The following is a 57,671-nucleotide window of genomic DNA, read 5'->3' on the forward strand; positions in this document are numbered from 1 at the left end:
GTCTATCTCTCCTTGTATCTCAGCCTGTCTATTTCTACTTGCTTCAGCTAATTTTTCAGAACGATTTACAAAATTATCAATTCCTTTTATTGCTAGTGAAATACCAACACCTGCTAAAGCCATAACACCAGCGTTTAATAGAGTAACTCCTGCATTTGCTGCTATAGCACCTAACTTAGTTGAAGTAAATCCTTTTGATAATTTTTCAGTTCCCTTACCAACCTTTTCTATGCTTACAGATGTCTTAGATGTAATATCCGTAGCCTTCTTTATTTCTTGAGAGAATCCATTAAAAGAACCCTTTGCTTTTTTAGACTTAGAATCCAATCCATCTATGTAAGTTAACATTCCACCAAAAAGATTAGGAATCTCCTTATCATTTCCTAATGATTTTATAGTAGTAAATAAACCACCAATAGTACCCAATACAACTGGAGTAGATATTCCCAATTTATCAAATGCTGATATTACATTATTAACAACATCTATTATAGACCTAAGCCCGTCAACCATTCCACCAAACATATCTGATGATACTGTTGTTGTAACTAATTTCTTTAAAGAATCAGATAATCTGGTAAGTTTACCTTCCAAGCTATTTATATATTTTTCATTCTCTTTGTCAGCACTCCCAATTGCCATACCCGAACTGATTTCTTTTTGTATCTTTTTAACTGTTTCCCAGTTGTCCATTAATGCTGCAAATTGAGGCGCTCTATGTTTTCCACCTATAGCAATCATTAATGCTTGTTGTTGTGTTTTATTTAATGTGTCCCATTTTCCACCTAATTCATCTAAGACTAATCCCATATCTTTAAGTTCACCATTAGGCTTTTGAACATCAATTTTTGCGAATTGTTTAAGTGCTTTGGCAGATTTATTCATTGAAAGACTTCCATCTTTTGCACTAACAGTAATACCTGTCATATTCATGGCAATAGCTTTTAAACCATTAGATGACATACCAGCATTCTGCATTATTTCGTCTATAGCAACAAAATATGCCATACCATCTTCTAAACTAACATTCATAGCTTTTAATGCTGAACCAGTATTTTGCATACCCTGTGCTATACTTTGAGTAGAAGTTGCATAGTTATTCCCCAAAAAGTTACTTGCATCAAGAACTCTATTCATCATAGAATAGTCTTGTGTTGCCCCTTGAATCTGAGTTCTAGTTCCTTTTAATGCATTTTCTACACCGCCATAACTTGATAATATTGAACGCAATGCTTTATCCGTATCTTCTTGTGTCATATCTGATACATTTGAAAATTTAGCACTTTCTTTTGCATATTGCAAAGCATCATTTACATTCTTAAATCCTGATTGCAATGCGTTAGAGGTAGAATTTATAATATCAACAGAACTTTTTGCGACTTCTTGACCTACACTTGCTGCATGATCTCTTACACTATTTAATTCTTCTTTAGTACCTCTAAATGATTCAGGAGCAACTTTCATTAAATCTCTAAAAGCACTATCTAATTCAACTATTGTATCTTTTATTGCATATACTCCAGTTTGTAATCCATCTGCTAATATATTTCCAATTGAAAATGCAGCAATAGATGAATTTAATTCTTTAAAGAATCCATTAGTAGCCTTTGTTTCTGTTTTTACTCCACTTAAACCACTTTTAAAAGTTTTAACTGATGTACCTACTCTTTCTAATTCCTTCGCTTGCCTACTTAAATCTAAATTTCCAATTTCTCTTAATTCTTGCTCAAACGAATCTAATTGTGAAGTCGATGTTCCTAATTCAACACATTTTTGCCTTAATTGGTCTATTTGAGATTGAATTTTATCAAATGATGCACTGGAAGTACTTAGCTGTTTAAATTCATTAGAAACACTATTTATTGAACTTTTTAAATATTCTAATTGTTGAGTTGCTGTTTCTGAATTTGGATTTATTTTGATATCATTTAGTTGCTTTATTTTATTAATTAAATTATCAATGGAAGAGGTATCTAAATATGTGTTATTACCCTTTATTTGATTAAGTTTGTCAATCATACCATCCACTGATGATTTAGCCTTATCTACTTGACTTGTAAATTGTTGATTCCATGTTAAGGTTTTTAATCTACTTTGAACTTGACTTATAGCAGTTTCCAATTTAGCCATATCACTATATGACTCTTTAGAATTTATGATATTATCAAGTTTCGCATTCCCTAAACTATTAAGAGTATTTTTCAACTTCTCAATTTCTTTAACCTGAACTGAAGTTAAATTTTTATTTTTAGAGAATCCTTCAAGTTTAGTTTGTGTATTTTCTATTTTCTGTTGTAAAGTTTGAAATGATTTTGCTAGATTTTGAGTTAAATCAGGTGATTTGCCCATTTTATTTAATGCTTGAAGAGTGCTTTCTGATTTCTTTTGCACCTTATCTAATTGTTTTTCTAATACCTCATAAGATTGAGCATTAGTAGTTTTAGACATTTGATTTTGAAGTGATTTTATCTTAGCTTGACATCTATCGTATTCCTTAGTCAAGTTTTTTACAGTATTCGCAGTATTATTAATGCCTGCTGTATTAGATGAAGTATTTCCTCCTAATAATGTCTTTTGAACATCCTTACTCATCTTATTTATTTCTTTTAATGTTGTCTTTATTGAATTCAAATTGTTCAATTGCTTAGGATTTAATTTAAATGCATTATTCATGACCTGTTGCAACTGATTCATTTCTGTTTTGAAACTCGATGTATCAAACTTTAATTTAATTTTATTTTTTTCTAATTGAGATATAAGATTTTCTAACTCGGCTTTACTTTTACCTTCTTCAACTTCTGTTGTTAATCTAATTCTAAAGTCTGCCAATTTATATCACCACCTTTAATTTATCGCATAAAAAAAACCACTCTATGCAAAAGTGGTAATTTTAATATTATTCAATTGGTATACCTCTACTTCTTAAAAAATTAACTAATAATCTTGGTATTTCGGATTCACATTTACTTACTGATTCTTCCATTATATTAGTAGCAGGTAGATATGAAGGACTATTATCTGTATGACCTTTACTCCAAACTTTTCCGCTTTCAAACCTTTCCATAGGATAAGCATGGTTGCCTGTTTTAATATCTGTCCAATCACCATTATCTCGAAATTCAACAGTAACAGAATCCTTATCCACCTCTACTATTCCAGGCGAATCTTCCATTTGTCCTGTTCTTTTATATTGATTTGGACTATAACTTGCATATATTTGATGCATAATTTCATTCTTCATTATTTCTTCCATTTCATGCCCCATTTCATTCATTCCTGTGGCAACAATACTCTCAATATATGCGACTATATCATCAAGACTATTGAACGTCATTATCATCATCCTTTTTAGAAAATTCTTTTTCTAATTTCTTTATATTTTTATCAACTTTCTTACATTCTTCAGTTACAAGTAATGTTTCTTGAGTTTTTAGTAACATTAACTTAGCATATTCTGTACTTTGTAAATCACATAAGTTTCTATATTTCTCTAACATTTCTTCAGTTTGTATCTCATATATAATGTCATATACTTCTTGCATTACTTTAAGCATGCTTCCTGTTGGTGCATTTAAAACTTCTATAAGTTCATCGTCTATAACTATATTAGTGCAATTCATAAAAACATCAGTATAAACTTCTTCAATTAGTTTTATATCCTCTAATCCCTTTTGGGCTGCTTCAGATAATTTATTTTTTAATTCGTTTCTTTCTTCGCCTAATAAATTATAAATAACTACTTCTTGTATATCTCCGTTTATATCCACATTAAAAGTTTTTCTTATTTTATCTACTTTTAAATCACTTAAATTTATCATATATTATCTCCCTCCAATAAAAAAGAGTAGGGCAAACCTACTCCATATACTTAATATTCCTCATCATTTTCTTTAAATCTATACATTTTTCGTTCCAATTCGTATAATGATTCTGAATCAAGACCATATTCTTCATCTAATTCAAATTGTAAATCTTTAAGATTTTTTTCAACTCTACCTTCCTCACTTACAACAACATTAGACAAGGTAGCAATATCATCTATCATAATACACTCATCCGCTCTAAGTGATCCATCGTCATAATATGATATCATTTTATCTAAATAGGCCAATCTTCTTTTCGTCATTAAATAATTATAATTTATTTTTATAAAATTATAATCTTCTTCACTTTGAGTAGTACCTTTGTATTCAACCATATAATTATGAAAATCTTGTAATTTATCTAACGATATTTTCTTCAATTCCCTAGAATATTCATTTATCACTTCGGTATTATCACTTATTTTAATATAAGCCTCTTCTTGTTCATCTTTATCATCAGATTCCCATATTACATTGGTATTTTCTTTTACATCCTCTATCATATCATGAGTTTTATTATAATATGATGTGATATCGTCCTCTTGTTTTTTATATTCATCTATTTTTTCTACATTCATTTTATTACCACAGGCAGTTAAACTTCCACATAATACTAAAACTAACCCTAAACCAAATATTTTATTCATCCCTACACCTCTTTTATTAATTATATACTTTAATAATATCATTAGCATATAAAATTAACAATTAAAAGTATTCGACAAATTATTAACTTAAAATTCATTCCTGAAACTATTGCAAATACTAGAGTGTAGGAATGAACTGACCTAATAAAAATGATATTTTATTACTTCTCTAGTTGTTCTAATATTTTTTTAACTTCTTCTCTGTATCTAAGAGGCACTTCATCTATTGTTTTAAGCCCTCTTATGACCATTGCTACATATAAATCCACCATTTTACTCACCATCCTTTCATTTATTTGTAATCTCTGTGGTACTGATTGTAATAATGGTTCTAACATCATATACATTTCATCAGTAGCACATAAAGAAACATTTATTAGATCATCCTGATTTTTATTTGTTTCCTCCATTGCTGGAATACTAGGTATATAACTTGTATAAGTAAACTTACTTTCCACTGGAATAATAGTATCTATACTTATTGTAGAGTTATCGAATATATCTAATACCCATCTTGGAAGTTGTGGTGTAATTGGTTCAAAGTGTGGTTCTAAAACTTCATAAACTACTTTACAATGATTCTTTTGTAACCACTTTTTAAATCCTGCTTCATCTTTAGTTTCCAATTTACTATTATATATTTGAACATAACAACGATTAGTACCAGCATCAAATGTTATACCTTCTCTATTGTGCTGTGAGTCATATGCCTTTTGATAAAAACTAAATAAATCACATAAAACAGGTTTTGCCACCCCATTAGAAGGGAAATTTAAATAAAAAACAGAAGTTTGATTTCCAACTTCATTGTAAAGTTTCCAATCTTCATCACCATTATATATAATACTTTGTCTCTTATGTAATACTCCTAACTGACCATTCTGTACACATATTTCATTGCCTTTTAAAGGTGGGTTATCCAAGAAAATACTTGTTTTATATTCTTTGTAATCCTCATATTGAGTTGCTTGAGTTCCTTCTTCTACTTGTACTCTAACATTATTTATAAAGTTATCTACATCTGTAATAGCACTATATTGAGTTATTGCAATATATTTATAGTTAGTTATAACCATGCCATTAATATCAATTATTCCATTTGTTACCTCTATATCACTTATATTTTTACCTGATGTCCTACCCATGAAATTTTTGTTTTCATCATAAAAGGCTATAAAACTCTTATAATTAAAATCTAGTCCACTTACAAAATAATCTTTCGTATAATCTAATTCTATATAATCTGTTCTTACAGATGTTTTATTAGTATCGTCAAAAACTCCAGTAGTTGATGTTGTATAACCTTTATACCAACCACTAAACTTATTTTTACCAACAACTTTAATACCAACCCTATACTTACCTAAGTTTTCTGCTTTCTCAAGTCCACTATCTACCATTTTTTGAGTTATCTTTTTATCCTCAAAAGCACTTAACATTCCACTAAAATAAGGTGTCTGAGGTGTATCTCCTTCAAATACTTCCACATCTCTTGAAATCAATCCTTTACCATATAATCTTAAATAATTATCTGTAAGAGTTGCTCCAGTTGTTATTTTGTTTGAAGTATTTACTGTTCCTCCAAGGTTATATTTAGCCGTTCCACTTCCAGTTCTAATATCGTGGATAGAGTATAAAGTCGAAGGTTTTAGCATACACTCTATCCCTGTATTTTTTATCTTTTGATTACAAGGAATAACTGTATTAGTAGATATATGAGTTACCTCTGCATAAGTAGGGTATTCGTTATCTAAATCTTTTATTTCTTCGTATATTGGTGTAGCTAGTTCATATATAACTGTGATTGGATTAGCTTGTAACCACTTCTTAAATCCAGCTAAATCTGCTGTTTCTAGTTTAGATTTCAAAATGTTAATAACTAAATTTGTGTTTGTTCCCACAAATCTTATACACTCTTGATTATTTGCAACAGTATCAATACCTTTAGCGTCTATAAACTTATCACAAACAACATTACTACCAAAACCTTTAGCATTTGAAATTCTTACATACATATTTATTAAGGAAGTATTTGTAGGCTGCCAAGAATTAACACCCCAATTTTCACTACCATTTAATACAACCTCTGCACAAACCCTTTTTTCGTGAGTTTTATTTTCAATCTTTGTAGTCGTATCTCTTGCTACACCTTCTATTCCCCTAAGAGGCTCATCTAATAAAATTACTTTTTTATGATGTTTATGTGGTGTATAAGGAACATTTTCAATTCCTTCTGTTAAAGATAAAGTATCTAAATCTATATAAGTTTTAGTTTCACTAACCTCATAACCCCATGAACTATCTATACATTTAACTGTTTTGCCTTCGTCAGATATTAACGTTATAGTTTTCCAAACATTTGTGTCTAGCATATTTACAGAAGAAGTTGTTCCGTCAGTATATACAAATCTAAGATAAATACCTCTTTTTAACTCATTAAGTGCGTTTTCATAATAAACGTTATAAGTTAATCTATATTGAGTGTTAGGCTTAAATTTAAACGTATTAATCCATTCCTTATTAAATGTCTTAGTAGCTGTTACACAATTTTTATCTTGATAAGTCACATATTCCACAGGAGCGCCAGTTAAATTTATTTTTACCTCATTTACATCAAATAAGTTTTTATTATTCGTTTTAGTTTCTATCTTATATTTCTTTATACTTCCTTCAAAGTATTCTAAGTTAGAGTTTTCATAATCACCTTCCACTATTAAAAACCTTTTAGCAAACTTAACATAAGTGCCCTCATCAGTATCAGATTGAATTGCAAGGTCAACTTTAGTTGCACCTACTTTGTTACATTTAAAGCGTATTTTATGAGTACCCACTTCGGAAGAAATCATAACATTACTTGCTAAGGGATAGGTACTTGTAGGATGTCCTCTTAATACTAATGCAGTAGATTTTATAGTTGATTCTAATACTGTATAAACTAATGTGTATATTTTATCTTTTTCAAATGATGTAATTAATTCAAGCCCTTCTGTTATTCCTTGTTGCACTAATTTTATATATTCGTCTGTCTCACTACTTGAAGTTCCTACTAAACTAGTTCTTGTAACTAAATTAGTTAAAGTAACTTCTTCCCCAACACTTTTTATTCCTGTGAATGCTTCTGTTGGTATTGGTTTATTTGTGTAGTCTCCTTCTAAAACAATAATATCCACCTTTGGTAATGTTGCTTTTTCTGTAGATACATAAACTAACATATAATTTTCATTAGCTTTAGTTGTGAATATATGTGAATTACCTCCATTTAAGACCCTCATATAAGCAGAACTTACTTTAGTTCCTATATTGTTATCATCAAATAAACAAATATTGCCTCTATCTGAAACGGTTAATTTCTTCACAGTATAAGTTGTGTTAGGTTTAACCGAATACTCATAACATAGTACAGTAGAGTTATTAGTTATAACAATTGAATCTATACCATTACTTGCATCACCACTAGGGAAATAATCAACTTGTTTGCCAGGTAAGTTATTTAAACTTAATCCTTCTAATTCTATATCTACTAATCCACCCTCTACGGTATCATTGATAGTACATGTAGTTCCTTCTATATTTATCTCATCATTTAATATTAATTCTTTATTTTGTTTAGCACAGTTAACTAAAGTATTTCCTTTTATATAATTAACCGTTGCAGTACCTTTCTTGGAACTGTCTAGTTTAATGTTGTTACTATTACTTTCTAATTCCATTTCTCCGCTAGTACTATTGAATAAAGTATCTAGTTTAGCATTTTGAACTGCATTGATATTTTCTATAGAAGATATTTTTTTATCTCTTTCTATATTAGATTGATTTATTTGAGATAAACTTTCATCTACTTGACTTTTAATTGCTAAATGTGATATATCTTGATGTTCTGACAATTTATTATTCCAAGTTTCTTTTTCTGCATCCGTTACAAATCTATGCTCATTATCTTGTGTTATGATAGATGGTTCATGATTCTCAGGATGAACATAATTGTTTGCATTATCTTCTACATTTGCAAGTTTTGTCTTTTCAGCAGTGCTATAATTATTTTCCGTTGCAACATATCCTTCACTATTAACCTTTTTAGCAAGTTCTGCATTTACATAATCGTTAGATGCCTTAGTTCCTATTTGATTGGCAACTGTAGTAGCAAAATTAGGACCATTTCCTAATGCTGTTGCTAATTCATTTAAAGTATCAAGTGTTTCAGGTGCAGAATTTACAATAGAAGCAACTTTATCATCTACATAAACTTCAGTAGCTAAACCATCTATAGAAGGTATATCTGGTTTTTCAGTTAAATCATTATACGAACCACTAAACTCAGATTTATTATTCCATACATCCTTTTCTTCATCTGTAACAAACCTATGAGTAGCATCTTGAGTAATAATATTAGGTTCATGATTGATTGGATGAGTATAATTATTAGCATTTTCCGCTATACCATTTAATTTAGTATCTTTTTCTGTTGTAAAGTCAACTGTAGAAAGTCCTTTACCCTCAATCTTATCTACTTTAGAATCATTTAATTCATTTATACCTCCAACTACAGTTTTATCAATAGTATTTAATCGTTCATCCTCTAGTTTCTGATATTTACTTAAATTTACTATACTTCCTCCATTTTGTTGTAAATATCTAACTTCATCAATAAGTTGTTTCAAAACTGGAACATCAGGATCGGGTTCTATTTCAATATTCAACCCTGTTACTACCGATTCTTTGACCACATATTCAAAAGGCTCACAAGTTACTACTTCTTCACGACCATTCACCATACAGGTAATTTCAAGTTCACATATATATTTTCCAACTTGGTCTGTAAAATTTTGTGGCATGTCAAACAAGTATACCGCACCATTTCCCATGACACTTTCATCTTGCACAACACCTGTCAGTTCAACCAACATTGTTGTCTTTGGTTTTACAACAGTTAACTTGACATTATAATTACTGGCTTCTTCTTTATTTACAAATCCTACAATACTCGGGTTGGTACTCATAGTTATTTGTAATTTTACAAATAAATTTGCTATGTTTTTATCAGTGTTGTAAAATGACATATTTGGACTTGTAATTTTACCACTCTTTAAGTCCGCTATAACTAAGTAATCTCTATTTATATTTGCCATATTAACCTCCTTTATAAAAATAATGGGTGAAGTTTCCGTTACTCCACCCAAGATCTATAATTTATAAATAAAATTTATTTAATTTGTTTATAATATTAATAATCATTTTAGTTTATCAGATTGATTTGATTTTTTCTTTAGTTTATCAAATCGGATTTTCCCATCTTTCGAGGTGGGATTTTTACTTTATTAAATAATTTAATTCTATAAAACACTTTATTATTTAAAATATATAGTAATTAAACTTTAATAAATAAAGCATATTATACAATAAAATTAATTTTTATTTATATCAAAAAGTGTTAGCAGAAATTAATCCACTAACACTTAATATTATTTAACTCTTTTTCTACCTCTCTTTGGCAATGATTCCTCATCATTTTCAGTAGATGTATTAGAGTGTAACTCTTCAGTTACCTTTGGTGCTTATGCCCCAACTCCGCCAACATTTTTATCTATTTCGTAGATTACTCCACCTTCATCTGCCATTGCATCGCAAGTAAGTGAGAATGAAGATATTTCTAATGCTGACATTCCAAATTCACCATTTGCTTGTGGTTTAATTTTTTTGAATGTCATTTTCTTAACTTCTTCAGTTCCATCTGAATTAACAACAGTGAATATTCCTTCCATGCTATAGTATTTTGTAGGAATACTATCTTTAACAGTTATTTTAGTACCTTCTAAAGTACCACCTACCATCATGGCCATTTGCTCATTTGTTAAAACTTCTGAATCCATTGTAAATGAAATTTTTCTTGATCCATCCATTATTATTGCATCTGCTCCATTTGCTCTAGCAGTTAATTGCTCAGATTCTGAAGAAACTGAGAATGAGTTTAAGTAGTCTATTTTTATTGGTGTACCTGGTTCTTCACCTAATGCTGTTAATGTACATTTACATGCTGATTTTATTGCATAAAACATAATATTACCTCCAATTTTATTAATTTTATATTTTTATAAATAAAAAAGGTACGTTATTCACGCACCAATTTAGTCTCATCTTGCCATCTTTTAACTTCTTTCAAATCAACTTTCCTATTTGAATTTGTAAACATCAAATATTGCTTATCAAAAACTTCACTTAAACATTCAACCGTATATACATCTTTTAAAAACCATATAGTCCAATCTTTTACATCATTATAAGTGAGTTTTCTGTAATGCATTACTTGCCTTACCATTTCTTCAAATACTATTACATTTTTATCTTTACTTTTTTGACCATATTTTTGATCGTACATCTTTTTTATTCTTATCAATTCTGCATCACCTTTTATTTCAGGTTCGGGTTCAGGTTTTTCAAAATAACACATTTCAAGCATAACTTTACATAAGATATTAAAATTACTATCATCAATAAATGCTATCGGTTTATTATCTCTTTTTATTATTAATTTTACATCTTCATCAAAAGCTTTAATATTTAAATCTTCAGTTCTATATAAAATCCTTAAAGAGTCTAACAATAAACTTAGTAACTCATTTTCATTACTAGACATCATTAAATAATAACTCCAATGTATTCCACTATCATGTATTTCATCTTTTAAATCTAAACTTTGTTCCATATAAAAAGGCTTTACAAAATCAATTAAGTCATAATCTTTCATAAAATCATCAACTTTTAATTGTTTAATGATTCCTAAATTGTATTTTCTTAAATCTATATCATTACCACTTAAATATTCCTTTGTATAAAGCATTACATTGTATTAAAGTAATCTACAGATATTTTTGCAGAATAACCTGTGTATCCAAAAGGCATATTATATAATTGACTAAACGGTTCTAATGTAGCCTCACCAATACCACCTAATTTAGCATTAGCAAGTAACTCAATTATCTTATCAATTACTATACCTTCTCTTGTACCATTCAATGTTTTTCTGCAATCACTATGACAAATAACTCCTATTTCAATTCTACAAGTTCTAAAAAACCTACTTGTTTGATATCGTTTAGTATAAGATTCGTCATTTGAAAGATTTATAAATATACTTATATCACTTTCTTTTTGTACCTTATCTACCCTTCTATCTATAAAAACTTTATTATCTTTTAAACTTGAAATAGGATTCTCTACTGGTGGTAATGAATATAAATCTTTATCTTTCACCTTATTATAATAAAGTGCTTTATTTATATCAGGATCTAACATAATCATATTAGATAGTTTTAACATTAATTTATTGGGGAATCCTTTTATCATTTCATCCATAGTTACATCCCCCTTATTAAAATATTTTTAGTATCAAGTGTTTCTTTAGTTTCTTTATCTTTTGCAATTAACATCACAGTAATACCTATATCATTCATTTCCATATTGTGTCGTAAAACACATTCATTATTACCTTGATTTACAATCTCAACATTCGCATATGCGAAATCTAAAGAAAACTCAACTTCTTTATCATAATTAATACTATATTTGTTTTGTTCACCTAAATAAATTTCAGTTTTACCAAGTATTTTATTTACAACAGTTTCATCTTCTACCTTAGATATAGGATTGTATGCTATATTATTTTCTACATCATCTTCACCTAACATGGCAGTTTGTAAAACTAATGCAGAACATAATCCTGGTGAACCAATAGATTTACCATTGTATTCAAAATCAGTTAAGTTTGTAACTCTATATACAGTTTTTCCTGTAAGCATAACTCTAGTTCCAACATCTATAGTTCGGGTAATAGGATTAGAACCAAAATGAATTCTATTCTTAGAATCCCCTGCTGAAGTATAACGAACATCAGCCATTCCATCACTATATCAATTTGTTATCGTAAAGGCTTTTTATCCTCTACTTCTAGGAGTTTCCTCCATTACCTCATGTCAATTCATGAGTAGTTCGGCATACATTTTCACCTTCAACTTCACTTGTTAAGGTGTCGGATACTCTTGGAGATATTATATTCTGTGGACGGTTATTATCCATCAAACAGGTTCAATCTCTATGCTCTACAATGTCTATATATTTTTAAATATATAGATTATCTCGGTATTAGTTTATGTTTATATTAATCGTCTATTTCTATATTCCATCTCATAAGGGCATCATATAAGTTTTTAGGTATTTGACTTTTGTATTTATTAGCAACTTTTTTAATATATTTTTCTTTCTCAAATTTATATGCTAAAAATGCGTCCTCACAATTATCATACATTCCTATATGTGTTGTTTTGTTTTCAACATTCATTTTTGCACTATATTTAGAACTCTTTTTGTCAAAAGTTACTCCAATAGGGAAATTTCCTCTTGATGTATTATGATTTGCAAATAATAAATTTATATTGTCAGGAACAAAAACGCAAGTATTAGGTGAATATATTTTATTACCTTTATAAAGAATATCTTTATCTAAATTCATAATCCTATTTTCAATTTCATAATAATTATTATCAAACCATCTAGCGAAATTTTGATAATTATGCCATTCTTCACACACAGTACAAGGGATATATTCAGGGTGAGTTCTTTGAAACGACTCGTCATAGCATCTCTGAATCATTGACTTCCAAAACTTATATGATTTTGTTAATTTATAATTTATTCTAGACTTATATTCTCCTACACCCATATACCCCACATTATGTACAGATCTATGATACGGATTTTTAACTTTGCCTTTCTTTATATTTCCTATACCAGTTTTAACTCTATATTTATGTTCATCTTGAATTTCAACTATTACATTATCATAATTGTTATACTCTACTACTTTCACAAAATACCCTTCGTTTGTTCTATAAAGACCATCATAATCACAAATACTTTTCTTTATCAAATTTACACCACTTTTCTTATTATTTTTGCATTTATATAAACACGTAACCTTTCTTACCAACTACCTCACGATAGTTATGACCGATTTTACCCGATTTCCATATGATATATTTCTATACCAACACGCCATATACTCTAGCGTCAATGCTGCTACAACCATTGGAATTTTATAAACCTTACCTTTATAATTATAGTTATATAATTCATTACATTTAGTCATTGTAAATCTTTTGTAAGTATCCATAGGCTTGTACTCTTTAAATATCACGAGCCACCATGTCTGTTGCCAGAACACGTACGAACCCACTTCTATATCCGTATCTAAAGTACACATTAATTTCTTTTCATCATAGGCTTTTTTATCATTATCTGTTTTATCATTAATTGCCATTAACTTCTTTTCATTAGTTTCTAAATTAGGAAACTCATCTGGCTTAGTATAAGTAACTTCCATTGCAGTAGGAGAAGTTCTCAGATATTGTTCAAATGACCTTCTTCCATCATCTATTATTTTTTGCTTCATGGTTGTTGCATTACCTAATGTTCTTTTTTTATAAATATCAAAATAATTCATTACTCATTCAACCTTTTATTCTTCCATGAACGTTTGATTTTTTTTCTAGTTACACGTTTTATCATTTTTTCTTCTAGTTTTAATAATTTATCCAACATTGAAGCAGTAGATTTTTTAGTATAATCACCATCTGTAACTGCTACTTTTAATATTTCTTCTGTATTTATTTTAGGTTGCAGCCAACATAGTACCATAACATCTGCGATCAATGATTTATCACTTGAAGTTAAGTCAGTTACTATATAACCATCCTCTATAGTTAAATCTTCATTCCATTCATCAAATTCACATAATGCATTTTCTAAATATCCATGCATTATTTCCTCTGCAATTTCTTGTTCTAGCTCAGATAATATATCTGTTCCGATTTGTCTCAAAAATCTTTTATAAATATCTTGAACAGGAGTCATAATCACCACTCCTTTTAATAAATTAAATTATCTAAATCAAGTAAATTACATATTATTCTTTCTTTACCTCTTGATAATTCAAAGTCATTATCTTCTATAGAATCTAAATAAACTGCTTTTGCAGCAACTTTCTTAACAAAATTTCTATCTTCTCTTTGTAGTATATCTTTAAACCTAGATTCATCTTCTTCTACTATTAATTCTTCTAAAACATCATAGTCTTCCATTTGTATTCTATCTAGTTTTAAAAATCTTAATATTTCATCTAAAGAGTATTCATCATTATAAACATCTACAATTATTAAACTTCCATCTCTGAAGAATCCTTTTGCTTTAGTACATATTTCTTTTACTTGCTTTAAATTTATTGCACAATTTTCACCTGGTTCTAAATCAACATAAGCATCTTCAAACTTATTCATGTATAAAACTCTTCCAGTAGATACATTTAATAACTCAATAAATACTTCTCCCTCTACTCTATTCAATTCAACAGTTAATTCTTGTTTACTTTTTCTAGTTTTCTTAGGTTTAAATACTTCTTTATTAGGTTCATCTATAACATTTTTTTCAACTTTTGTTTCTTTAACTTCCTTTTTACCCTTAGTTTCTTTTTTTAATTTCGCCATTTATTTCCCCTCCCATATAAAATAAAAATAGCACCCAAGAATATGAGTGCTATTTCTTAAATCTATGCAGTTATTTTAACCATACCGAATTTTGATGATATAGCTACACCTACATGTAATTGTCTTTCCATTTCAAATTCGATTTGTCTATCTTTTCTATTATATATATTATCATTATCTAATACTCTTATATCTCCTTCTAAGCAACAATAAGCTAGAGGTTCACCAACAGCAGGAACTACCAATAATGTATCTGTAGGTATTTCAAATTTTTTATTATCTTCGTCATAATATTGTGGTAATTCTCTACACTCGTTAGAATCAAATATTTTTACATATCCAAAATCTCTTCTATCTCTTGCATCTTCTTGTAAATATGCCCCACCAGAATTAGGAACTTTTGCTAATGCACCTTTTGTTCCTAATATTTGACACTTAACTCCTGTCGCACCTTCAACTCTTTGTAATAAATCTTCAAGTGCAGTCTCTAGCCCTTCTGCGTTAGTTTGAACATGGAATGGATTACCTGAGTTGTCATAAGCAGCAAATATAGTAGATGTAACTAATGTAGCTATCTTATGAGCAAAAGATTCTGCCACTCTATTACATAGATCAGTCCAACTTATTTTACCAGTTAAAAATTCAAATGCTTCTTCATATATAAATGCAGTTAGTGTAAAAGAATCAGTTTCTAATTTGCTATCATGCATTCTTCTTCTATGAGTAGCACCAACACCTGTAGCTATTTGAGAAACAGGGAATAACTTTTTATTTTTAACTCTATATACAGGTGCATCACCTAAATCTATAGTATCTACTTTAACTAAATCACTAAATGCTTCTAATGTTAATCTATTAGCTATTGGAGTTATATTTTCTTCGAATAAAGCAAATAACTGTTTTGCATTATTTTTTAAATATCTTTCCATTTCTGCTTTTCTTTTCGGTAAAGCAGGAAGTTCATCTAAAAATGCTTTTCTTATAACATCTTCAGCCTCTCCTGCACTATATTTGCTAACTTTCCCAAAGTAAGTATCATAACATAATTGTTGTAATTGATTTAATTCATTATACATCTTGTATTATTCCTCCTATTTTATTAATTTTATATTTATATAAATGCTATAACTAAACTATCTTTACCACAGTATTTTTCTTTAGCTATGACTTTACCTAATATATTTTTTTCTTCACCAGCAGTCTTAGCTAATTTATAACTTGCAGCCTTTGGAAATAATTTATCTCCTACATTAACTGATTCAACTTCATCTATATTATCAGCTTGAACTCTTATAACTGCTCCTTTATGTAATAAATAACCTCTGACTACTTCCTTAGCTTTTATTTGTGGCACATCTCCACTTAATAGTCTTTCATCATATCTATGATAATCAGGTGCAATTACAACAAATAACTCACCAGCATCATCAGTTAATTGTTCAACTTCATAAACTTCACCTGATAAATCAACTCCTGCTTTAGTTTGTTTAGCTAGTCCTTTTATTTTGGCAAAGCTACCATTTTCAACTGGTTCTGCACAAACAAATGATCTTGCCATTTTGTCATCAACATTTAATAATTCTATATACATTCCTCTACCTCCGTATTTTTATTAATTTTATAAATATTTTTTAAATAAGCCACCATAAGGCTCATATTTAGAATCTACATTATCAAATACTTGAACTTCATTAGTTTTAGTTTTTTCAACTGGTTTGCTATCTTTAACTTTCATAGCAAACATAAATCCTAATTCTTTTTTAAATTCAGCTACAGTTATTTCTTTATTCATAGCCTTATCTTTTAAATCTTTTATTTCTTCTTCATCTAAATCAAATAATTTACTAGCATCTTCAATTTCTTTTTCATACTTAGCCTTATCATAATTTTCTTTAAATTCTTTTAACTCAGCATAATCTTGCATAGCATTTAATTTATCTTCTAATTCAGAATAAGAAGTTTTAAGATTTTCTAATTCAGTAACCTCATTTTCATGAGTATCTATTGAATCAAATTTATTAATTATGTGTTCTTTTAATTGAGTATCTTCACAATTAAACACTTTAGGTTCAACCTCACCTGACATTTCTCTCCATTCTTGAATGTAAGGTTTTTTATTGTCAAAATCTAATGTAACAACATCTTCATTTAAAGTGTATGGAACACCAAAGTATTGTCTGCATGACCAATCGGCATTTTCAACTATTGCTATCTTGTCATCAGGTAATACGTCCATAAACCAAAATTCTCTTGCTTGGTATTTATCTCCCCAATAATCTTCTTTTTCCACAAATCTTGAATTAATTTGAGTGGTTATTTGATCTGTTATATTTTGAACAGATAATCCAAATTCTTTTGTTTGATTATTTTTATCCAAATTTTCTTCCTCCTTCTCTTCTATTGAATATATTTTATTATTGATTTCATTCACAAAATCATCATAATCAGATTTAGAATAAACACTAATATTGCAATTTCCATTCATACCTTGGATTACATCTGAACCAAGTAATGTGACTCCATTAAATCTAAATTTATTGATGTTCAATATACCATCTTCATCTTTTTCAGATTCAAGAACCGAAATCTCCATACTAACATCTTTTATTCCTTCATTTTCCTCTAATAAATCTAAAGTTTCATTACTGTATCCTTCCCATATATAAGCATCTGCGACCATATGATTTTCACCATCTATCTCTTCATATCTCACATTACAAGATTCTGGGAATATACCAACTGGAGTTTCTAAATAAAAATATTTTAAATCGTATCCCTCATCAGTTTTTATTATTTTTGTAATAATATCATGACTACCAAAATCAATTGCTTCGCCATCTTCATTTCTTTTTATATAAGCCAATAAAGGACGATTTTTTAAACTTTCTTCAGCATCTTCCATAGACTCTTTTGAAAACGAACTATTATTACGATTTTTACCTTCATTCATAATAATGACTTTACATTTAACTAAACCATCTTGTGATTCTTCTGTGAATAATTTACAAGGAATATTTTTAACCTTCAATTAAAAACCTCCTTTCTTTTAAATTTTTATATAATAATCACCATGAAAGGTGTTATTTTTGCACTCCCAATTCTCTATCTAAAATTTCTTCAATGTTATCAAAGTCCCAATACCATATTTCCAACAATTTAATATTGTGATTATCTGCATATTCTCTTTTCCTTCTATCGTGTTCTTGTTGTTTTTTAATATCATATTCGGTTTGACATCTAGTACTCCCATCATGAAATTCACCTTGATATTCAATAAGTAAATTGTATTTAGGCAAATAAAAATCATATCTCAATTGCCCTCCATTTATTCCTATTAAATTGTCAAATCTCATTTGCGTTATAAAATCTTTATTCTTTATTAGATTAAGTCGATTTGATAGGTAATCACTTATGTATGTCTCTCCTTTAGAACTATAACAATCTAAGCATTTACACCCTGTTTTATTAGCAGTCATTGAGTGTATACTTCTAAAAAATTCATCTCCACATTCTTCACATATATGTAAAAATACATCATGAGTACCTTTTGAGATCTCGAATGGAGATAATTTATTTTTGGGTGACCAATATTTCACCAATTCTGGGTATAAAGTCCCATAACTATCAATTACATGAACTTTTCTATTTCCTGTTCCTTTATGTGAGCAGAAAGGGCATCTTTGTCCATGTTTAAATTGTTTACATCCTGTTTTATAAGAACCATAATAATTAGTTTTAGTACATTTAATCCAAACTCTCCAGTCTTCTCCGTTTTTAGTCCAAGATTTACGACTACTATATATCAAATAAGGATTAACTGTATTTTTCTCCCAATCCCAATATTTATTGAGTGGTTCTTTAAGTTCTTGTTGAATATAATAAGCAAAACTATTCTCATATTTATTACAACATTTACCACATTTTTGTCCTTTATTTATGAAATTATAATATATAACATCAAATTCAGCACCACAATATGGACACATAACTCTAATGTACATACGCTTGTCTATGAATATATTCTTATCTAAAGTGTAATCACCTTTCTCGTATGTCCATATATAACCATACCCTCTTTTTTCTACCTTTTGTTTATGTTTTTCATCTATTCTCATAATATAATCCTCCAAGTTTATTAATTATCTATTCCATTCTGTTATTAAATCATTTAATTTATCATTTCTCATGAACACCCAAAAAGTACGTTTATTAGTGGGGTTTAATCCACATACATAATATCTTTCACCATGTTCAATTAAATATTTTTTCTGATTTGCATCATAACAAATATAAACTGGACTTTTCATATATAATCCTCCTTTCTTAAAAATTTATATAATAAAAAATACCATCCTAAGACAGTATTAATTAACTAAAAGAATAATTTATTATCAACTACATATTTACTCTTATCTAAAGTAAAGTTTAATTTTTTACAATCACCTTGAAAAACAAAAGCCTTTTTATCTCCCATATTATGTTCGCACACATATGAAAATCCACTCAATAAAAGTTCCTTTTTATCTTCCTCACTGAATACATAAATAAATTTTTTCATTTAATCACCTCTTAATTTTGAGCCTGACCAACATTTCCACTTTTATCAGGATCATCTGCAACAGTAGTTCTACCCACATCAGAACTACTCGCTGTATGCGATGTCATTAATGCTGGCATCAACTCGTCGAAATTCATAATTTCTTCCATTTTTAATATGTTATATGCCTCCCAAGGTTCATATCCCATATAAGCAAATAATTGCATTCGACTGTTCCATGTTGTAATATTATTTACAGCCATTTTTATTTTTGAATCCTTATCCATTATTGTACTATCAACAAATACCACTTCAAAATTCTTCAATGAATTATTCTTTTTAAAATCAAAGTTTAACCACATCTTAAATTTCTGCAATAAATTAAATGCTAATAAGCTGTCAACATTAGCACCATAAATTATTGCCTGATTATTTGATTTAGTTCCTGAAAATATATCATCATTTATTGCCGCATTATCAAATATAGATCTTTCTATCTTATTCACATAATCTAAATTCTTTTGCTTATTGTCTCCTAATGTAAGAGGATTAATTTTATAAGGAGTACTTAATGCTGCAACTCCTTCAGGACAAATACTTTTTAACGCTTGATGATACTCAAATGCTGTCTCTGCATCTACAGAAATTTCACCATCTTCACCCGTTGGTATTGTCTGATGTAATACCTTAAAGTTATTAGCAACAGCGGATGTTTCTTCTAAATTTTTCATATCTTCTAGTAAAGATAATTCTCTTAATAACGAAGTATAATAAGGAACACCTTTTGTTTCTAAATACTCAATAGAAAATGCTACCCCATCTTCCAAAGGTATTTTATAATATCCATCTTTAAAGTTCTTATCCTTTTTCAATTGGTTATTTTTATATTTTTTATATAATTTTTGAATTCCATCAGGATAATAATTTAATGTATCTTCCTTTATTGATGTCAAATCAACTGCATATCTTTGTAATCCACTTGTAGCACCAACTATTTTACAAATAGAGTTAGGCATTTCAACAATAGTTATTCCATCATCAGATTGAACTTTATAAATATACATTTCACCTTTTCTGATAGTCTTTTCGCTTAACCATCTGCAATGAAATTTTATATTATATTTCTTTACTTCTAGCACCGCTTTCCTATATGCAGTTTCAAATTTATCTTTAGTCTTATATTTACTCATATCAGTAGGTATAAGAAAATAATCATATGTAAGCATATTACTTTTGTAAAGAGTTATCTCTTTTAATACACCATTTATCATTCTCATGTATTCTGCTGTATCTTGTAAATGTTTAGCATTTTTAAGAGGGTTATCTAAGTAATTTTGTATTTGAGATGTTGTGCTTTTTCTATTTTTATAAAAAGCATTATATAATTCATCTATTGCATCAATTGCGGTTGAGTTTACTCTTTTGGCAAATTGCAATGAATTTTCTTTTTTTAATTCTTCAACACTCTTTTCTTCCATTTAATCACCTCCATTTTATTAATTATATAGTTTTATGTAAAGAATATGAAAGACGATTTCTTCTTTCTTTTTTTCTTATAGTTTTCTTGCTCTATTAATTCAGCCAAATAATTAGCATAAGCCAAACTAGAAAATCTATCTTTACGCTTAGAACCATTTTTTATTGCTATATTACCACTAGGTCTATTTTCATATTCTAAATTTAAAGTTTCAAATATAAATTGGCTTGTTTGAACAAATGGAAGAAGTATGTTCGCATGATATTCTCCATCTGTATGAAACTTCTTATCGCCCTTTAATTCACTTTCTTTTACGTTTTCATCTATTAATAATCTTATTTTTTTACTTAATAATGCATTTTTTAAATAAACTATAGTATTGTTATTGTCTTTTTCATAAGCCTTCATTACAAAAATACAATTGTTACCTTCTTTTAGAGGTTCAAATTCCGTATTTACATTTGAACTATATACTCCAAAAGCATCATAATGTTCATCTATTGTAGCATCGTATGAAGATTTTTGCATTTCATCTATTAAAGCCACACCATTACCGTTACCGTCTATAATCAGCTTATCACATTCAAATTCAGTATATAATCTTTTAATTCTAGTCGCTTGATCTTCAGTTTTAACACCATTCCAAGCCTCTATATAAACTACCTCACGCTTGTAAGAGTCTCCATTAGGCAATAACCTCATAAGTGTAAATACTGAGTTATCGTTTTTATTTGAACTCATTCTAGCAAAGTCTACACCTATAATCCTTATCTCTCCATCTTTTCTAGGCATCTGTTTCATTTTCTTCTTTTTTAAGTCTGGAGATCTATACTCATCATCTGTAAGAGGATAATATGCTTTTGTTAATACCCTACAATCATTTAATTCTGAGGACTTATAAAAACTATTTTCGTTTTCTCCCCAGAATAAAGCATTATATTCCATATCAAACGAAAACTCACCTAATGCTATTCTATCTTCATCTATTTTTTCCTGTGTTATCAATCCATGATCCAAAGAACATTCATAACTTATATCTATTGATGTTGCTGGCTTCCCTTCAATCATCATATTTGTAATATCTTTGAACTTTTCCCACGACCAATGGGATTTTAGCCCGATTGTTATTAACGTAAGGCTTTTTATCCTTACCTCTGGAGGTTTCCCTCATTTTCATCGGTATGTCAATTCATACCCAGCCTAGCATATATTTTCACGCTTTAATATGGTGCGTGTCGAACACTCTTGGTACTATTATATTCTGCGAACATTAGTTATCTGTTAACAGTTTCAAGTACTATGCGTTACAATACTATTAATTTTTTACTTTAATAGTTATCTCGGTATTAACTTATCTATAAAATCATTAATTATATTATTTATATTATCATTTTATTAATTTTATAGATTTAGTCTTTCTTACCATATACTTCACAGTATATATGACCGATTTTGCTCGATTCTTCATCATAGCTATCCATATTCACTATGATATGCGCAGTTTGTTTACGCACTAGATAGATATAGCTCTTTATTGCTTTCTTTTGGATAATTAGCATATTCATTTTTAAAATAAAATGGTGGAGTTCTTCTATTTGTTAAAAATGGTTTTAAAACCTGATCTAGTATAAGTTTGTCAACCATTCTAAACTCATCAATTAGTAATACATTACAACGAATTCCTCTCGCTCCCTGATTAGATGCAATCGAAGTTATCTTACTTCCATTTCTAAACATACAAGCAGTATTATTATGATAGGTTCGTATGCCTTTAGGTTCAATTTCTGCTGACAAAGTTGGGGAATTATTCATAAGTTCTGCGATTTTATCAGTTATCACTGCGTCTGCTTGAGATTTTTGACCAGAAGCAATTACTATTTTTATTCCAGGATACAAAATTGCAACAGAAACACAGTAAATTGCGGTAAGATAGCTCTTACCTAATCCCCTGCAAGCAATCCAGCAAAACCAATTCGATTTATGCATCATGTGAATTATTATCTTTTGAAATGTAAATAATTTTACACCTAAATATTGTTCTACAAATATTTCTATATTCTTTCGGTAGAATTCACCCCAAATTTTACCGCCTTCAATTAAATTTTCCTTTTGATTACTTTTTATATTTTTTCTAGGTTTCGACGGTATCTTGTTACTCATTCATATCACCTACGTCTTTATTCTTCAATCCTAAAACACGTTTAAAAGGCGATACGAAGTATTTATCCATTATTTTTTCTATTTTATTAACATCATCAAATTCGTTTGAAGTCATTGGTATTGGTTCTTCGTATTCAATTAATTTCAATATATTTCCTAACGTCATTTCATCTTCATCATCTGTAGATTGTTTTGGTAAGACATTTAAATCTTCCATAGTTCTTCTTATTTGAGTCGATATTTTATCATAGCCATTTTTATCGCCAGTAATTCTACATTTTTCTTTCATTAAATCTAATTCAGCAAGTTGTTTTAATATTTCTTGTTCTTGCAATCTTTTACTAGGATAATGTTCTGAATATATTTTATATTTTCTTTCTAATTTACGATACTCAGATGCAGTATAACCTTCACCATACTTATCAATCAACTCTTCTGAAATTATTCCATCTTCTAATTTAATATCATTATTCTCATTTGGTATTGATGTATTATTAAGACTAGTCTTATCTCTTCTATCTTTAGTCCCATTCACCTGTCTAAAATAATCCCCTATAAAATTAATCCCATCCTTAACAACACATGAGTTATATAATTCTTCATCAAAATATTCATCTAAATTCATAAGTAAATGGCGAAAAGCATTTGTTGAATTTCCATTATAAATAGTTAACAATCTTTCATATCTACTTTGAACACACTCTTTACATATATTAAGTCGTCCAGTATAAGCATTTAATTCACTAGCACTTTTATAAAAATCTCGAGTTATTAAACGGTTACGACCACAACAGGCACATTTAATCTTTTCTATCGTTTTTTTAGACATTGAATCACCTCTTATTTTATTAATTCTCCATTTAAAATTTTGTTTATATTATCAAATTCCCAGTATGGTATTCTTATTAATTTCCACCCATGTTCTTTTGCATATTTATCTTTAATTTCATCGCATTTTTTTAAATATTCAAACTCATCATAATTATCATGAATTCCATTTGGATATTTAAAATGCTGTCCTCCATCATATTCTATCCATATTTTTAAGTCAGGTAATATAAAATCTGGTCTCAACTTGTTAAACTTTGGAGATAATAAGTCTTTAAAATAAGGTTTATCACAACAATGTTTTATATTGTTTGCATTTAAAAACAGCATTATTTCCTTTTCTCCTTTAGACATAGAACACTCTTTACACAATAATTTTGTATTAAATGCATTTTGAGGAGAATTATCATAAGATTCGCCACATTTCCCACATATAAATTTATATTTTTTAGTACTATTAGGGGCTACTTCATATGGAGATTTCTTATTTTTAGAACTCCAATATTTGGCTTTTTCAGGACATAATGCACCAAAACTATCTTTGGGATGTAATGACTTTCCTTTATGAGAACATTGAGGGCATCTATCTCCTCTTGTAAAATTAACACATGCTGTTTTATAATCATCATGATAATCCTTGTTTTGACATATTATCCATATCTTTTTACTACTCTTTGGTGATATTTTCCAAGGATTTAATGTATTTTTATCACTCCAATATTTTTCTAAGAAATTAGGATCAGTATTATCAATGTGATATTGAGCAAATGAATCTTTAGGATGTACTTTATGCTTGCTACAATAGGGACATATCTTTTTGTTTACTACAAATCTGTTTGGGTTAGTTTTATAAACATTATGATATTTAACCATAGTGCATTTAATCCATATCTTTTTACCTGAATTTTTATATATCAAATAAGGATTAACAGTATTCTTTTCCCAATCCCAATACTTATTAAGTGGTTCGCCTAATTCAACCTGTATATGATATGCAAATGAATTTTCATATTTATTACAACAATGAGTACAATTTGAACCTTTATTGAACAAATACAAATCTATATCATATTCAATATTACAATAAGGACATTTAATTCTCACATATTTACATTTTAAATTTAAAATATGTTTATCTAAGGTATACTCATATCTTTCATAAGTATAAATATAGATATACCCTCTTTCTTCAACTTTTTTTGAATGATTTTCATTATAATACAATTTATTACCTCCAAAGATTTCTATAAAATAAAAATGATCTACTGATTAGCAGACCATTCATTTAACAATTTACTTAGTTCTTCATTTTTAATATAAACCCAAAATCTATTGTTATTATTTGGGTTATTTGCACATAATTCATATCGCACCCCATGTTTAGTTAAATAATTTCTCAAATTTAAACTATAGCAACAATATAATTTATTCATATAACCTCCATATTTTATCAATAAAAAATACCTACCAAAGCAGGGGATACTCTGGTAGGTCATAATGAGGAGGAGATTGTTTAATTCCCAAGTAATCTCTCGAGAATTAAAAAAATCATAGGAAAATTCCTACAATCGATTAACTCTCGAATTATCTCCACCTGTTTAAAGCGATTTTAAATTTTCAACAACAATTTATCAAAAACATAATTAAAATACCTCTGTGTAGCTCCTATCAGCTCACAGCACTATATCTGATTGATAATACATTCTCTATTCATCAATTTTATAATCCTAAATGTATATTTTTCTCTACACAATAATTCCCCTAGAATATTTAACCACTCCAATTACTCGCAAAAATACCCTCATGAATTATTAAAATTATTCAACTTCTATTTCATAACATGCAACAGTATAATCATTATGCCACTTGCCATTTTTATCTTTATAATTATTCTCACTAAATTCAGCTTTAATAGTAACAACATTCATAACATTAGATTCAATGATCGAAAATAATTCACTATTAAAACAGCAAACTTTTATTTTCTTATGAGTAAATTCCTTTTCATTAGCCATTACAAATTTAATAATTTTATTACTTTTATATGTAATATCTATAATTCTACCTTCATAAATTAATTCATTCTTAATATAAATCACCTCATTAACATGACAATTATCAAAAATAATATAAAAATAAGAATATAATGAACTAGGTCTATTTTAGACCTACCCCCTAGCCTAAATCGGACTACCCCTTAGTCGGATTCGGACTTACCCTAGGTCTATATCTGTCCACTATTAATACTTATATAACAATACTTATATATAATATTTATAATAAAATACATAAAATACACCAACGAATACAATCGTTAGTGTATTTTAAAATCATTTTTTATTCATTTATTAGTTCTTCATCATCTAGTAATTCTTCTGCTATTAATTCTGACTCAAAATCTTCATCCATCATTTCCTCAAATTTATTTATCACTTCTTTTTGTACTTCTTCTACATCTTCTACCACATATCTCACATAATAACAGTTGTTCATCCATTCTTCACCTTGCTTTTTATACCTAACTATAAATCTCTTTTTCTCTAGCCATTTTATACTTTTCTTTATAGTAGTTAATCCTAAACAAGTCTCATTTGAAATTGTAGACAATGAAGGGAACGCATATTGATAGTCCCTATTATATCTAAAACATAAATAACAATATACCTTAAAGTCACTAGCATTAGGTATATATCTGAACATTGTATTTGCTATTTGCGTAAAATTAGCGTCTAATACATATAATGGCTTTAATTTATATTTATTTTTTATTTTACATCTCTTTGCATTACTCATTTAATTTACCTCCATATTTTAATTTGTAGGTTTTGTTACTTTCCATTGAGTTAATAACTTATTTAATTCATCACATCTAACATAAACCCAGCAAGTCTTATCCGTCTTTATATCCTTGCACACCATGTCGTAAATCAATCCATTGTCATATAAGAATTTCTTTAATTTTGGTGAATAACACTTAAATATTTTATATTCCTTCATATATCCACTCCTATTTTATTAATTTTATACCTTTATTACATAACTAGATTCTACTCCAAACTTGTCTTTATCTAATATTAATAAAGTTTGACTAGGTTTAGAGAATAGTTTTTTATTACTTGCATATTCATCACTACCCATCAATGATCCATTTACAAATATCTCACAATTAGCATTTGTAAAGAATCTAGGATTGTGTATATGACCAAATACTATTATGTCTGCATTGACATTAGTTGAATTTTCTAATTGTTCAACACATTTATTATCTGTTGCTATCTTATCGCCATGACACGCAATTATATTTTTTCCTTTGATATCAACAATTGCAATTTCATCATGATTAATAGTATTATCTAATACAACAAAATTTGATATATCCTTGGTTCTTAATTTTATAAACTCTTTTATTATTTGAGTATAATTATCTTTATTTAAGTTATCGTCTTTATTGGAATAAACTCTAGAATGGTTATCTGAAACCATAGATAACGTTACATAAGGAAGGTGCTTACTTAATTTATATAAAACTTCCGAAATAAGTTCTGATACTTCTATAATCTGTACAACTAAATTCTCAGCATTTTGTAATCTAACTGTTGAATGTATCTCTCCAGAAATCCAATCTCCTAGTCCTATAACATTGCAAGTATCAATGTTATGTAATAAACATTTTTCTATTGTATCATCAATTACTTTATTTAATCTTTCCTTACATATTTCAGGATTATATTTATTAACTGAGTTGTCACATACCATGAAATAATGCAAATCTCCAAGCAATAATACTGCATCTTTTCCATTAGATTCATGATTAATGTAACTATGATTTACCATAGGTTTTTTATTAGATAAATCATATATATCGTCTTTTAGTAAATCAACTATATTCTCAATTCTAGCTAAATTTCGTATATCTTTATTTACTAAAGTTCTCATATCCTGTAATTTAACTTTTTCCTTTTTTATCTCTAGTAACTTTTCATTTAATAGATCTGATTCATCTTGAGAAACTATTTCATTTTGAAATGTATCATAAGCTAGTTTCATACCATAACTTAACTTTCTGAGATGGTCTTGTGAATAATCTAATTCATACTTTTCAATTAAATCATCCCAATCATAATCATTTAATTTTTGCAATTTATTGATACAATCTCTAATTAATCCCCTATTGTCTCTCTCCTCCAAAATATCACCTACAGTTCTTCTGAATTTTCTATTGATATATTTAATCCTTTTTCACCTATAAATTGTTCTAACACACCTTTAACTGCGTCAGATGACATATCATTGCTTGTAGCTATAGATATTTTTAAATTTTCTTTTCCATCTATCTTATCAAACACTTCTTGTAACGGTCTTTCAAATTGTATTTCATCTTTATTATTCTTTTCGTAAATTACTACTCCATTATCTTCTCTTGTAATATCACAATTTTTTAATGACAATTTAAATTGTTCTTTCATTATTCAATCTCCCCTTTATATTTGAACATAATAAAACCACCTCATTTAAGGTGGTGCAATAAAATTACCTTTTTATATATAATTCTGCTATATCAATGGCTCGTCAGCTACACCTATTAGGTCATTGATATAGGCTTACGAATAATGGTCTATGCTCAATGAGTCACAGCCTGTATATTTTAACCTCACACTTATTTAACATATTCTCAAAGAAAACATAGCCTTAGCGAGTCCATTATCTTATTTATTTTATTAATTTTACAGTTCTATTCAATTATTTCTTCATGTTCTTTTTCAAATGACTTCTTAGCAGATAAAACTATTTTTATTTTCTCTGGTGTTGACCAAGGCACTTCTTCTTCACCTAATTTACTAACCCCTGTTCTTGGTGCCATTCTCTTCTTAGCTATTTTTATACAACCACAATTTACAGATTCCCCAACTTCTAATTGCTCCCCTAATGCAACTATAGTTTCTTCAAATATAGATAATAATTCATTAGACTCCTTTAAAGTTAGTTCAAATTCATGGTTTCCTGCTTTCTCTTTAAATGTTTTTAATACAGTTTGTTTATTCATAATACAATCTCTCCCTTTTTCATTAATATTTTAGGGTTAAATGTGTATATTTTTTAATTCTTTAACCCCTTACAAATATAACCTATACTTCTAGGGAAAAATATACCTATATTTTGTCCAATTGTATTAGTAAATTATAATTGTATTATTAATTTTAGCAAATTGTATTATGATACAATTTATTTTTGTTGACATTGTTTACATTGAGATTGCAATCTGTTGCCTTTTTTAGAAAATTGTTGTACAAGTTTTATATCTCCACATTTTGAACATGTTTTATATTCTCCTTTACAGATATTTAAATAATACCAATCACTATAATTTTCCTCATATTTATTTATTATTTTATTAACAATAGCATTTAAATGTCGTTTTACTACAGGTTGAGTTATATTTAATTCATTAGCAATTTTCTCTTGCGTCATACCTCTTGAATACATATTTAGCACTTCTCTTTGTGTGTCTGTAAATTTACATTCACTTATTAATTTACTTAAATCAAATAATATACAGTTTAAATCATCTTGAAAATCAACTATTTCCATACTTCTATGTACTCTTAACAATTCTAAAACATGACTTTTATCAAACATGTCCAATTCTTCATATGATTTATAACCTGAATCCTTTAGAGGCTGTTTCCATACAATAGGTTGTTCTAATAATTCTTTTGTCTTAATCATATCTTTCTTTACTTCACCTATTGCATTAACTAAAAATCCCCACAATTTATATTCATTTAAATACCTAGTTACTCCTTTTGTTTTTAATGTTTCAATAAGTTTCTTCTTTTCCTCATCAGATTTAATTATTTTACTAAGATAATCTAAATAATTTTGATAATCTTGTAATGGAGGATATTTCTTTAAATCCTTTTTGTTTATACTAGGTTTTGGATCTAATTTATAATTACCATTTGGTATCAATATTTTAAACTCATTATTCTTATCTAAAGATATATTATCTCCAAATCTATCTATGGCTCGTTTCTCTTTTGCTAATGCAGCCTTAAAATCTTCTTCTTTCTTATATATCTTATATCGTTCTTTAGTTTCATCATTATCCATAGCTAATAAATACGTCCCCATACTTTCTAATGTAGTAGCTATATTAGTTTCACTCCATAGGAAATCAGTTTTATTTAAATCTGTTTTACAAATACCTGTATCCCATACTTCCTTCCAAAATGAATCATTAGAGAATTCATACTCCCCTTCTTTCTGAATATTTAATACTTTATGTACTAACTTAATTCTTTCGTCTAAATCCTCTATTGAATAATTAACTTTCCCTTTATAACTCCATATATCTTTTCCATCGTATTTTCCTTTAAATGTTGGTCTTGCTATTGCCATATAAATATTCCTCCTTATTAATTTTCTACTTTATTTTCCTCTAATATTCTTTCAACTATTCTTATTTGTCCTTTTGGTGTAACTTTAGTAGTCTTCGTTTCCTTGATTCCATATGGAGTTTTTATTGTTCCAACTTGAACCACAAAATAATTTTGATTCATTGCTCTTTGTGTAGGTTCTGTGCTGTTTTTACAAATATATCCCCACTCTCTTAACCTTGCATATAATCTCCTTTCTCCTATGGTTACACCTTCATCAGATACAATCTTGGCAAGTTCTCTAACTAAAATATTATCTCCTGATTTAATTACTCTATTAGCAAATGTAACCTTTGGTTTGTCCTCTTCTATCTTATCTACCAATGGTTTTGTTTCTATTTCAACTAATCTTTTACTAGCCAAAATACCTTCTTGTCCACCATTGTAAATTGCCAATATACACTTTTCTTTTTCAGTTATTTGCAGTCTTTGTTCTTCTATCCTATCCTCAAGTGCTTCTATGTACTGTTGTGTTTTATATCTAACTAAGGCACTTTCTTTATTAAGCATTTGCATTATTCCAGCTTTATTCATTTTGTAACATGGTCTTTCTTGGTTATTTTTATCTATATATGAGCTGGGTACAAAATTGTTCTCGGCTTTTATATCTGCCTTTTTTAAATATTCAATTTCATTTCTAATATCTCTCATAAATGTTTTGTGTTCTTTCTTAATTTTATTTCCTTCTTCTTTTCTAAATCCATTTATTAATTCAACCACCTCTAAACTAGTCATTGCAACATCATTATTTAACATTAATTCTCCCATAAATACCCCCATTAATTCATTGTTCTTTCATCTAATTTATCTAACATGAATTCTAATTTCATGATTTTCTTTAATATCATTCTTCTCTCTTGAACATCTGTTGTTTTATTTAATTCCTTTTCTAATTTATTTATATTATCTAATAATGTAACTCTATTATACATTTTATCCCCCTGTTTTATTAATTTTATATTCATTCAATACTTAGTAGTTATTATTCATGCATCTTAAACTACAATTCGTCATTGTATACCTCTCTCGTTCCGTATAAGCCTCGTAGAGAGGTTTCAGTTCCTTTATAAAGTAATTAATCCTTTTCGATATTTTTATTCTCAAATTAGCTTTAAATCGTTCTGTCACAAATCAATATTATAATAGTCTATTAATTCTTTAACTTTACTTAACTCCTGTATAATATTTTCATATGCTATATATTCTTTTGTATTATAAATATCATCTACTTCATCAACTAATTTATTTAAATATTCAGTTCCATTATCTAATCTTTGCAATAAGTGATTATAATAATTTCTTAAACTATTTATAAATTTACTCTTCTCTTTCATTTATCCATCCTTTATTTTATTAATTTTATATTTATTCATAAGCCTAACTGGCGTTTGAAGTTTACCCTAATTAATTATTGAAAAATTTAAATTATAATAATTGTTCATGGAAGTAGATTTATCTACTGACATGAAAGTGAATAAATGAGTCGACTTTTACTCATTTGTGAACTTTATACACCGTAGGCCAAGTGTCATTAAACATATATTTTTCTACTTTTGGTATAATAAAAAGTAGAAAACTCACCCTGAACCCATTGCAATTACTTGTGTTCAGATTTATTTCCTTAAAGATATATGTATATAGTATTAAATGAAATTACATATCATAATCTATCCATTGAGTTAATAATCTTCTCATTCTACTTGACGGTAAGTATATATTAATTGGCTTATTATCTCGCAATTGACTTCTGAATATCCATTGCAATAGCTTATCTAATGCATAATAATCTTCATTGATTTCAATATTATTATATTTAAACAATCTTTTTTGCATGGGATTTAAATAAAAATTACAACAATAAGCCAAATTCTTTTTATTTTTATATTTATTTGTTGCTCTTATATTGCATTCTACGAATCCTTTTGTATATCCTTTGCCTTTTATTAATGATTTAAAGTCTTTGAAAACACTCCACATATTATCATCGGACTTACCATTAATAATACATTTGAAATAATTATATAAATTTCTTTTTAGTAATTCTATTGATTCCTTTTGTTCTACTTTTCCTGCTTTAGCATTTAAGTAATATGTCTTAGAGAAGTCTGTTATTTTTCTTTCAACATCATTAAGTTTTCCATCATAAATATTTATTAATTCTTTGTACTTACTTCTATCAGGATCACAATAATTAATTAATTCATATTTCATAGTTTCCCTTGTACCTACACCTGTTGAACCACATTTCCTAACTGATTTTATTTCGTATTTAATATTATGCATATCTAAATAATAAGTCTGTATTTGTCCTTTGTGCATGTAAGTCATTATATATATTTCCTCAAAATACTTGAATATTTCAATTGGGAATATCCAGTAGCATACTTTATCTGTAATTAAATACATATCACCAAATGTACAATTATTTTTTAATTCTGAGAATGCTCCAAACTTATCATCATAGTTTTCATCATGCCATGTTATTTTTTTAGTTTTATCATCTACAGTTATTACATTTAATTCCATAAGATAATTTAAATCACTTTTACTAACTTTCATTTCTTCTAATATATTCATTGTTTCGTCTAATATTAGTGTGTATTTATTTTTTATTAATGCTTCAATTGTATCCTTGTTTATGTTTTGGAATAATGAATGTGTTGATGCTATGTTGTCTCCATCTGATAATAATTCGTTAAAATGTCTTAATTTACTCCCTTTACCTAGTTTTTCATTAGGTTCATAGAAATATCTGTTACTGCATTCATTTTTAATGCGTTGTATTTCATCTAAAAATGGTGTGATATATATGTATTTTTTACTTGTGTTCTTCCTCATCATTTGTATTGCATAACTTGATTTGCCTGCCCCACACCTAGAATCTACTATTGTTATATTTATAAAACATACCCCCTTTGTATTTTTCAGAATCAATTAAATAATTAACTCTTAACTATAATATAATAGCATTTCTATTTATTGTCAACCAATTTTATTAATTTTATATTTATATCAATCTGTTATTTCTACTTTATATTCATACATTGCATTATAAAGCTTTTTAGGTATCTGATTTTTATATTTATCTGCGACATCTTTAATTGCCTTTTCTTTAAATTTTTTATAAGAATCAAATGCATCAAATAATGTATTATGTGATTCAATTTTATAGTATTCATTATTGAACAAACTGCAATCTATAATGTATTTGTCATTTTGATATGTAATTCCTGGTGGATACCCTTCTTTAGATTTATTGCGTCGGACAAATAATAAGTTTATAGATTGAGACACAAAACAACAAGTATCAGGTGAATATATTTTATTATCTTTATATAATATATCTTTATCTAATTCCATTATTTCTCCTGGTATTTCGTAATAATTCTCTTCATACCATTTAGCAAAGTTCTGAAAGTTTAGCCATTCTACACATACTGTACAACCTTTATAGGCTGGTTGCCTTTCTTGATATTTATCACTATAACATCTTTGCAACATAGATGTCCATGTGACATATATTCTATTATGCTTAGAACCATAGCCTCTTGTATTATATTTTCCACACCCAATATATCCATTATTATAAACTGATTTATGATAAGGATCTTTTATTGTACCCATCTTAAAATTTATATATTTAGTATTTGTTACATATCCACTTTCAAATTGAACTGTTATATCATTTGCATTGTTGTATTTTATAATTTTCATTTTACAACCTTGATTATTGTAATCTTGCTCGCCCCTTCTATCTTTTAATGTTCTCATCTCATACCCCCTTATATAATTAAATATTAATAATTAATATGCATATTGTCAAGTAATTTTATTAATTTTATACTTATAAAATGTGAATTTAAGTGCAAAATATTGATAATTTCATTATTTTTGGTTTAAAATAGTTCATTTTTCGCTAAAAATATCTTATAATGTAAAAAGAACCCCAAGAATTTGCCGTTCTGTTGGGGTTCACACTCATGGTATTTCTCTGAGAAACAAACACATTAAATTTTAGAGAAAACAAATGTATTGAACTTCTTCGAGAAACAAATATATTCAATTAATATTATTATACTAAAGATATTTAATATATTCAATATTAAATATGAAAAATAATTAAAATACATTTGTTTTCTCGAAGAAATATGAAAATTATATTATTAAGGAGACAACAAATGAAAATTGAGAATTTAAAAGAAGGTATGATATTAAAAAATTATAAAGAATTATGTGGGGTGTTATGCATTCAACAAAAGAAGTCTGGAAGTCGTCAATATGTTATACAATTTAAAGAATTAGATAGACATTGTATATATCATAAAGAAGGACATAAGATAATAATAGATAAGATATTTAAGGAGGTTAAAAGCAAAGTGGATAATAGAAGTAAAGGGAATAATACAAAATATGCTGATGACATAGAATATTTAATTTTGACTTTACTAAATAAATTTAAAATTTCAAAACATGAAAAAGTAGGTTTTAGTAAAAATTTTTTATATAGTCACTGTGGTTTAAGTAACGATAATTACAAATTAGTAAAGAGCAATACGCTGAAATTTAGTCAGATGATAGACATGCCAGTACAAACCATCAATGAATGCTTTGATTATACCAACAATAGAATGTTAAAAACATTACAAAGTACATTAAATAAAATGAAAAAGCAATCATTGATAACATGGGGTAACGGATATAATATGGTTATGTTTGATGAAAATAATGAACAATATTTAAAAGTTGCATCTATTGAAGATGAAAAATATATATTATCTGTTGAGCGAGAAATAATGCTTAAAATGGGCGCTGCAAATAAAAGACTAATATTTACAGGAGGACAGTGGGATAGTTTTAAATCTAAAACAAATGCAGAATTAAAGAAAATATATCCTGATTTACATTATTACTATGATAATATAAGTTTCAACTATAACAATGAAGATATAAAAAGAATGTTGGAAAAATATGAAAACATGAAAAAAGCAGAAGTTAAAGTAATTGTAAATGATAAGTTTAGCAAATCATTGGATGGGACAATTAAAAGAAGACATGAAAAAGCAAAAAATAGTGAGTCTGACAGTATTTTAGATAATTATAAAAAAAGTGAAGATTATCCTAAAGAACAAAAGAAAATTAAAGATGTTATTATAAAAAATGATAGTAAAAGAATTAGATTAGAAAAAGATTATGATGAAGTAAAGGTAAAATCTTTACAAAAATCATTCTTTGAAAGATATAGTAATGAGACTTGTGAGCAACTTGTTTTCAATGATTATGATATAGCAGATATACCATTTTAATTATACCCACAATAGATTGAGAAATATTCAAAAAAAAGAACCACTTTAAATTTCACTATATACTACATATAAGTTATATATAGTAACTTTTAAAGTGGTTCTTTTTTTGCTATTTTACATTCTTATAAGCTATATTTAAACAAATACACAAAAACTAATAGAACAAAATTCGTATGCAACTTAAAGGTCTAATATATTTCAAATACCATATTTGTATCTTGCCTTTAAGTGAAGAAGAATGCGTTAGTAATCACACTTTTGCTATAGTAAGTTTAAATATGGTTGTAACTTGTGTGATTTAAGAGTTTATATGTTTAAATTTAATGTTTATGACAATAATATCTCTTATGGAGGTGTTTTATGATAGGAACTCTTATTAGAAATTTTGATATAGTTAAAAAATCTTTTGTAGATGCTTTCAATAGTGATGGTACTAATACTCCTATAAACGATTATTACTATGAAAAAGGTAATATAAGTTTAAAATTGTTTATACCTAAGAGCGATTATTTTGAAATGAAATGCTTTGAAGACTTATCAAAAGTGTACGGATGTGGTTTAAAGAAGATATTAACCGATTTAATGATACCTAATGCTACAGGTGAAACAACTCAATTAGATATAGCTTTTATAAATAGATCAGGAATATATGTTGTTGAAGCAAAGAATTATAATTGTATAGTTGAGTATAATGATGATAAAACATGGTTAAGAAGAGAATTTAATGGGAGCGTAAGTAAGTTTCAAAGTCCTATTAAACAAAATGAGAATCATATTAATAATTTAAGGAAAATATTAAGTGAGTATGATGAAAGTTATTTTAATTCAATAATTACATTTGCTGACAAATGTGTGATTAGATATGATGCTCAATATGAAAAATATAACGCTAAAGTATTGAATTTAAAAGATTTAAAAAAATACAGTTAAAGATATGACTAAAGCAAAAGAAACTGTGTTTAGCGATGATGAAATTTACGACATATATCATAGATTATCTGAATATACTAAGGTTGGTGCGTTAGCAAAGAATAAACATATTGATTATGTGAATAGAATTAAACATAAAAAGGAGAGGTTATTTCCTCTCCTTAATTTATACTATTCTTTTTTCATAGTTGAAGTAGCACTCATAATACCATTATATATTTTAGGATTTATTTGTTGTTTTTCTTCTTCCTGTTTATTTTCGTTATGAACCTCATTATCCGTAGTAGAAGTCTTTATATTGTCAACACTAGAAACATTCCCATTTATAGTGACATTTATGTTGCTAAAATCAATTTTTCTTAATATATCCCACTCATGTAATATATATTGAATGGCTTCATTCCTACTATCTATATTGTTATCATCCTGATATTTTGCAATAATATCCCAAAATTTAGACTCAAGATTTACTGTACTTGATTTCTTAGCCATGACATATTACCTCTAAAATCTTATTTTAGCGTACTCGTAAAGTCCTTTAGCAGTAGCAGTTTGTGCATCGGGAAGTTTTATAAAATTATCTCCAGGATGCAAGTGTAATGAAGTCCCTCCTGCTAGGTATAAATCCATTTCGTCTTTATTAGGCCAATGTTCCTCTATCATTTGATCTAACCCTTCTGAAGCAAGTTCATATGCCTCTTTCTTCCAATCATCATAATCATCTGAAGAATCTATTTCACTCAATGATTTGTCAACATTCTCGTCTTGTATTTTATCTCTTACCATTTTTAATATTGTACTATTACCATATTCAACTGTATTAGATAGTTTATCATTGAAATTAAATCCTTTATCGAAGTAAGATAACTCCATAGTTCTAAATCCTATATTAATTAATCCTACAGGTTTATATTCATTAACTTCACCTTTTATGGCGTGTAATAATGCTGCATCTGCTTCTCTGAATATATCTACATCTTCTATAAATACTTCTTTAGTTGTTCCTGTAAGTTTATTTTTAACTGTCATAGTTTTTCCTTTATAAGTATTTATAACTTCTTTTAATACAGTTTCAGTATAGTTTTTATAAGGTACACCAAATACTATTTTAACTTTATCTTTAATTGCAACTTGTTCTAATGCTGCTGCTAATAATACTTCTACAGTTTTAGAAATTTTACTATCTTTTGAGTTTCTTATTGGTGCGTAAGACTCTTTTTCTGCTAACAATCCTACAAAGTATTGCCTTTTATTGTATTCAATAAATATTGGATCTGGGTAAGATTTGTGTTCAACTTTATTTTCTCTTCCATCTCCTATTACGGATTTAAACATTACTTCTTTAACTTCTTTACCTATCATGGTAAAAAGCTTTACATAACCTCTTCCGCAGTCAAAACCAATTAATTGTGTATCGCTCATAATTAATCCCTCTTTCATATTATTCATAAAATATTTTACATTTAAAGTATATGTAAATTGTACCATTTTTGACACATCCAATCAAGTTAAATTTTAACGAATATTGAATATTGAACGATATTTGAACTATAAATTTTGTTAAAAATGAATATTTTATGAATGGATAATTAACGGATATTCAATATTGAACGGATTATGAACTTAATATCAGAATGTAGTCGTTAAGATATGAACGATATTTGAATTATATGCATGTAGACTTTATCATGTTCTGTTTTATATCTAATTCATATAAAATCATTATCTTATAAGAAAAAAGAAGACATTTAATATGAAATTGAATTCAATCGATGTGGTGTAAAATAGATGGGACTTCTTATAGTGAATTAAATATATGCAAAATTATCATTCATTTATAAGGATATATTAGAAAATAATGTGTACCAAGATAGTGAAAATTTATGAAATTATAAAATTTAAAATATAGGGAATTATTAGTGATTCATATATGTTAATCATATGGTTCAAATATGTGAAGTCTGGACTTGTATGGAGTGTAGATATGTAGACATTGGATCATGAGTATTTTTATAAATGGTAACAAATTATAGGAAATATATAAATGAGTAAATAAAATCATTTTAAAGTGTACCGATTAGACTTTATTTCAAGAAATTGTAGGGAATAATGAATAATTGGCGATTTTGAGATGATTTTTTTAATGTGTAAATGGGGAAATTATTGGATTTGGATACTTTTTTGAGAGTGTAATTTTGGGGTGAATGATAAATTTTGGGATGTAGAAAGTGAAGTACTTAAACACAATCGCTCCAAATATTCGACATGAAAATATAAAAATACCCCCTACCCATACCCTGTTTTCCCTATAATTAGCGTGAATGTGGATTAATGTATATATTAATACCTATTACAATATTCGACATTAATATAAATTGGTATAAATTATCTGGGTTATAATTGGATAAGATGAATGTTTTTATTTGGTTGAGTGTGAGGTGTGGTAATTTTGAGGGTGTATAAAATTTGATCTTATAGAGGAAAAACTCTTTACTTGTCCCTTATCACATGTCACCTATTACTATTTCCTTTCTATTGCAACATCACTCTAACACACATTCCTTTACAAGCACACACATTGCTACTATAATATCTGTTGGCCAACTAAAATAAATATCCTCTGATGTGATGAACTAAAAGCAAACAACACAATACAACGCTTACTAACAACTAATAACGACTAATGATACACTATGACCTACACTAACTAATAATACATATACTATAAGCACATAGCATACTATATAATAACTAGTATTAGTAATACTATCTTATACAATACTATTACTAATGTATGCAAGTATATATAACAAGATATATACAACTATAGATTAGAGTCGTTGTAAACAACAAGGATCAATAAACTAAATGTATAATATCTATGTTATAAAAACGATATACAGATAAAGAATAAAGTTATAAAGATTATAATATAATAAAAAGATAATTAAAATAAGAATACAATTAAAAGAAAATAAATATAAAATTAATAAAAATATTTTAAAATACTATTGACAATTATTGTAAATATGATATAATATAAGTATAAAAAGAAATGAAACAACAGAAAAACAAGTGGAAAATTAATAAAATAAATATAAAATTAATAAAATTACTTGACAATAACTAGAAACGATGATATAATTAAAGTATAATAAATAAAAAGGAGATCAGAAAAATGAGAATAAAATTAGAAGGAAATAATAAAAAAGAAATAAGAAACCTTGTACATGAAGTAGAGGAAAAAGGATTATTAATAAAAAGATGTGTTAACAAATATGAAGAAGGCGGACTATTAGTTATGGAATTTGATTGCGAAGTTCAATTTGGTAACTGGAACGAAATAGAAAAAGAATATTTAAATAAAAAAGAGTTAGTAGATTTTTTAGCACCAATAATAAACATCAGTAAAAAGGAACTTAATATCGAAATAGCTAAACACGATTTACCATACTGGGTAATAGGTTGTAAAATAGTCCAATTTTTAAGAAGAATTGACAATTTAGCTTTGATATATAGTGATCGCTTCAAAGTGTATGGTGAAAATATGGTTTATGTACTAAATTAATTTCTAATTATGTACTATAAATTAATAACTATAAAATATAACAAAGGGGAAAAATAAAATGAAAAAATACTAATAGGAACACTTTTAACAATAACATTATTAGGAGCAACTCTTATAAAAGGAATAGACACAACAGAGTACGGAATGCTAATAAACTTTGCAGATGGAACTGGATACTTTATAGAGAAATAAATATAAAATTAATAAAAGTCGTCAGAACGACTATAAAAAGGGCATTAAGTTCTGAGCGTTCCTACTTAATTGTAGGAGGTTGGCAACAAAATAAAAACTATAAACAACTTAAATAATATCAATCTTGTTATTACTACACTCTTTTAAGAAGTTGATAGATAATAAAAAAGGTTAAATATTATAAGAGGAAATTAATAGTTTGAAATTTTAGTAACAAAATAAAAATATAAAATTAATAACTTGGAGGATTTAAAATGTTAAAGGAGAGAATAGGAAGTTACTCAATAATAATTGACGGTACATGGGGAGAAATTTCAAGAGACAATCAAGGAGTTGTAGAATATGGAAATATACAAGGTGAAACAACTCAAGAAAATGCAAGAAATATATTAATGAATTTTATAGTAAACGATGCTAGAAATATGAGAAAAATTTCAGGAAGTATAAAAAATTGGATACAACAATTTAACGATGATGAGTTAAAAGAGTTTAGAATTGCATATGTAAGAAGTGCAGATGATGACACTTTAACTTTTTTAACTCAAGCGGGTTATACGCCTCAGACTTATATCAATAGTCTATAAAATAAGTATAAAATTAATAAATATAGGGATTTAAAATAATGAATCCCTATATAAAATTCAACTTTTAAGTAGTTGATTAAATTAATAAAAAGACGGAGGTTATAAAATGAATAATTACGCAATAGTATACCAAAATAGAGAAAACATTATAGAAGATGGGTTTAAAACTTACCAGGATGCGATAGACTATTTATGTAATAATATGAATCCACCCATTGAATACTTTGTAATAGAAATTAATAATATAGAACAATAAAAGTATAAACTTAACTTTCATTATATAGGAAATTTGATTACAATTATATTAAATAAAAATTTGGAGGGTATTAAAATGAAAAGAATTAATAATTTACCATTTGAAAGCGAATTAGAAAATAAAAATTTCTTTGAAGGGTTAGAAATATTAGGATTAAATAAAGAGGATTTTAAATTCAACGAAGGTGATTATGGTTGCGGTACAATGCACGATTTAGATTGTCAATGTGTATATGAGGACTTAGGAGACGACAAAGAGGTTTTAATAAGTTATACAATAAATGATGATAGAATAGAAGAAGATTTGTTATTGGGTGAAATAATGAATTTAAAAGGTTATTGGCACTTTTCAAAATAAATGATAGTAAAAAAGGTTAAGGAGTTCCTTTAAAAACTCCAATGGTTAATGCAGCCGTAGACAGTTACAAGCCTGTAAATGCAGAGTAACCAAATAAATGATAATAAAAAGGGGAAATAACTATGTTAAAAAGTAAAAATATGATAGTAATAAATAGTAATAATTTACAGCTGTTAGGGGAATATAAATTATATACTAGTAAAATGAATAATGAAACTTATGAGGTTGTAACATATGTAAAATTGATCGACAACAAAGGAGTTGTAGTTCATGAAACTGGTAATAATTTGCATATGAGGATTGAAAATATAAAATTAATAGAAAATGAAATAGTTGTAGCACTTGAAAACAATTTCATGAATATGATAGATGACTTATGTTATAAATGTAATTTTAATTATTTCGCATTAAATATAAAACAATATGTTAATAGGATAGAAGCAGAAAAGAAAAGTATTTATTTAAATGAAATAAATGAACAGAATAAAAAATTAAAAAAAGAATTATTTGAATTGGCGGAATTAAAAAATATAATAGTTGTTGATATGCTAGATTCAATTGAAATATATGAAAAATTAGATGATAGAGTCAATCAAGGATTTATAAATCGTAGAACTTATTCTGATAGTAAAAAAGAATTAAAAGAATTGTGTAATGAGTTAGTAAAAAATGAATATATTAAATTAATAAATAAAATTAAAAATGATGACACTATTTATAATACATATAATGAGATTGAAAATAATAATTATAAAGATGTAATTGAATTATTATCATAAATGATGGAGGAATAACATGTTTTATTTAAATGATTGTGGGAATTGGTGTAATAAATTAGAAGATTTAAGAGGGAATATATCAGATAATACTTATGAGTTTATAGAGTATTTAATAAAAGATGCTGAAAATAAAGCAACAGATTCAGTTGTAAATATAGAAGAAGAAATGGAAGTATATGAAAAACAAGTACAAGATTATAGATATTTATTAGCAGATACAATTACTGGTATAAATGAACTTAAGAAACTTATGGATCAAAAAAGATGGAATAAACAAAAGATGGTCGACACAGTTAATAGTGTTAAAAGCATGTTATTAACTGAAGATATAGATGAAACTAGAGAATTAATAAAAAATACAGAATCTAATTTTAAATACATGTTATCTTTAGAGGATAAAATAAAAGATATGAATAAGGAAATTAAAAGATTAGAAAAGTGTAATAGTGATTTAAGAAAACAAATACAATATAAAGATAGTTATGATCCTGAAAGCGATTATGACGATGAAATACCATTTTAATATAAATGATGATAGAAGTTATTAAAGAATACAAAATTAATAACTTCTAAATGAATAAAAAGATGATAAATAATTAATAAAATGGGGGTTAAAAAATGGAAATAAAGAATATATTAAATATAACATTAGAACAGTGTTATGAATATTATGAAAAATATGGTATAGGATTCAACTTAAAAGATGGTAAAATAAAAGGTTTTTATAAAAATGTATAACAACATTTAAAGCAATAAAATGATGATAGAAAATATTAAAAGGAACTTAGGAGGAATAAAAATGAAGGAAATATTTAAAACAAGAGTAATAAAAGTAATTATGATTGGATTAATAACAATTGGTTGTGTGGCTTTAAATGATATTCAATTAATAGATAATGAAAGTAATAAAATTAACGAATATACAACAATAAAAGTCAATGAAATGAATCATCAAGTTATATCACTTAAAGAGTTTAAAAATAATTTTAATAAATTTAGCGTGATTGATAGTAAAGTTTATAATGATTTTTATATTCTAACTTTAAACAATAATGTAACAGTCTATTATAAAGTTAATGATGATATGTTCTATATAAATGATAGTGGAAATATAGAAGAATTTGAAGCAATAGAAGATACACAAAGATATCTTAATGAATTATTAAAAGATAAATATAATGACTATAAAGAGTCCTTAATAAATGAATATGGTGAGGAAGGTTATTTATTGATGAATCAAGAGGCTGGAATAAGTTCAGAGGAAGAAAGTTTAAATCATTATATAAAATATGGAATATAAAATTGATAAAAATGATGGTAAATTTAGTTAATTGGAGGACGTAGAAATGGAAATTAATATAAGTAAAACAACTGTATTAGAATATAGAGAAATAAATGATAGTGAAAAAGAATTTGTAAATTGTAATGATATAAAATGTTTTCTTGTTGACTGTGATGAATGTATATTCAATGATTGTAATTATACTATAGAAGAATTAAAAAATGATAATAGAATAAAAATGATGATGGAGGGCGTAAAAAATGAAAAAAATAAAAGTAGGAAGTAAAGTAATAATAGGAGATATAAAAAACATAGAAAGTAAAATGAGTTATAACAATGAAATGACATCATTAATTGGGAAAACTGCAAAAGTAGTTGAAATTTATAAAACGGCTTATAGCGATAAAGAATATTACAGAATAAATTTAGACATGGCTAAAAATATGTGGGTGGGAGAATGGTTTATATAAATATATTAAATAGAATAAAACAATTATTATGTAAGCATGAATATAATTATAAATTTTTATGTACTCATACTTATAAAGATTATTATATTAAAGTATGTACAAAATGTAATAAAAAAGAAATACAATAGAAATAATAAAGTAAATAAAAGTATAAATTTATGGTGTTTAAATGATGGTGAATAATGTTAAATAGGTTTGCAGTCATCCTTAAAACTGCATTTAAAACTATTTAATTAATAAATTCTTGTAATAAAGATTAATAAATAATTATATATTATAGTAATAGTATTTAGTTATTTATTAATCTTATAATTTATAAAATATTGAGGTTACATTTTTACACATAAAATGATGATAAAAAATGTTAATGTTTAATATTGAATGAATATAAAAGATGATAAAAATTAACTAAATGATTGTAAAAGTAAAAATATGTTAAAATTATAATAAAAATTTAATTGTGGAGGTATGGAAATGAATGAAGATCAAGTATTAGATTTAACTGTTGAGTTATGTATGAAAGAAGTAAGTATAAATAAGTTAGAGAATAAAATCAAAAGACATATTGAAACATATATTAATATAAATCATGATATAGAAGAAGATAAGTTAATGTTTGTGGCTAAAATGTATAATGATTTATATGAGTTAAAAAATGAAAGAGAAAAGTTATTAACAAAAGTTGCTATAGGTTATGATTGTATTATAAAAGATGATGAAAATTAAGGAGGGTTAAAAGATGAGAGAAATTATTAATAAAGAATTAGCAACATTGGATAAAAATATATGCAGATATGAAGGCAGATTAGAAGATGAATTAAAGCAATTTAGAAAAGATATGAGTAAATTAAATGTATATGATATACTTAATTTTACTGAGTCAAAGTTAAAAAGATTGAGAGATTATCACTATGAATTAGAAAAGTTAAAAGAACAAAAAGAATTATTAGAATATGTTTTGTTGAAAGAATCTGAATAAAAATAATCATCAGGTTTAAGAGATAACAAAATATCTTAATTAAGATATGAATAAAAATAAATGATAATAAAATTAAATGGGGGTATTAAAATGCAAAAAACTTTAATAATAAACTGGTTTAATTTAGAAAGTTGTGAAAGAAAAGAAAAAGCTATAACTGTAGATAGAGATCTTGTCATAAATGAAAATCTATTGATTGATTTAATTAGTAATTTTTGTGGAATGGAAAAACACAATATAAAAATAGAAGGTCATTATTTTATAATCTAAATAAATTTATAATTCATCATATAAATGATAGTAAAATTCTTTAAATGGGGGTATTAAGATGAATAAAAAATGTTAAGGTATGCTGCAGGGGTGTTTATGAAGATAATGTGAGGTGCTTGAAAGAATAATCAGATAAATAAAGTGTATAATAAATATAGGGGTGATATCAAATGGGGAAAAAGGAATTGATTGAAAGGTTAGAAAAAAGAATAAAAGAGAATGACGCAAGACTCAAAGAACTTGAAGCAATTGTTAAAATGGAAGAAGAGAAAAATAAATTAAAAAAAGATATAAGCAAAAATTAATATTAAAATATTTAAAAGAAAATTATTAGACTAAGATGTACTTAGTCTTTTTTTACTATCAAAAATGATTATAATATATATATATTAAGAATATAAATGATGATGGAATTCTTTAAATTGATTATAAGATTTTCAATAGTATTAAAGGTATAAACTATCGATGAGTTATTTTGAATGTCCTTAAAATTGAAAATATGAGGTCAAAATTTATATGATATAATTAATATATAGTGTTTTATAAAATGATGATAGAAAAGAAGGGGAAAATTTTGTGTAAATATGGAATGCTAAAAGTTTTAGATAAAAAATATGAGAACAAGAAATATTATTGGCTTTGTGAATGTGACTGTGGTAATATCAAGTGGATTAGAATGGATAGTGTAAAATCTGGAAGACAAAAATCCTGTGGATGTCTAAGAAAAGGTATTTTTGAATTTGAAGATTTATCTAACAAAAGATTCGATCACTTATATGTCACAGATAAATACAAAAAGGTTGGCATAACATATCATTGGTGGTGTAAGTGTGATTGTGGCAACGAAAAATGGATATCAAGTAGAACAATTAAATCTTCACGTAGTTGTGGATGTTATAGGAGAAAGATGGCAGCAAGTCAACAGAAAAAGGCTGTTACGTCTTATCAAGATAAATATATAGTAGATGATACAAATATAGCTATAATTTCAAGAAAAAAATTAATGAAAACTAATAAAAGTGGTGTTACAGGTGTTTGTTGGGATAAAGCAAAAGGGAAATGGCTCGCACAGATAGAGTTTCAAAAGAAAGCATATAACTTGGGATTGTACGATAATAAAGAAGATGCTATAAAGGCCAGAAAAGAAGCAGAAGAAAAATTACATAAGAACTTTTTAAGAGAAAAAGGATTGTTGAAAGAAGATGAGTAAATTATTGAAGGTATAAATGATTAAGGGTGTTTAATAAATGCCCTTAGAATCGCTTTAAATAGGTCATATTAAATGATTCTGATAATACTTTTATACTTACCAAATAAAAATGCAATTTTATTGTCGAAAAATGTATAAAATGAACGAATAAAAAATTAATAAAATTTTTAAAAATAGTTGATTTAATAAAAAGATGGTGTTATACTTTAAGTATAAATAAGAAGTTAAAGAAAAAGATTTATAAATAGAAAAACAATAAAAAGGTAGGTGATAAAAATGTGTAGGGTGAAAAGAAGTGAAAATTACTATTATTTATATCAAAATGATAAATTAATAAAAACAGCATATTCTAAAAAGTATTTAATGATTCATGCTCGTGAGTGGGGAATTGATAATTATGTTATTAAAGAAGGTGAAAGAAATGATAGAAAAGTATGTTAATGATTACGTCGAATATCAGGAAAGTGAAGGAATTTCATATGAAAGAACTATATCCAAATACTACTATTGTATAAATGAATTTATTTTAGCTATGAATATAAAATCTATAGAAGATATAAAAAATTTAACTTATATAAATATAAGAAAAAATTGGATAAATAAAAAGAAGGAAACATTATCAGCTCAAAGTCTTAATTTAAGAATAACTGCCATAAGAAGTTTTTTTAATTATTTAATGGGAATGAGATTAATAGATGATAATGTGGCAGATAAAATAAAAAAATTTCCGATAAAGAATAATAAAAATGAGGTAGACAAAGAAGAAATAAAAAAATTATTATTAACATCTACAAATGAATATAACAATAATCCTAATTATATTACTATGAGAAATAGATTTTTATTACACCTATTAATTGAAACAGGATTAAGAAATGAAGAGGTAAGAAGTTTAAAAATAAATGATATAAATTGGAGTACAGGGGAATTTAAAGTAATAGGTAAAGGTAATAAAGAAAGATATTTAGCAATATCTGATAGTTTAATGAAAATGTATCATGAATATTTGTCGTATAGAAATATTATGAACACAGATGAAGATCATTTATTTATATCTAGAACAGGTAGACACATGGACAAAAATTCAATAAGATATATAATTAATAAATTATGTGAGATAGCAGAAATAGATTGTCATATAGTACCACATTATTTAAGACATTGTGCAGCAACATTAATGATAAATTCAGATATAAGTATTGAAGAAGTGTCTCAGATATTAGGACATTCAAATTCCACTATAACAAGTAGAACATATTGTCATTCTGTAAAGCATAGAGCAAAAGAGATAGTAAATAAAAATAATTTCATTAAAGAGATTATATAAACTGGAGAATGTCATATGAATATAAATATATTAAATAAAAATGATTTTACATCGAATGGATATTTGAAAAAAATAAAATTTATATATAAGAAATATAAAAAAGCAAAGCAATTAATATTAAAGTTAAAAATCTTATGTTATAATAATATAAATGAAGGTATATATAAACGGAGGTATTACACATGAGTAAGGATTTTCAGATAAAGAAAGAGAGAATTAATAGAAAACTAGAAAGATATATGAAAATTGAAGATTTAGGATTTTATAATTTAAATAAAGAAAATTTAGAAAAATTTATAATAGAAGAGTTTCAATGTATAAATAGATCAAGTTTTTATCCAAATATAAAAGCATTAAATGAGATATTAGAAGATAATTGCATTGATATTCAAATAAAAAGTAAAGATTACGTTGACAAATGTGTTCAACCAAAAGATGAGAAATATTTTACTAGAAGAGAAATACAAGAAATTTGTGATATATTCATAAATTCTCAAGATCAATTTATAATTTATGCATTATGGAACGGAATTATGGGAAAAAATTATGAAGATTTATTAAGTATAAAAGTAAGTGATGTGGCGGATGATTATTCATATATTAATCTTCCAAACGGTAAACGATTTATTTGTGATGACTTCATGCAAGAAATACTATTAGGAGTTGTTAATCATATGGAATACATGAAGTATCTTTCTGTTGAAGAAATGAGATCAGCCGACACATTTGAATTTAATCCAGAGTGCGAATATTTAATTAAAACAATGAGAACAAAAAGAAATAATGATGGTTTAAATAAAATGCTTCCAACTACTCTTCAAAGAAGATTAGATTTATTAGCTAAAATATATATGGAAGGAAATGGAGAGAAAATTGGATTTTCAGGTAAATCATTAGTAAAATCAGGCGTTATGTATAATATGTTCTTAAAAGAAGATATAGAAGGGAAATCGTGGGGAGTTGAAGAAGTAAGTAACTATTTAAAAATGAATGGATATAAAATTAATGCAAATGAACTATACAGAGTTTACCACAATGTTTATCATGGCAGCCATGTTAATCAATATTAGAGAGTTATAACTATAAGGTTGATTAGTAGCTTTATAGTTGTAACTCACAAAATTATAAATGTAATCACATAATTAATTTATGTGACAAAAAACAAATAAAAAAGTAATAAAATAAAAATGGTTTTTAGAATAAATAGGGAAGTGTTATTGAAAACTTCAACAGGTTACAATAGACAGTATATAAATTTTAGACATAACATTTTTCTAGTCAATTTTATAATAAAATTTATATACCCTAAAGAAAAAATATGATATAATATAAACGAAGGGGGATGAAACATATGTTCTATATAACAGAAGATACGTTCGGTAAAAAACTAACAGAAAAAAGTCAAATAAGAAGAAATATGGTGTGTAATTTAATTGAGGAAAATAAGCATAAGAAAATAATAAAAAAAATATTCAATACATATGATAAAGGGGAGTTTAAATATATACTTGAAAACGAATTATTCTATGAAAAGATTGCTGAAAAATTGCTAGTAAGACTATACGAAGGAATAAAAAATAATAAGATTACAATAGATGATTTTACAGATGTATATATTAGAATTGGAAAAAAAGGTTTTTTTCAAACAGTACTTTTGCTTAAACTTTAAGGGGAATTCGACAGATTGGGATGGACATTAGATTATACCCAATCTAATTAGAAATAAATATAAAATTAATAAAAAAAGAGGATTTGGAAATGGAAAGGTATTTGATTGAAATTGATGGAATTCAGAATGTTTATGGGGTTCAATTAGAAAGAAATAGTGAAGTTGATAAAAGAAGATAAAAGATATACAAGGAATGATTCAAAATAGATTTAATTGTGATTCAGTTAAAATAAGAAATATAAAATTAATAAATTACACAAATATAAAAGATGATATGGAAGATGACATAAATGAAATATACAAAAGATTAAATTAAAATATAAAAGGGGAAATGATGATGTGTAAATATTTAATTAGGATCAATATGAAATATGGAAATATGAATGTTAATGCTGGTGATGACTATAACAATGCCTTGGATATTTATAGAAATGTAAAAAAAGAGTATGAGAATATACCTTGTACTATAGAGTTATATAATAAAGAAAAAGAAGATATTCAATTTGTAAGAAAAAATAATGGGGTTACATTCGATGAATTATTAAATAATTTTAAAGGTGCATTAATAGAATTAGCAAGGTATCAAGTTAAATTATGTAAAGAGGAGAAACAGTATACTGAACTTAGAAATCAATTATATCATGACTTAGAAAATACAGATTTATCAGAACTTGACGATTATGAACAAATCAAGGTTTTACATAATATGAAAAAAGAACTAAGTAAAAGAAGATTGATAGAAGAAGAGAATATTAAAAATTATGGATTCTATAATTGTTTTAAAACATGCTATAAAGCATTACAATCATATGAAGATGGAAAAGGAAATATAAAAAGGAGTACTGGGAGATTTGGGGATGCTTATTATAAAGAGTCAATAAATGATAAAAAGGGAAGAGTGAAAAATTTACTAAATGATTTTAGATAGGAGACAAATGATGAAAGTTAAATTAATATACAGCTATGATTATTCCGTGTTGGATCAATTTCATTTAAATATGACATTAGAAGATAGTATAAAACATTTAAAAGAAAAATATGTTGGTGAACATATATGTAAAGATGGAATATTACATTTTTATGTGACTCATAGGAAAAGAGGTTAAGAATGAATATTATTAGAAGATTAAAAAATATTGAATGCAAGATAATTAATTATGGTGAAAATGAATTATTGTTAAAGGTTATAAATAGTAAGACTAAAAGAATTGCAGAAAGTGTTTTGTTTAAATCTCCAAATGATGAGGATATAGATATAGAATTAAATAGATTGATTATAAAAACTATGTAATAAAAAATATGTTTTATGATATATAAAATTAATAAAATGAATAGGGAGGGGAACAAATGATAAATAAAAGCTTATTTACGAGTGATAATCAAAAATGGGAAACACCTATAGAATTATTTGATAAATTAAATGAGGTATTTGACTTTAAATATGATCTAGCAGCGGAGGATATAACTGCAAAGTGTAAAAATTATTATACTCCTGAAGATGATGCATTTAATTATACATGGGATCAAACCAGTTATTTAAATCCTCCATACGGAAGAGAACAAATAAAATGGATAGAAAGAGCTTATGAACAAAGCAAAAAAATGGCAATACAATAGTTTGTTTAATTCCAGCAAGACCAGACACTAAGATTTGGCATAATGTTATATTTAACTATGCAAAATCAATATGTTTCATTAAAGGAAGGTTAAAATTTGGAGGAAGTAAAGATTCTGCACCTTTTCCAAGTGCTTTAGTTATATTTTCTAATAATTTAACGAATGAACAAATAGAGTTATTAGATTCATTGGGTAAAAATTTTGTAATGTAATAAAAGTAACTTTTTATTTGGGTGGTGATTAAATGCAAATAGGAGATTATCTCATAGGATTTAAAAGGATTAAGTCTGCATTCTTTTTAAATATATTCTATGAATGGTGTAATATAGTAAAAGTCTATGTATTGCAATTTAGTTTTAAAGATATGTGGTTAAAACCTCAATGTAGGTTTGTAGATGGATTTAAGTTGTATGGATGGTTATTTATATATTTTGGTTATTGTATGGAGGAGATTTAAATGAAAAAGAGTGATTTAAAAAATGGATATGTTGTAGATTTAAGAGTTGATGGATATAGAAGAGTAGTGCTTTTTGACGAATTATTGATAGATGAAAATGGCAGATATGAAAGGGCAAGTAATTTAATTGAAAAATATAGAGACGATTTAACACATAGAAGTGATCCAAACTTAGATATAATGAAAGTTTATGATGAAGGAATGGATTTAATATGGGAAAGAAAAGAAATAGACTGGAGCAAAGTACCAGTTGGAACTAAAGTATTAGTTAGTGCGAATGAAAAAGATTGGTTTACATCTTATTTTATTAAAAAATTATCGCCTATTGAAGATTCAAACTTCTATGTTATAAATTTAAAAGGCGAATTATATCAATGGGATTATTGCAAATTAGCAGAAGAATCTAAAGAAGAAGTTTCATATAAGGAGTTATTAGATGAGGTTAATAACTACTGTGATAAGTATTATAATAAGAATAATTCTTGTTATGGCTGTGAATGTTATGATGGAGGTAATATTTGTCGCAAAGAAAAATTTATAGATGATAGATTTACTATAACAAGAAAGTAATTACACAATAGAAATAGACTTAAAAGAGGTGATATATTGAAGTAAATAGGTGTGAACAACAAATTATAACTAAGAATCATCCTAAATATAAGTTGATAGATGAAATGTGTTATAAATCTAAAAATCTTTATAATTACACTAATTATCTATTAAGGAATTATTTCTTTGATACAGGTGAATATATTAAGTATACAGATATGAATCATTATATGAAAGATAAAATTCAATACAAAGAATGTATGAGTCAGCCTGCAAATTGTGTTCTGAGATTATTAGATAAAAATTGGAAGTCATTCTTTATGGCAATTAAAGATTGGAGTAAAAATCCTGATAAATATCTTGGTAAACCTAAACCGCCAAGATATTTAAAGCCTAATGGTAGATACATATGGATGATTCCAAATAACAGTTGTTATGTTGAAGGTAATGAACTTAAATTTAGGATAAGGAAATTACAAGATTATAAATGGTATACTAGAAATTTAGGTAGACTTATACAGGTTAGATTTATACCAAAAGGATCTTGTTATGTAATGGAAATAGTATATGAAGTAGAATTAGATATAAATTATAAAGATGAAAATAGAGTTATAGGTATTGATTTAGGAATAAATAATTTTGCAACCATAACAAATAATATCGGTAAAAGACCAATTATTATTAACGGCAAAGGTATTAAAAGTATAAATCAATATTATAATAAAATTGTAGCAAAAGAAAAATCAAGGTTAATGAAAGTAAATAAGGTATATTATAGTCACAAATTGGAGGACATATCATTTAAACGATATAGAAGAATAAAAAATTTTATGCATAATTCATCAAGTTATATCATTAAGTATTGTGTTGAAAATAACATTGATGTAATAATCATTGGGTTAAATAAAAAATGGAAACAGGAAAGTAAAATGAACAATGTTAATAAGCAAAAATTTATTCAAATACCTTATGATATGTTTATAAAACAACTTCAGTATAAATGTGAAAATAATAATATAAAATTAATAATTAATGAAGAAAGTTATACGTCTGGAACAAGTTTTATAGATAATGAATTGCCTATAAAAGAAAACTACAATAAAAAACGTAGAATAAAAAGAGGTTTATTTAAAAGTAATGATGGTAGGTTGGTAAATTCAGATGTAAATGGTAGTTATCAAATAATGAGAAAAGTATTCCCAAAATTTCAGTATGGGATAGAGGTGTATCTAACGCCCATAGTAGTGAATTTCTAGTGCTATGAATGAGTTTATACTCAATAGAAGAATGATTTTATTGCGTCAAATGCAATAAGTCGATGAAATCAAGAGACATCGCCGACTTATTAATATAACAATTTAAAGTCATTATTAATTGGTTTTTACAAATACTAAAGAATTTGTACTTTTAGTATAAGCTGCCTCGTTTTTTAAAGTTAAATTTATAGTCATTCTAAAATAACAAACTCCAACCAATAATAATATTATTAAGTTTTTCATAGTTTACCTCCTATTATTTTTAATAAATATTATACACTCTTTTTGTTAAAAATATACAAGATAAAATTTCCATTTGTTTTATAAAATAGTGTATAATATTAGTAAAAAGAGATTATAATATTATTAGATATAAAATTAATAAATGGAGGTTGAAAAATGAATAATAAGATTTTAAATAGTAAAAATTACCGACTTCTTAAAAGACAAATATTTAAAGATAATAAAATATGTATTCTAACAAAAGATGGGTATTCTATATATGGTATAAAATTAAAAAATTTTCAGAAACATCAAATGGTTAAGGGTATATGTTTAAATTCAAAAAAAGAAATAGAAACTGGAACTTATAATACTCATATTATTTCACAAAATAAAGATGTTCGTGAAAGTTATATTGATATTGTACCACTTAATACTGCTATAGAAAAGTTAATAAAATGCCAACCAGAACTTATTATACCATTTGGGGTTAGAGAAGAAGATATTGTGTTAATTACTGAGGAAGGGAGATTCTTAAAAGATAATATCAATTTATTTTTAAATAGGTATAATGTACATCGTTCATTTAGGGGGTTTACGTTATCTTTAAGAGAAGAACTAGAAAAAGCTATTAATGATATATGTATATTTATAGTTGATGAAAAAGAATCAAACTTTGTATCTCGTGTGAATAAAATCATTGGTGAAAATGAAAAAATACTTTCGGGCATAAAGTTTGAATTAGATGAAAATAAGTCTATTAAAGTAAGTATGAATTTGGAAAAATGTACTTTTGAGGATGTGAGATACAGTGTACTCAAAATTGGAAGCGAATATGATAAATATAGATTTGCAAATGATCCAAATAGTCAAATAAATGACAGGATAAAGAGATACACCGTAAATATAATAAAAACATATTTATTAGGAATAGATATATTGTTGGGTAATGGAATAAGTACTTATATGCCAAAACCAATATTTGATGAGATATTGAACAATAAATTTACACATAAAGAAATTTTAGAGATGATAGATGAGTATGATAGAAGATTCATCTATGCGTCTAACAATAGTAAATTACAAGAAGAACCAGATTATAATAAAATAAATGAGTTAGTTGATGAATTAAATAGACGTGTTTTAAACGACGAAGTGTAATAAATGTTAAGACACTATGTAAATTATATAAATAGTGTCTTAATTTTATAATATAGTTGACAAGTATTAAAATTATCACTAAAATATAAATATAAAATTAATAAAATGATAGATTTATTAGGAGGGTGAAGATGAGTAATGTGAATGTATTTGAATTTAAAATAAATGACAAAGTAATAATTTATTTAAATAGATCTATTATATCAGGTTATATTAAATCTATTAATAAATATGGATTGTTGCTGCAAACTTCATATGGAAAGAAGAGATTTGTGAATTTAGAGGATATGAATTGTATAAATTATATAGATGATTTTATAAATAATTCAATTAATAAAGCATTAGAAAAAGGCAGTGAAGTTATAAATATATTCTCATTAGATATAGAAGATATATCTAGAATAAGTATATTGGCTAAAGAAAAAGGGTTAAAGGTTTCAATAGAATATTATGATTATAATACATATATGAATATTTATAAGGAGGAATAATAATGAAAATATATGAGGAAGTTATAAAGGATTTAGATGGATTATTAAAATTTGTAAAAGATAATGATTTAAATTTTGATTGTAACTTTTGTAGAAAATATGGTTTAGAATGTAATTACGGTGATTGCAATAATAATTTAATAAAGTATTTGCAAATGGATAAAATTGAAGAAAATATACCAAAAAATGAAATATCAATGGATGAATTTATTAAATTCATTTCTGAAATAAGAGTTCTAGCAGGCAGAATAAATAATATGGATACATATACTGAAGTAAACTATATAAGAAATCATATAAAGGGATTAGAAGATGAAGGAATAATATTCAATGACAATCAAAAGCAATTATTATCAGAAGAGTTTAGAAGAATAGAATCAGGAATTAATCATTTAAAATCATTGAAAAGTACTATTGATAAATATAAGTAATAAAAACAACTTTTTATTTAGCAAAAAAAATAAATATAAAATTAATAAAATTGATTGACAAGTAGATAAAAATAGATTATTATTTAATTAGATAATTAATAAAAAGTAAATATTGATATATAAAAGATATAATTGGATAGGGGTAGGAAAATGAATGAAATATATGAAGCAAAAGAAATATTTGATAAAATTTCAAGTGTTAGTGGAAGATTAGCAAAAGAGAAGATACTTAGAGATAATAAAGATAATGAATTATTCATTGATTGTTTAAAATTTTTAATTGATCCTCATATCAAAACAGGTATATCAACATCAAAGCTAAATAAAGAATTAAGAAATGCACAAATAGGGATATTGTCATTAAGAGAATTAATGGAGTATTTTTATAAAGGTAATATAACAGGTAGGGATGCAGACATAAAGCAAGTTCAATATTTCATAAATAATCAAGATAAAGAGTTACATGAGTTTCTTAAACTATTTGTAACTAAGAAATTAAGATTAGGATTAAATGAAAAAGTAATTAATAAAATAATCCCAGGATTAATAGCAACATCAGATGATGAAGAGGATATAAAGCCTATGTTAGCTAGTAAATTTGATTTTGACAAACCACCAAAAGAGAAAATGTTTGTTAGTGAGAAATTGGATGGAATCAGATGTAATGCAATAATTAGAGATGGTAAAGTTAAATTATATACTAGACAAGGGAAAATAATTGAAGGTTTAGAAGAAATAGAGCAAGAGTTAAGTAAAGTATTTGCGAATGCTTTTGTAGATGGTGAGTTATTAGCTGATGGTTGTTCATATGAAGATGTATATAAGGAGACAACTAAAAGAGTTAAAAATAAGAATAAAATTAAAACAGGTGTTAAATATGTAATGTTTGATACTCTATCATTAGAAGAATTTGATAATAAAAAATGCAAAACTAATTATGATAATAGAAGATTGCAGTTAGATAATTACATAGACCATATTAAAATAAATAATTGTGAACATATCGAAGTTCTTCCTATACTATACGAAGGTAAAGATATTGAGAAAGTATTAAGTTTACTTGATGAATATAGGAAATTAGGGGCAGAAGGACTTATGTGTAACTTAAATAAACCTTATGAATTTAAACGCAGCAAGACTATATTGAAATTAAAAGTAATGCAATCTTGTGATTTAAAAATAATAGGGTTTGAATCTGGAGATGGGAAATATTCAAATACTTTAGGTAAAATAATATGTGATTATAAAGGTTATGAATTAGGTGTTGGATCAGGCTTTACAAATGCCATGAGAGATGAGATATACAACAATCAAGATAAATATTTAAATCGTATAGCTGAAATAAATTATTTTGAAGAAACACACAATGAAGATGGCGGTTTATCTCTTAGATTCCCTATTTTTAAATGCGTAAGAGAGGAAGGTAAGGAAGTTAGTTATGAGTAAATGTTGGGATTGTAAACATATAAATAAAACTATACATATGAAGTTAGAAAATGATATTTTGTATAATGTATGGTGTAAAGTTGGAGATATGGAAGATAAAAACTGTTTAAAATTTGAAAAATCTAAAGATAAATCTATAAAAAGGGGGTAAAATCATGAAAGTTTTAATAAAATGTTTTATAGGTGTAATGTTTAACGTAGGAATGTTATTTACATTAGGTATATTATGCGAATTTCCAAGATATTGGTCTCATTCTGTTTCAAATAATGGATTTATAATGTCAATTCTATTGACATTATTCATGTTGGGATTAGGCTATGAAATATATGAATTATTAAAAAGAGAAGTATTTGATAAAATATAGTATTTATCCAAGGAGGAGA

Annotated in this window: 74 protein-coding genes; 34 read left to right on the forward strand and 40 right to left on the reverse strand. The window is 26.4% G+C overall.

What is annotated here, in order from left to right:
- The 37 genes from J7G74_RS12985 to J7G74_RS13165 all read right to left on the reverse strand — a co-directional run.
- Window positions 1–2,829: phage tail tape measure protein (locus tag J7G74_RS12985; protein ID WP_297136106.1), on the reverse strand; the 2,829-nt coding region annotated here is incomplete at its 3' end.
- A gap of 67 nt (window positions 2,830–2,896) precedes the next feature.
- Entirely contained in the window at window positions 2,897–3,334 is a 438-nt protein-coding gene (locus J7G74_RS12990; protein ID WP_297136108.1) for a hypothetical protein, read from the reverse strand.
- On the reverse strand, window positions 3,321–3,818 hold the full coding sequence (locus J7G74_RS12995) for a hypothetical protein (RefSeq protein ID WP_297136110.1): 498 nt from the start codon (window positions 3,816–3,818) through the stop codon (window positions 3,321–3,323). Before J7G74_RS12995 ends, J7G74_RS12990 begins: the two co-directional genes overlap by 14 nt.
- A gap of 50 nt (window positions 3,819–3,868) precedes the next feature.
- Complete coding sequence (locus J7G74_RS13000) at window positions 3,869–4,510, reverse strand: hypothetical protein (protein ID WP_297136112.1); 642 nt, start codon at window positions 4,508–4,510, stop codon at window positions 3,869–3,871.
- Window positions 4,511–4,671: 161 nt separating this feature from the next.
- Complete coding sequence (locus J7G74_RS13005; protein WP_297136114.1) at window positions 4,672–9,636, reverse strand: CD1375 family protein; 4,965 nt, start codon at window positions 9,634–9,636, stop codon at window positions 4,672–4,674.
- A gap of 426 nt (window positions 9,637–10,062) precedes the next feature.
- Window positions 10,063–10,563 (reverse strand): hypothetical protein, encoded by a 501-nt coding sequence (locus J7G74_RS13010; protein ID WP_187294961.1) that lies wholly within the window; start codon window positions 10,561–10,563, stop codon window positions 10,063–10,065.
- A gap of 53 nt (window positions 10,564–10,616) precedes the next feature.
- Window positions 10,617–11,345 carry a hypothetical protein gene (locus J7G74_RS13015; RefSeq protein WP_297136117.1) on the reverse strand — a complete coding sequence of 243 codons (729 nt, stop codon included), beginning with the start codon at window positions 11,343–11,345 and terminating at the stop codon, window positions 10,617–10,619.
- Window positions 11,345–11,860, reverse strand: coding sequence for a hypothetical protein (locus tag J7G74_RS13020; protein ID WP_297136119.1), 516 nt, complete (start codon window positions 11,858–11,860; stop codon window positions 11,345–11,347). Before J7G74_RS13020 ends, J7G74_RS13015 begins: the two co-directional genes overlap by 1 nt.
- A 2-nt stretch (window positions 11,861–11,862) precedes the next feature.
- Window positions 11,863–12,402, reverse strand: a complete 540-nt coding sequence (locus tag J7G74_RS13025; RefSeq protein ID WP_297136121.1) for a hypothetical protein — start codon at window positions 12,400–12,402, stop codon at window positions 11,863–11,865.
- A gap of 260 nt (window positions 12,403–12,662) precedes the next feature.
- The gene (locus J7G74_RS13030) at window positions 12,663–13,430 is read right to left on the reverse strand and encodes a hypothetical protein (protein WP_297136124.1); all 768 of its coding nucleotides are present in this window, start codon (window positions 13,428–13,430) and stop codon (window positions 12,663–12,665) included.
- Between the two features lie 60 nt (window positions 13,431–13,490).
- Window positions 13,491–14,003 carry a hypothetical protein gene (locus tag J7G74_RS13035; RefSeq protein ID WP_297136127.1) on the reverse strand — a complete coding sequence of 171 codons (513 nt, stop codon included), beginning with the start codon at window positions 14,001–14,003 and terminating at the stop codon, window positions 13,491–13,493.
- Window positions 14,003–14,413 carry a hypothetical protein gene (locus J7G74_RS13040; protein ID WP_297136130.1) on the reverse strand — a complete coding sequence of 137 codons (411 nt, stop codon included), beginning with the start codon at window positions 14,411–14,413 and terminating at the stop codon, window positions 14,003–14,005. Before J7G74_RS13040 ends, J7G74_RS13035 begins: the two co-directional genes overlap by 1 nt.
- Before the next feature lie 14 nt (window positions 14,414–14,427).
- On the reverse strand, window positions 14,428–15,042 hold the full coding sequence (locus tag J7G74_RS13045; RefSeq protein ID WP_187294954.1) for a hypothetical protein: 615 nt from the start codon (window positions 15,040–15,042) through the stop codon (window positions 14,428–14,430).
- A 62-nt stretch (window positions 15,043–15,104) separates the two neighbouring features.
- Window positions 15,105–16,118 (reverse strand): hypothetical protein, encoded by a 1,014-nt coding sequence (locus J7G74_RS13050; RefSeq protein WP_297136133.1) that lies wholly within the window; start codon window positions 16,116–16,118, stop codon window positions 15,105–15,107.
- A 35-nt stretch (window positions 16,119–16,153) separates the two neighbouring features.
- A complete protein-coding gene (locus J7G74_RS13055) occupies window positions 16,154–16,633 on the reverse strand; it encodes a hypothetical protein (RefSeq protein WP_297136134.1) in 480 nt (159 codons plus the stop codon).
- Window positions 16,634–16,660: 27 nt separating this feature from the next.
- Entirely contained in the window at window positions 16,661–18,070 is a 1,410-nt protein-coding gene (locus J7G74_RS13060; RefSeq protein ID WP_297136136.1) for a hypothetical protein, read from the reverse strand.
- A gap of 52 nt (window positions 18,071–18,122) precedes the next feature.
- Entirely contained in the window at window positions 18,123–19,157 is a 1,035-nt protein-coding gene (locus tag J7G74_RS13065) for a zinc-ribbon domain-containing protein (RefSeq protein WP_297136138.1), read from the reverse strand.
- Window positions 19,158–19,181: 24 nt separating this feature from the next.
- Window positions 19,182–19,349, reverse strand: coding sequence for a hypothetical protein (locus J7G74_RS13070; protein ID WP_297136140.1), 168 nt, complete (start codon window positions 19,347–19,349; stop codon window positions 19,182–19,184).
- Window positions 19,350–19,414: 65 nt separating this feature from the next.
- A complete protein-coding gene (locus J7G74_RS13075) occupies window positions 19,415–19,600 on the reverse strand; it encodes a hypothetical protein (RefSeq protein WP_297136142.1) in 186 nt (61 codons plus the stop codon).
- Between the two features lie 11 nt (window positions 19,601–19,611).
- Window positions 19,612–21,057 (reverse strand): hypothetical protein, encoded by a 1,446-nt coding sequence (locus J7G74_RS13080; RefSeq protein WP_297136144.1) that lies wholly within the window; start codon window positions 21,055–21,057, stop codon window positions 19,612–19,614.
- A 32-nt stretch (window positions 21,058–21,089) separates the two neighbouring features.
- Window positions 21,090–22,127, reverse strand: a complete 1,038-nt coding sequence (locus J7G74_RS13085; RefSeq protein WP_297136146.1) for a phage terminase large subunit family protein — start codon at window positions 22,125–22,127, stop codon at window positions 21,090–21,092.
- 435 nt (window positions 22,128–22,562) lie between these two features.
- The gene (locus tag J7G74_RS16735) at window positions 22,563–23,216 is read right to left on the reverse strand and encodes a terminase large subunit domain-containing protein (RefSeq protein WP_330616578.1); all 654 of its coding nucleotides are present in this window, start codon (window positions 23,214–23,216) and stop codon (window positions 22,563–22,565) included.
- Window positions 23,209–24,045 carry a hypothetical protein gene (locus J7G74_RS13095; protein WP_297136149.1) on the reverse strand — a complete coding sequence of 279 codons (837 nt, stop codon included), beginning with the start codon at window positions 24,043–24,045 and terminating at the stop codon, window positions 23,209–23,211. Before J7G74_RS13095 ends, J7G74_RS16735 begins: the two co-directional genes overlap by 8 nt.
- 11 nt (window positions 24,046–24,056) lie before the next feature.
- Window positions 24,057–25,268, reverse strand: coding sequence for a zinc-ribbon domain-containing protein (locus J7G74_RS13100; protein ID WP_297136151.1), 1,212 nt, complete (start codon window positions 25,266–25,268; stop codon window positions 24,057–24,059).
- Window positions 25,269–25,306: 38 nt separating this feature from the next.
- Window positions 25,307–25,477: a hypothetical protein gene (locus tag J7G74_RS13105; protein ID WP_297136153.1), complete on the reverse strand. Its 171-nt coding sequence runs from the start codon at window positions 25,475–25,477 to the stop codon at window positions 25,307–25,309.
- A gap of 384 nt (window positions 25,478–25,861) precedes the next feature.
- Window positions 25,862–26,143 carry a hypothetical protein gene (locus J7G74_RS13110; protein WP_297136154.1) on the reverse strand — a complete coding sequence of 94 codons (282 nt, stop codon included), beginning with the start codon at window positions 26,141–26,143 and terminating at the stop codon, window positions 25,862–25,864.
- Window positions 26,144–26,381: 238 nt separating this feature from the next.
- Window positions 26,382–26,837 carry a helix-turn-helix domain-containing protein gene (locus J7G74_RS13115; protein ID WP_297136156.1) on the reverse strand — a complete coding sequence of 152 codons (456 nt, stop codon included), beginning with the start codon at window positions 26,835–26,837 and terminating at the stop codon, window positions 26,382–26,384.
- Window positions 26,838–26,855: 18 nt separating this feature from the next.
- A complete protein-coding gene (locus tag J7G74_RS13120; RefSeq protein ID WP_297136157.1) occupies window positions 26,856–27,041 on the reverse strand; it encodes a hypothetical protein in 186 nt (61 codons plus the stop codon).
- 24 nt (window positions 27,042–27,065) lie between these two features.
- Window positions 27,066–28,232 (reverse strand): metallophosphoesterase family protein, encoded by a 1,167-nt coding sequence (locus J7G74_RS13125; RefSeq protein WP_187294940.1) that lies wholly within the window; start codon window positions 28,230–28,232, stop codon window positions 27,066–27,068.
- Window positions 28,233–28,240: 8 nt separating this feature from the next.
- Window positions 28,241–28,510: a hypothetical protein gene (locus tag J7G74_RS13130; protein ID WP_187294939.1), complete on the reverse strand. Its 270-nt coding sequence runs from the start codon at window positions 28,508–28,510 to the stop codon at window positions 28,241–28,243.
- Window positions 28,511–28,776: 266 nt separating this feature from the next.
- Window positions 28,777–29,088, reverse strand: coding sequence for a hypothetical protein (locus J7G74_RS13135; protein ID WP_297136159.1), 312 nt, complete (start codon window positions 29,086–29,088; stop codon window positions 28,777–28,779).
- A gap of 179 nt (window positions 29,089–29,267) precedes the next feature.
- Complete coding sequence (locus J7G74_RS13140) at window positions 29,268–30,443, reverse strand: helix-turn-helix transcriptional regulator (protein WP_297136160.1); 1,176 nt, start codon at window positions 30,441–30,443, stop codon at window positions 29,268–29,270.
- A gap of 17 nt (window positions 30,444–30,460) precedes the next feature.
- Complete coding sequence (locus tag J7G74_RS13145; protein ID WP_297136162.1) at window positions 30,461–31,249, reverse strand: phage regulatory protein/antirepressor Ant; 789 nt, start codon at window positions 31,247–31,249, stop codon at window positions 30,461–30,463.
- A gap of 11 nt (window positions 31,250–31,260) precedes the next feature.
- On the reverse strand, window positions 31,261–31,413 hold the full coding sequence (locus J7G74_RS13150; protein WP_187294932.1) for a hypothetical protein: 153 nt from the start codon (window positions 31,411–31,413) through the stop codon (window positions 31,261–31,263).
- Between the two features lie 192 nt (window positions 31,414–31,605).
- Window positions 31,606–31,815: a hypothetical protein gene (locus tag J7G74_RS13155; RefSeq protein ID WP_297136164.1), complete on the reverse strand. Its 210-nt coding sequence runs from the start codon at window positions 31,813–31,815 to the stop codon at window positions 31,606–31,608.
- A gap of 319 nt (window positions 31,816–32,134) precedes the next feature.
- Window positions 32,135–33,319, reverse strand: coding sequence for a hypothetical protein (locus tag J7G74_RS13160; RefSeq protein WP_297136166.1), 1,185 nt, complete (start codon window positions 33,317–33,319; stop codon window positions 32,135–32,137).
- A gap of 174 nt (window positions 33,320–33,493) precedes the next feature.
- A complete protein-coding gene (locus J7G74_RS13165; RefSeq protein WP_297136167.1) occupies window positions 33,494–34,252 on the reverse strand; it encodes a hypothetical protein in 759 nt (252 codons plus the stop codon).
- 407 nt (window positions 34,253–34,659) lie between these two features.
- On the opposite strand from J7G74_RS13165, the gene J7G74_RS13170 reads away from it, so the two are divergent.
- Both J7G74_RS13170 and J7G74_RS13175 read left to right on the forward strand, forming a co-directional pair.
- A complete protein-coding gene (locus J7G74_RS13170; protein ID WP_297136169.1) occupies window positions 34,660–35,784 on the forward strand; it encodes a hypothetical protein in 1,125 nt (374 codons plus the stop codon).
- Between the two features lie 360 nt (window positions 35,785–36,144).
- A complete protein-coding gene (locus J7G74_RS13175) occupies window positions 36,145–36,714 on the forward strand; it encodes a nuclease-related domain-containing protein (protein ID WP_297136171.1) in 570 nt (189 codons plus the stop codon).
- 171 nt (window positions 36,715–36,885) lie between these two features.
- Here J7G74_RS13175 and J7G74_RS13180 read toward each other — a convergent pair whose 3' ends face one another.
- Entirely contained in the window at window positions 36,886–37,206 is a 321-nt protein-coding gene (locus tag J7G74_RS13180; protein ID WP_297136172.1) for a hypothetical protein, read from the reverse strand.
- Window positions 37,207–37,218: 12 nt separating this feature from the next.
- Window positions 37,219–38,136, reverse strand: a complete 918-nt coding sequence (locus J7G74_RS13185) for a ParM/StbA family protein (protein ID WP_297136174.1) — start codon at window positions 38,134–38,136, stop codon at window positions 37,219–37,221.
- Window positions 38,137–39,892: 1,756 nt separating this feature from the next.
- Between J7G74_RS13185 and J7G74_RS13190 the strand changes: the two genes are divergently transcribed.
- The 26 genes from J7G74_RS13190 to J7G74_RS13315 all read left to right on the forward strand — a co-directional run bounded on the left by J7G74_RS13190 (window position 39,893) and on the right by J7G74_RS13315 (window position 53,536).
- A complete protein-coding gene (locus tag J7G74_RS13190) occupies window positions 39,893–40,282 on the forward strand; it encodes a hypothetical protein (protein WP_297136176.1) in 390 nt (129 codons plus the stop codon).
- 446 nt (window positions 40,283–40,728) lie between these two features.
- Complete coding sequence (locus tag J7G74_RS13195; protein WP_297136178.1) at window positions 40,729–41,058, forward strand: hypothetical protein; 330 nt, start codon at window positions 40,729–40,731, stop codon at window positions 41,056–41,058.
- A 106-nt stretch (window positions 41,059–41,164) separates the two neighbouring features.
- Window positions 41,165–41,314 carry a hypothetical protein gene (locus J7G74_RS13200; RefSeq protein WP_297136180.1) on the forward strand — a complete coding sequence of 50 codons (150 nt, stop codon included), beginning with the start codon at window positions 41,165–41,167 and terminating at the stop codon, window positions 41,312–41,314.
- 75 nt (window positions 41,315–41,389) lie between these two features.
- Window positions 41,390–41,671 carry a hypothetical protein gene (locus tag J7G74_RS13205; RefSeq protein ID WP_297136182.1) on the forward strand — a complete coding sequence of 94 codons (282 nt, stop codon included), beginning with the start codon at window positions 41,390–41,392 and terminating at the stop codon, window positions 41,669–41,671.
- A gap of 122 nt (window positions 41,672–41,793) precedes the next feature.
- Complete coding sequence (locus J7G74_RS13210) at window positions 41,794–42,450, forward strand: hypothetical protein (RefSeq protein WP_297136184.1); 657 nt, start codon at window positions 41,794–41,796, stop codon at window positions 42,448–42,450.
- Window positions 42,451–42,466: 16 nt separating this feature from the next.
- The gene (locus tag J7G74_RS13215) at window positions 42,467–42,973 is read left to right on the forward strand and encodes a hypothetical protein (protein WP_297136186.1); all 507 of its coding nucleotides are present in this window, start codon (window positions 42,467–42,469) and stop codon (window positions 42,971–42,973) included.
- A 276-nt stretch (window positions 42,974–43,249) separates the two neighbouring features.
- Window positions 43,250–43,750, forward strand: a complete 501-nt coding sequence (locus tag J7G74_RS13220; RefSeq protein WP_297136188.1) for a hypothetical protein — start codon at window positions 43,250–43,252, stop codon at window positions 43,748–43,750.
- Between the two features lie 46 nt (window positions 43,751–43,796).
- Window positions 43,797–44,018 (forward strand): hypothetical protein, encoded by a 222-nt coding sequence (locus J7G74_RS13225; RefSeq protein WP_297136189.1) that lies wholly within the window; start codon window positions 43,797–43,799, stop codon window positions 44,016–44,018.
- Entirely contained in the window at window positions 43,993–44,202 is a 210-nt protein-coding gene (locus tag J7G74_RS13230) for a hypothetical protein (RefSeq protein WP_297136191.1), read from the forward strand. The genes J7G74_RS13225 and J7G74_RS13230 overlap by 26 nt, the downstream gene beginning before the upstream one ends.
- Before the next feature lie 474 nt (window positions 44,203–44,676).
- On the forward strand, window positions 44,677–44,928 hold the full coding sequence (locus J7G74_RS13235; protein ID WP_297136194.1) for a hypothetical protein: 252 nt from the start codon (window positions 44,677–44,679) through the stop codon (window positions 44,926–44,928).
- Between the two features lie 13 nt (window positions 44,929–44,941).
- Window positions 44,942–45,181 carry a hypothetical protein gene (locus J7G74_RS13240; RefSeq protein WP_297136195.1) on the forward strand — a complete coding sequence of 80 codons (240 nt, stop codon included), beginning with the start codon at window positions 44,942–44,944 and terminating at the stop codon, window positions 45,179–45,181.
- 90 nt (window positions 45,182–45,271) lie between these two features.
- Window positions 45,272–45,451: a hypothetical protein gene (locus J7G74_RS13245; protein ID WP_297136197.1), complete on the forward strand. Its 180-nt coding sequence runs from the start codon at window positions 45,272–45,274 to the stop codon at window positions 45,449–45,451.
- 170 nt (window positions 45,452–45,621) lie between these two features.
- On the forward strand, window positions 45,622–45,756 hold the full coding sequence (locus J7G74_RS13250) for a hypothetical protein (protein ID WP_297136199.1): 135 nt from the start codon (window positions 45,622–45,624) through the stop codon (window positions 45,754–45,756).
- Between the two features lie 269 nt (window positions 45,757–46,025).
- Window positions 46,026–46,661: an AP2 domain-containing protein gene (locus J7G74_RS13255; RefSeq protein ID WP_297136200.1), complete on the forward strand. Its 636-nt coding sequence runs from the start codon at window positions 46,026–46,028 to the stop codon at window positions 46,659–46,661.
- A 276-nt stretch (window positions 46,662–46,937) separates the two neighbouring features.
- Complete coding sequence (locus J7G74_RS13260) at window positions 46,938–47,102, forward strand: hypothetical protein (protein WP_297136202.1); 165 nt, start codon at window positions 46,938–46,940, stop codon at window positions 47,100–47,102.
- Window positions 47,059–47,988, forward strand: a complete 930-nt coding sequence (locus J7G74_RS13265) for a tyrosine-type recombinase/integrase (RefSeq protein WP_297136204.1) — start codon at window positions 47,059–47,061, stop codon at window positions 47,986–47,988. The genes J7G74_RS13260 and J7G74_RS13265 overlap by 44 nt, the downstream gene beginning before the upstream one ends.
- A 182-nt stretch (window positions 47,989–48,170) precedes the next feature.
- On the forward strand, window positions 48,171–49,058 hold the full coding sequence (locus tag J7G74_RS13270) for a hypothetical protein (RefSeq protein ID WP_297136206.1): 888 nt from the start codon (window positions 48,171–48,173) through the stop codon (window positions 49,056–49,058).
- Between the two features lie 281 nt (window positions 49,059–49,339).
- A complete protein-coding gene (locus J7G74_RS13275) occupies window positions 49,340–49,657 on the forward strand; it encodes a hypothetical protein (protein ID WP_297136208.1) in 318 nt (105 codons plus the stop codon).
- A gap of 193 nt (window positions 49,658–49,850) precedes the next feature.
- Complete coding sequence (locus tag J7G74_RS13280) at window positions 49,851–49,973, forward strand: hypothetical protein (protein WP_297136210.1); 123 nt, start codon at window positions 49,851–49,853, stop codon at window positions 49,971–49,973.
- Between the two features lie 21 nt (window positions 49,974–49,994).
- Window positions 49,995–50,585 carry a hypothetical protein gene (locus J7G74_RS13285; protein WP_297136212.1) on the forward strand — a complete coding sequence of 197 codons (591 nt, stop codon included), beginning with the start codon at window positions 49,995–49,997 and terminating at the stop codon, window positions 50,583–50,585.
- Window positions 50,586–50,595: 10 nt separating this feature from the next.
- Window positions 50,596–50,763, forward strand: a complete 168-nt coding sequence (locus J7G74_RS13290; RefSeq protein ID WP_297136214.1) for a hypothetical protein — start codon at window positions 50,596–50,598, stop codon at window positions 50,761–50,763.
- Between the two features lie 2 nt (window positions 50,764–50,765).
- Complete coding sequence (locus J7G74_RS13295) at window positions 50,766–50,948, forward strand: hypothetical protein (RefSeq protein WP_297136216.1); 183 nt, start codon at window positions 50,766–50,768, stop codon at window positions 50,946–50,948.
- A gap of 56 nt (window positions 50,949–51,004) precedes the next feature.
- Window positions 51,005–51,274: a DNA N-6-adenine-methyltransferase gene (locus tag J7G74_RS13300; protein ID WP_297136218.1), complete on the forward strand. Its 270-nt coding sequence runs from the start codon at window positions 51,005–51,007 to the stop codon at window positions 51,272–51,274.
- 244 nt (window positions 51,275–51,518) lie between these two features.
- Window positions 51,519–51,731: a hypothetical protein gene (locus J7G74_RS13305; RefSeq protein WP_297136220.1), complete on the forward strand. Its 213-nt coding sequence runs from the start codon at window positions 51,519–51,521 to the stop codon at window positions 51,729–51,731.
- Complete coding sequence (locus J7G74_RS13310; RefSeq protein ID WP_297136221.1) at window positions 51,732–52,301, forward strand: hypothetical protein; 570 nt, start codon at window positions 51,732–51,734, stop codon at window positions 52,299–52,301.
- Between the two features lie 65 nt (window positions 52,302–52,366).
- Complete coding sequence (locus tag J7G74_RS13315; protein ID WP_297136235.1) at window positions 52,367–53,536, forward strand: RNA-guided endonuclease InsQ/TnpB family protein; 1,170 nt, start codon at window positions 52,367–52,369, stop codon at window positions 53,534–53,536.
- Window positions 53,537–53,650: 114 nt separating this feature from the next.
- Here J7G74_RS13315 and J7G74_RS13320 read toward each other — a convergent pair whose 3' ends face one another.
- A complete protein-coding gene (locus J7G74_RS13320; protein WP_297136222.1) occupies window positions 53,651–53,779 on the reverse strand; it encodes a hypothetical protein in 129 nt (42 codons plus the stop codon).
- Window positions 53,780–53,935: 156 nt separating this feature from the next.
- On the opposite strand from J7G74_RS13320, the gene J7G74_RS13325 reads away from it, so the two are divergent.
- From J7G74_RS13325 to J7G74_RS13350, 6 genes are all read left to right on the forward strand, one after another.
- Entirely contained in the window at window positions 53,936–54,919 is a 984-nt protein-coding gene (locus J7G74_RS13325) for a hypothetical protein (protein ID WP_297136224.1), read from the forward strand.
- 131 nt (window positions 54,920–55,050) lie between these two features.
- Window positions 55,051–55,410, forward strand: a complete 360-nt coding sequence (locus tag J7G74_RS13330; protein WP_297136225.1) for a hypothetical protein — start codon at window positions 55,051–55,053, stop codon at window positions 55,408–55,410.
- Between the two features lie 2 nt (window positions 55,411–55,412).
- Window positions 55,413–55,841: a hypothetical protein gene (locus tag J7G74_RS13335; protein WP_297136227.1), complete on the forward strand. Its 429-nt coding sequence runs from the start codon at window positions 55,413–55,415 to the stop codon at window positions 55,839–55,841.
- A 150-nt stretch (window positions 55,842–55,991) separates the two neighbouring features.
- Window positions 55,992–57,287, forward strand: coding sequence for an ATP-dependent DNA ligase (locus J7G74_RS13340; RefSeq protein ID WP_297136229.1), 1,296 nt, complete (start codon window positions 55,992–55,994; stop codon window positions 57,285–57,287).
- The gene (locus tag J7G74_RS13345; protein WP_297136231.1) at window positions 57,280–57,438 is read left to right on the forward strand and encodes a hypothetical protein; all 159 of its coding nucleotides are present in this window, start codon (window positions 57,280–57,282) and stop codon (window positions 57,436–57,438) included. The genes J7G74_RS13340 and J7G74_RS13345 overlap by 8 nt, the downstream gene beginning before the upstream one ends.
- 4 nt (window positions 57,439–57,442) lie before the next feature.
- Window positions 57,443–57,652 (forward strand): hypothetical protein, encoded by a 210-nt coding sequence (locus J7G74_RS13350; RefSeq protein ID WP_297136233.1) that lies wholly within the window; start codon window positions 57,443–57,445, stop codon window positions 57,650–57,652.
- The last annotated feature ends 19 nt before the right edge of the window (window positions 57,653–57,671 follow it).

The organism is Terrisporobacter sp., assembly GCF_017888745.1.
In the GTDB taxonomy this organism is placed as follows: Bacteria; Bacillota; Clostridia; order Peptostreptococcales; family Peptostreptococcaceae; genus Terrisporobacter.

Excerpts from the sequence above, each read along its gene's own strand:
- J7G74_RS12990 (WP_297136108.1), bottom strand. The coding sequence starts at position 3,334 with ATGACGTTCAATAGTCTTGATGATATAGTCGCATATATTGAGAGTATT.
- J7G74_RS12995 (WP_297136110.1), bottom strand. The coding sequence starts at position 3,818 with ATGATAAATTTAAGTGATTTAAAAGTAGATAAAATAAGAAAAACTTTT.
- J7G74_RS13000 (WP_297136112.1), bottom strand. The coding sequence starts at position 4,510 with ATGAATAAAATATTTGGTTTAGGGTTAGTTTTAGTATTATGTGGAAGT.
- J7G74_RS13005 (WP_297136114.1), bottom strand. The coding sequence starts at position 9,636 with ATGGCAAATATAAATAGAGATTACTTAGTTATAGCGGACTTAAAGAGT.
- J7G74_RS13010 (WP_187294961.1), bottom strand. The coding sequence starts at position 10,563 with ATGTTTTATGCAATAAAATCAGCATGTAAATGTACATTAACAGCATTA.
- J7G74_RS13015 (WP_297136117.1), bottom strand. The coding sequence starts at position 11,345 with ATGCTTTATACAAAGGAATATTTAAGTGGTAATGATATAGATTTAAGA.
- J7G74_RS13020 (WP_297136119.1), bottom strand. The coding sequence starts at position 11,860 with ATGGATGAAATGATAAAAGGATTCCCCAATAAATTAATGTTAAAACTA.
- J7G74_RS13025 (WP_297136121.1), bottom strand. The coding sequence starts at position 12,402 with ATGGCTGATGTTCGTTATACTTCAGCAGGGGATTCTAAGAATAGAATT.
- J7G74_RS13035 (WP_297136127.1), bottom strand. The coding sequence starts at position 14,003 with ATGAATTATTTTGATATTTATAAAAAAAGAACATTAGGTAATGCAACA.
- J7G74_RS13040 (WP_297136130.1), bottom strand. The coding sequence starts at position 14,413 with ATGACTCCTGTTCAAGATATTTATAAAAGATTTTTGAGACAAATCGGA.
- J7G74_RS13045 (WP_187294954.1), bottom strand. The coding sequence starts at position 15,042 with ATGGCGAAATTAAAAAAAGAAACTAAGGGTAAAAAGGAAGTTAAAGAA.
- J7G74_RS13050 (WP_297136133.1), bottom strand. The coding sequence starts at position 16,118 with ATGTATAATGAATTAAATCAATTACAACAATTATGTTATGATACTTAC.
- J7G74_RS13055 (WP_297136134.1), bottom strand. The coding sequence starts at position 16,633 with ATGTATATAGAATTATTAAATGTTGATGACAAAATGGCAAGATCATTT.
- J7G74_RS13065 (WP_297136138.1), bottom strand. The coding sequence starts at position 19,157 with ATGAGAATAGATGAAAAACATAAACAAAAGGTAGAAAAAAGAGGGTAT.
- J7G74_RS13070 (WP_297136140.1), bottom strand. The coding sequence starts at position 19,349 with ATGAAAAGTCCAGTTTATATTTGTTATGATGCAAATCAGAAAAAATAT.
- J7G74_RS13075 (WP_297136142.1), bottom strand. The coding sequence starts at position 19,600 with ATGAAAAAATTTATTTATGTATTCAGTGAGGAAGATAAAAAGGAACTT.
- J7G74_RS13080 (WP_297136144.1), bottom strand. The coding sequence starts at position 21,057 with ATGGAAGAAAAGAGTGTTGAAGAATTAAAAAAAGAAAATTCATTGCAA.
- J7G74_RS13085 (WP_297136146.1), bottom strand. The coding sequence starts at position 22,127 with ATGATGATTGAAGGGAAGCCAGCAACATCAATAGATATAAGTTATGAA.
- J7G74_RS16735 (WP_330616578.1), bottom strand. The coding sequence starts at position 23,216 with ATGAGTAACAAGATACCGTCGAAACCTAGAAAAAATATAAAAAGTAAT.
- J7G74_RS13095 (WP_297136149.1), bottom strand. The coding sequence starts at position 24,045 with ATGTCTAAAAAAACGATAGAAAAGATTAAATGTGCCTGTTGTGGTCGT.
- J7G74_RS13105 (WP_297136153.1), bottom strand. The coding sequence starts at position 25,477 with ATGAATAAATTATATTGTTGCTATAGTTTAAATTTGAGAAATTATTTA.
- J7G74_RS13115 (WP_297136156.1), bottom strand. The coding sequence starts at position 26,837 with ATGAGTAATGCAAAGAGATGTAAAATAAAAAATAAATATAAATTAAAG.
- J7G74_RS13120 (WP_297136157.1), bottom strand. The coding sequence starts at position 27,041 with ATGAAGGAATATAAAATATTTAAGTGTTATTCACCAAAATTAAAGAAA.
- J7G74_RS13130 (WP_187294939.1), bottom strand. The coding sequence starts at position 28,510 with ATGAAAGAACAATTTAAATTGTCATTAAAAAATTGTGATATTACAAGA.
- J7G74_RS13135 (WP_297136159.1), bottom strand. The coding sequence starts at position 29,088 with ATGAATAAACAAACTGTATTAAAAACATTTAAAGAGAAAGCAGGAAAC.
- J7G74_RS13140 (WP_297136160.1), bottom strand. The coding sequence starts at position 30,443 with ATGGCAATAGCAAGACCAACATTTAAAGGAAAATACGATGGAAAAGAT.
- J7G74_RS13145 (WP_297136162.1), bottom strand. The coding sequence starts at position 31,249 with ATGGGAGAATTAATGTTAAATAATGATGTTGCAATGACTAGTTTAGAG.
- J7G74_RS13150 (WP_187294932.1), bottom strand. The coding sequence starts at position 31,413 with ATGTATAATAGAGTTACATTATTAGATAATATAAATAAATTAGAAAAG.
- J7G74_RS13155 (WP_297136164.1), bottom strand. The coding sequence starts at position 31,815 with ATGAAAGAGAAGAGTAAATTTATAAATAGTTTAAGAAATTATTATAAT.
- J7G74_RS13160 (WP_297136166.1), bottom strand. The coding sequence starts at position 33,319 with ATGAGGAAGAACACAAGTAAAAAATACATATATATCACACCATTTTTA.
- J7G74_RS13165 (WP_297136167.1), bottom strand. The coding sequence starts at position 34,252 with ATGAGAACATTAAAAGATAGAAGGGGCGAGCAAGATTACAATAATCAA.
- J7G74_RS13170 (WP_297136169.1), top strand. The coding sequence starts at position 34,660 with ATGAAAATTGAGAATTTAAAAGAAGGTATGATATTAAAAAATTATAAA.
- J7G74_RS13175 (WP_297136171.1), top strand. The coding sequence starts at position 36,145 with ATGATAGGAACTCTTATTAGAAATTTTGATATAGTTAAAAAATCTTTT.
- J7G74_RS13180 (WP_297136172.1), bottom strand. The coding sequence starts at position 37,206 with ATGGCTAAGAAATCAAGTACAGTAAATCTTGAGTCTAAATTTTGGGAT.
- J7G74_RS13185 (WP_297136174.1), bottom strand. The coding sequence starts at position 38,136 with ATGAGCGATACACAATTAATTGGTTTTGACTGCGGAAGAGGTTATGTA.
- J7G74_RS13190 (WP_297136176.1), top strand. The coding sequence starts at position 39,893 with ATGAGAATAAAATTAGAAGGAAATAATAAAAAAGAAATAAGAAACCTT.
- J7G74_RS13195 (WP_297136178.1), top strand. The coding sequence starts at position 40,729 with ATGTTAAAGGAGAGAATAGGAAGTTACTCAATAATAATTGACGGTACA.
- J7G74_RS13200 (WP_297136180.1), top strand. The coding sequence starts at position 41,165 with ATGAATAATTACGCAATAGTATACCAAAATAGAGAAAACATTATAGAA.
- J7G74_RS13205 (WP_297136182.1), top strand. The coding sequence starts at position 41,390 with ATGAAAAGAATTAATAATTTACCATTTGAAAGCGAATTAGAAAATAAA.
- J7G74_RS13210 (WP_297136184.1), top strand. The coding sequence starts at position 41,794 with ATGTTAAAAAGTAAAAATATGATAGTAATAAATAGTAATAATTTACAG.
- J7G74_RS13215 (WP_297136186.1), top strand. The coding sequence starts at position 42,467 with ATGTTTTATTTAAATGATTGTGGGAATTGGTGTAATAAATTAGAAGAT.
- J7G74_RS13220 (WP_297136188.1), top strand. The coding sequence starts at position 43,250 with ATGAAGGAAATATTTAAAACAAGAGTAATAAAAGTAATTATGATTGGA.
- J7G74_RS13225 (WP_297136189.1), top strand. The coding sequence starts at position 43,797 with ATGGAAATTAATATAAGTAAAACAACTGTATTAGAATATAGAGAAATA.
- J7G74_RS13230 (WP_297136191.1), top strand. The coding sequence starts at position 43,993 with ATGAAAAAAATAAAAGTAGGAAGTAAAGTAATAATAGGAGATATAAAA.
- J7G74_RS13235 (WP_297136194.1), top strand. The coding sequence starts at position 44,677 with ATGAATGAAGATCAAGTATTAGATTTAACTGTTGAGTTATGTATGAAA.
- J7G74_RS13240 (WP_297136195.1), top strand. The coding sequence starts at position 44,942 with ATGAGAGAAATTATTAATAAAGAATTAGCAACATTGGATAAAAATATA.
- J7G74_RS13245 (WP_297136197.1), top strand. The coding sequence starts at position 45,272 with ATGCAAAAAACTTTAATAATAAACTGGTTTAATTTAGAAAGTTGTGAA.
- J7G74_RS13250 (WP_297136199.1), top strand. The coding sequence starts at position 45,622 with ATGGGGAAAAAGGAATTGATTGAAAGGTTAGAAAAAAGAATAAAAGAG.
- J7G74_RS13260 (WP_297136202.1), top strand. The coding sequence starts at position 46,938 with ATGTGTAGGGTGAAAAGAAGTGAAAATTACTATTATTTATATCAAAAT.
- J7G74_RS13265 (WP_297136204.1), top strand. The coding sequence starts at position 47,059 with ATGTTATTAAAGAAGGTGAAAGAAATGATAGAAAAGTATGTTAATGAT.
- J7G74_RS13270 (WP_297136206.1), top strand. The coding sequence starts at position 48,171 with ATGAGTAAGGATTTTCAGATAAAGAAAGAGAGAATTAATAGAAAACTA.
- J7G74_RS13275 (WP_297136208.1), top strand. The coding sequence starts at position 49,340 with ATGTTCTATATAACAGAAGATACGTTCGGTAAAAAACTAACAGAAAAA.
- J7G74_RS13280 (WP_297136210.1), top strand. The coding sequence starts at position 49,851 with ATGATTCAAAATAGATTTAATTGTGATTCAGTTAAAATAAGAAATATA.
- J7G74_RS13285 (WP_297136212.1), top strand. The coding sequence starts at position 49,995 with ATGTGTAAATATTTAATTAGGATCAATATGAAATATGGAAATATGAAT.
- J7G74_RS13290 (WP_297136214.1), top strand. The coding sequence starts at position 50,596 with ATGAAAGTTAAATTAATATACAGCTATGATTATTCCGTGTTGGATCAA.
- J7G74_RS13295 (WP_297136216.1), top strand. The coding sequence starts at position 50,766 with ATGAATATTATTAGAAGATTAAAAAATATTGAATGCAAGATAATTAAT.
- J7G74_RS13300 (WP_297136218.1), top strand. The coding sequence starts at position 51,005 with ATGATAAATAAAAGCTTATTTACGAGTGATAATCAAAAATGGGAAACA.
- J7G74_RS13305 (WP_297136220.1), top strand. The coding sequence starts at position 51,519 with ATGCAAATAGGAGATTATCTCATAGGATTTAAAAGGATTAAGTCTGCA.
- J7G74_RS13310 (WP_297136221.1), top strand. The coding sequence starts at position 51,732 with ATGAAAAAGAGTGATTTAAAAAATGGATATGTTGTAGATTTAAGAGTT.
- J7G74_RS13320 (WP_297136222.1), bottom strand. The coding sequence starts at position 53,779 with ATGAAAAACTTAATAATATTATTATTGGTTGGAGTTTGTTATTTTAGA.
- J7G74_RS13325 (WP_297136224.1), top strand. The coding sequence starts at position 53,936 with ATGAATAATAAGATTTTAAATAGTAAAAATTACCGACTTCTTAAAAGA.
- J7G74_RS13330 (WP_297136225.1), top strand. The coding sequence starts at position 55,051 with ATGAGTAATGTGAATGTATTTGAATTTAAAATAAATGACAAAGTAATA.
- J7G74_RS13335 (WP_297136227.1), top strand. The coding sequence starts at position 55,413 with ATGAAAATATATGAGGAAGTTATAAAGGATTTAGATGGATTATTAAAA.
- J7G74_RS13340 (WP_297136229.1), top strand. The coding sequence starts at position 55,992 with ATGAATGAAATATATGAAGCAAAAGAAATATTTGATAAAATTTCAAGT.
- J7G74_RS13345 (WP_297136231.1), top strand. The coding sequence starts at position 57,280 with ATGAGTAAATGTTGGGATTGTAAACATATAAATAAAACTATACATATG.
- J7G74_RS13350 (WP_297136233.1), top strand. The coding sequence starts at position 57,443 with ATGAAAGTTTTAATAAAATGTTTTATAGGTGTAATGTTTAACGTAGGA.